The organism is Microbacterium sp. USTB-Y (assembly GCF_023703415.1).
Classification (GTDB): Bacteria; Actinomycetota; Actinomycetes; order Actinomycetales; family Microbacteriaceae; genus Microbacterium.
The window spans coordinates 1-56,070 of sequence record NZ_JAGMTU010000002.1; the positions used below are offsets into that span (position 1 = coordinate 1).

Consider the following 56,070-nt stretch of genomic DNA (forward strand, 5'->3'; position numbering starts at 1 on the left):
CCCCGAAGGACCCAGCATCGAGAAGAACTCCCCCTCCGCGATCTCCAGATCCACACCATCCACAGCAGTCACAGACCCGAACGCACGCGTGAGTCCGGTCAATCTGATCGCGACGGGCTTGTCGGCCATCACATCTCCTTCGATGCGAGGACTAATCCTCTGTTAGTAGATGTTTGGAATCATATGGGAACAGAGGATTTTGTCAACCGGCGTGTTACCGTCGTCTCACAGCCCCGAGAGGAGAGCGGCGTGGCACAGGTGTCGGCAGGCGTGGATCCCGCGCGATCGGCCGTCTTCGCGCCCCTGTCCGACGTCGGCCGCGCGGAGATCGTGGAGCGCCGGCTGCAGGACGCGATCACCTCGGGCGTCCTGCACGACGGCGAGAGACTGCCCAGCGAATCGCAGCTGGGACGCCGGCTCGGTGTCGCCGTCGTCACCGCCCGGGAGGCGCTCGAAGCCCTGCGCGACGCCGGCCTCATCGAGACGCGGCGCGGCCGCGACGGCGGCAGCTTCGTCACCTTCGATCCCGACACCGCCCGCCGGTTCACCGACGAGCGCATCAGGGCGGTCAGCCGGGTCGAGCTGCGGGACGCGTCCACGCACTACGCGGCGATCGCCGGCATGGCCGCCGAACTCGCGGCCGATCGTGCCGGGGAGGACGACGTCCTGGGCCTGCGCGAGCTCGAGGAGCAGGAGGACCTCTCCACGGCGGGCGGGGCACGACGCGCCGTTGCGCGGTTCCAGCTCGAGATCGCGGCTCTCAGCCAGTCGCCGCGTCTCGTGCGCGAAGAGCTGCGCCTGCAGGCGGAGATCGGATCGCTGATCTGGCTGGGGCTGCGCGAGGACGACAACCGCAGGCGCAGCCGTGCCGCACGGCAGGCGCAGGTCGATGCGATCGGCGCCGCCGACACCGCGGGCGCGCGAGCGATCGCCGTCCGCCGCATCACGGGCGGTGTCGAGTGGCTGCTGGATGAGAAGTCCCGGCTGGAGACGGCCGCGGAGGCCGTCGCCTCCGCCCGGGCGTGAGATCGAACACACAGAAGGAGCGCGAGATGACCGGCACTGTCGCCGAGCATGACGCACGCATCGCCGAGCGCATCGAGGGCACGTTCGCGCCCCTCTTCGCCCTCGTCGAGGACTGGCGCACCGCGGTGCAGGACCAGTTCGGCGCCTTTTCCGCGCAGGGGGCCGCGCCGACCGCCGCCGTCCTGGACCCCGTCATGGAGGCGCTGGCGAGACCCGCCCTGGAGGCGCCGGGCGGGCTCGTCACCGGATCCGGTTTCGTCGCGACGCCGGGCGTCTTCGCCGACGCGCCCTGGCATCTGGCCTGGTGGCTGCGTGAGATCCACGGCCTGGACCGCGGCGACCGCGGCGGCGTACGCCGGCTGGAGGCCGTGAACGATCCCGAGTCGGACCAGTTCCGCGACTATCGGCAGCTCGAGTGGTGGAAGGTGCCGGAGCGCACGGGGGAGCGTCACGTCACCGGTCCCTACGTCGACTACCTGTGCACCGACGACTACACCGTGACCGTGACGACTCCGGTCGCGCACGAGGGACGGATGGTCGGTGTGGTCGGCATCGACGTGCACGTGTCGAGACTGGAACGCGTGGTCCTGCCGATCCTGCGCGAGGCGGAGGGCACCGGCACGATCGTGAACGCCGCGGGGCGCGTGGTCGCCTCGAGCGACTCGCATCGGGTGACGGGCTCGCTGCTGCGCGGGGAGGACGTGCAGGGCGCCCTAGCCGCGCTGCGCGAGGGCGCCGGGTCCGCGGCCGGCACCGAGGGCACGCGCGTCTCCCGCTGCGGCGACACCGCGCTGGTCCTCGTCCTGCAGACCTGAGGCACGCCGGGCGGGGGAGCGACAGCCCGCTGGCTAGACTGTCCTGGTGTCTGAAATCACCCCCGATCTCGTACGTCATCTCGGCGTGCTCGCGCGCATCCAGCTCTCCGACGACGAGGTGACGCAGCTGACCGGTCAGCTGGACGCCATCGTCGACAACATCGCGAAGGTCTCGGAGGTGGCGACCCCTGACGTCGCCGCGACGAGCCACCCGATCGCGATGCACAACGTCTTCCGCGAGGACGTCGTGGGTCAGACCCTCACCACCGCGCAGGCGCTGCAGAACGCGCCGGACGCCGATGGCGACCGCTTCCGCGTGACCGCGATCCTGGGAGAAGAGCAGTGAGCGAGATCATCCGCTGGACCGCCGCGGAGCTCGGCGCCAAGCTCGCCGCCGGAGAGGTGTCGAGCGTCGAGGCCACCCAGGCGCACCTGGACCGCATCGCCGCCGTCGACGGCGACGTGCACGCCTTCCTGCACGTCAACGAGCACGCGCTCGACGCGGCGGCCGAGATCGACCGCCGCCGCGCCGCGGGCGAGCAGCTCGGCGAACTGGCGGGCGTGCCGCTCGCCATCAAGGACGTGCTCGTCACGACCGACCAGCCGTCCACGAGCGGCTCCCGCATCCTCGAGGGCTACCGTTCGCCGTTCGACGCCACCGTCGTCGCACGGTCGCGCGCCGCGGGTCTCGTCGGCATCGGCAAGACCAACATGGACGAGTTCGCGATGGGATCCTCCACCGAGCACTCCGCGTATGGGCCCACGCACAACCCCTGGGACCTGGACCGGATCCCCGGCGGCTCCGGCGGCGGCTCGGCTGCGGCGGTCGCGGCCTTCGAGGCGCCGCTGGCCCTCGGCTCCGACACGGGCGGATCCATCCGTCAGCCCGCGCACGTGACCGGCACGGTCGGGATCAAGCCGACCTACGGCGGCGTCAGTCGCTACGGCGCCATCGCGCTCGCGTCGAGCCTCGACCAGGTCGGCCCCGTGAGCCGCACCGTCCTCGATGCCGGGCTCCTGCACGACGTCATCGGCGGTCACGACCCGAAGGACTCGACGTCCCTTCCGGAGGCCTGGCCGTCGTTCGCCGCGGCGGCGCGCGAGGGCGCGACCGGGCAGGTCCTCCAGGGGCTCAAGGTCGGCGTCATCAAGGAGCTGCCCGACTCCGGCTTCCAGTCGGGAGTCGCGAGCTCGTTCCACGCCGCTCTGAAGCTGATGGAGGCGCAGGGCGCGGAGATCGTCGAGATCTCGGCACCGCATTTCGAGTACGGCGTCGCCGCCTACTACCTCATCCTGCCCGCCGAGGCGTCGAGCAACCTCGCGAAGTTCGACTCGGTGCGCTTCGGCCTGCGCGTCACGCCCGACGGCGGCGGCACGGTCGAGGACGTCATGTCGCTCACCCGTGAGGTCGGCTTCGGTCCCGAGGTGAAGCGCCGCATCATCCTCGGCACCTACGCGCTGTCCGCCGGCTACTACGACGCCTACTACGGCAGCGCGCAGAAGGTCCGCACGCTCATCCAGCAGGACTTCGACGCCGCGTTCGCGCAGGTGGACGTCATCGCCACGCCGTCCGCGCCGACCACGGCGTTCAAGCTCGGCGAGAAGATCGGCGACCCGCTGCAGATGTACCTGAACGACCTCACGACGATCCCGGCGAACCTCGCCGGCGTGCCCGGGATCTCGATCCCGTCGGGCCTGGCCGAGGAGGACGGACTGCCCGTGGGCATCCAGTTCCTCGCCCCCGCCCGGGAGGACGCCCGCCTGTACCGGGTCGGAGCCGCACTCGAGACGCTGCTCGTCGACGCGTGGGGCGGGCCGCTGCTCGACCGCGCTCCGATCCTGGGAGGAAACCGCTGATGGCCGCCGTGAAGCTCATCGACTTCGACAAGGCGCTCGAGCTGTTCGAGCCCGTGCTCGGCTTCGAGGTCCACGTCGAGCTCAACACCGAGACCAAGATGTTCTCCGACGCCCCGAACCCGGCGAACGAGCGCAATCACGACGCGGAGCCCAACACCCTCATCGCGCCCGTGGACCTGGGGCTTCCCGGATCCCTCCCGGTCGTCAACGAGAAGGCCGTGCGCTCGTCGATCAGCCTGGGCCTCGCGCTCGGCTGCTCGATCGCGGAGTCCTGCCGGTTCGCGCGGAAGAACTACTTCTACCCCGACCTCGGCAAGAACTACCAGATCTCGCAGTACGACGAGCCGATCGCCTTCGAGGGGTCCGTCGAGGTCCAGCTCGAGGACGGCACACTCGTGACGATCCCGATCGAGCGCGCGCACATGGAGGAGGACGCCGGCAAGCTGACCCATATGGGCGGCGCGACCGGTCGCATCCAGGGCGCGGAGTACTCGCTCGTCGACTACAACCGCGCCGGCGTGCCGCTCGTCGAGATCGTCACCAAGCCGATCTTCGGCGCCGAGCACCGCGCCCCCGAGATCGCGAAGGCGTACGTCGCCGCGATCCGCGACATCGTGCGGGGGCTCGGGATCTCCGAGGCGCGCCTGGAGCGCGGCAACCTGCGCTGCGACGCGAACGTCTCGCTGCGCCCCCGCGGCCAGGAGAAGCTCGGCACCCGCACCGAGACGAAGAACGTGAACTCGATGCGCTCCGTCGAGCGCGCGGTGCGGTACGAGATCCAGCGGCAGGCGGCGATCCTCGCCGACGGCGGCTCGATCACGCAGGAGACCCGGCACTGGCACGAGGACACCGGCACCACGTCGCCGGGCCGGCCCAAGTCGGACGCCGACGACTACCGCTACTTCCCGGAGCCGGATCTGCTCCCGGTGCAGCCCCCGCGCGAGCTGGTCGAGGAGCTGCGGGCCGCGCTGCCCGAGCAGCCGGTCGCCCGCCGCCGTCGGCTGAAGGCGGACTGGGGCTTCGGCGACATCGAGTTCCAGGGCGTCGTGAACGCCGGGCTGCTCGACGAGGTCGAGGCGACCATCGCCGCCGGCACGACGGCGGACGCCGCGCGGAAGTGGTGGACGGGGGAGATCAGCCGCATCGCGAACGAGCGCGAGGTCGACGCCGCGTCTCTCATCGCCCCGGCATCGGTCGCCGCGCTGCAGCAGCTCGTCGACGCCGGCACCCTCACGGACAAGCTCGCCCGTCAGGTGCTCGAGGGCGTCATCGCCGGAGAAGGCACCCCGCAGCAGGTCGTCGACGCCCGAGGGCTCGCGGTCGTCTCCGACGACGGCGCGCTCATCGCCGCGATCGACGAGGCACTGGCCGCCCAGCCCGACGTCCTGGCCAAGATCAAGGACGGCAAGGTGCAGGCGGCCGGCGCCGTGATCGGCGCCGTGATGAAGGCGATGAAGGGGCAGGCGGACGCCGCGCGCGTCCGCGAGCTCATCCTGGAGCGCGCCGCGCAGTGAGTCAGAGGCCGCCGGCGCGATGTCGGCGGCCTCGGCCAGAATGGTGTCATGGGCAGAGGAGATGGATCCGGACGGACCGTCTCGGCTCCCGGCGCGGACGATACCGGCACGGGCATCCTGCACGTCGACATGGACGCGTTCTATGCGGCGGTCGAGGTCCTGCATGATCCGAGCCTGCGCGGGCTTCCGCTGATCATCGGGTCGCCGGACGGGCGTTCCGTGGTGTCCAGCGCCTCGTACGAGGCACGGCGATACGGCGTCCGCTCGGCGATGCCGGTGTCGCAGGCGATCCGGCTGTGCCCTGCTGCGCGGATCGTGCCGCCCGACTTCACGAAGTACCGCGACGTCTCGCAGCAGGTCATGGCGATCTTCGAGCAGGTCACGCCGCTGGTCGAACCGCTCTCCATCGACGAGGCGTTCCTCGATGTCCGCGGCGTGCGGCGGCTCTGGGGCAGCCCGGGAGTCATCGGTGCGATGATCCGGAATCGGGTGCAGGCCGAGGTCGGGATCACCTGCAGCGTCGGAGTCGCGGCCACCAAGCACGTCGCCAAGATGGCCTCGACCCTGGCGAAGCCGGACGGCCTGCTCGTCGTCGCGGAGGCCGAGACGCTCGAGTTCCTCGCCGCCAAGCCCGTGCGGGCCATGTGGGGAGTGGGGCCGAAGACGGCCGAGACGCTGGAGTCGCGGGGCATCCGCTTCATCCGCGACATCGTCGCGACGCCGATGCCCGCGCTCGAGCGCGCGGTCGGCCCCGCGTTGGCGCAGCGCCTGCACGACCTCGCCCGCGGGCAGGATCCGCGGGGGATCGAGACCAGCCGAGTGGAGAAGAGCGTCGGTCACGAGGAGACGTTCGACATCGACGTCACCGATCGGGAGGCGCTGCGCTCGGAACTGCTGCGGCTCGCCGACCGCGTCGCGGCCCGTCTGCGCCGGGCCGGCTGGGAGGCGGGCACCGTCGCCGTCAAGATCCGCTTCTCCGACTTCACCACGGTCAACCGCTCGCAGACGCTGCCCGAGGCGACGTCGGTGGGGCAGCGCATCGGCGAGGTCGCGCGCACCCTGTTCGACGCGATCGAGCGCCGCGATCCGGTGCGGCTGGTCGGGGTGCGGGCCGAGCGGCTCTCCGGAGCCGGCGGGGCGCTCGGCCTCTGGGACGACGACGCCGAGTGGCGACGCGTCGAGGATGCGCTGGACAGCGCGCAGGCGCGCTTCGGATCCGGCTCGGTCACGCGCGCCCGGCATCTGGGCGCCCGGCCCGGCCGCGGCTCTGCGCCGCATCCCCGCGCGCACGGTCTCGACTGACCCGGGGGAGATCCACCGGGCACGGTGGTCGGGGCCGCCGAGGTGGGCTAGCGTGGATGCATGCCGCACATCGCACTCGAGCTGGGAAAGAATTCCGCCTCCTTCGGCGTCAAGAGCGCCTACGGCGAGCCGCAGGAGGTCGACGGTGCGCAGTTCACGCCGGTGGCGCTGACGTTCTCCGGCTTCGGTGGCGCCTCGGGCGGCGCGCAGGGCGCCGGCGAGGGAGAGGGCGGCGGCGGAGGCGGGATCGCGATCCCGCTCGGGGTGTACGTGCGCCGCGAGGAGGGGCTGCGGTTCGAGCCGAACATCGTCTCCCTGCTGGCCGTGGCGGTGCCCTTCGTCTGGGTCGCCGGTCGCGCGATCTCCCGCATCATCCGTGCCGTCAAGAAGCGATGACCCGGTCGCCCGCGCGCTCGGGCATGCGGTCGCCCGCGTAGCCGACGCGGTGCGCGCCGTGCAGGCGTCGAACCCCGTCGTCCTGATCGACGGTCGCAGCGGCGCCGGGAAGTCCACCCTGGCCCGCCTGGTTTCCGAGCAGTGGCCGCTGCAGACGGCACCGCAGCTGGTCGCGCTGGATTCGATCTACCCCGGCTGGGACGGGATGGATGCCGGCGTGGAACGCGCCTACGAGCAGATCCTCCGGCCGCACGGGCGCGGCCTCGTCGGCACCTGGCAGCGCTACGACTGGGAGGCCGGCGAATACGCGGAGAGCCATGCCGTCGATCCGTCGCGCGGAGTGATCCTGGAGGGCTGCGGCGCGCTCGCACCCCGCACGGCGCGCGTCGCCGACGTGCGGGTGTGGGTCGAATCGCCCGAGTCCAGCCGAAAGCGCCGGGCGCTGGATCGGGACGGGGACACGTTCCGTCCGCACTGGGACCGGTGGGCGCTGCAGGAGGTCGTCCATCTGCGGCGGGACGATCCGATCGGTCACGCGACGCTGGTGGTCTCGATCCCGTAGCCGGCGCTCAGCCCGCGGACGGTGCGGCGTCGTCCTCCGCGTCCGCCGCCTCCACGAGCAGCTCCAGGCGATAGCCCAGCCACTCGTAGACGCCGAGCCGGGGATCGTCGGGGTCCGGCGTGGGCTCGTCCTCGATGCCGAGCCTCGTGGCGATCACGAGCCGCAGGGCGGCGAGAGTGCGCAGCCAGGAATCGACGTGGGCCGCGGGGATGGTCAGCTGCCCGGAGACCGCGACATCGCCGTCGAGGACCGATTCGAGGTCGTCGCGCACGATCCGCGCCTCCGCCGCCCGTCGGTCCAGCAGATCGTCGCGGGTCGCCGCGGCGAACTCCGCGGAAGCCTCCGGGTCCTGAGGGTAGACGGCCGGGGTCAATCGGGCCAGCAGGTGCCCGTCCTGGCCCGCCTGGACGACGGACTCGGAGTCGCGCAGCAGGGAGACGAACTGGCCCACGAGGTCGGCGAGCTGGTGCACTTCGATCGCCTGCATCGGGACGCCGATGCCGGATCCGGGCACGGCGGTCACTCTCCGGCCCGACGCACGGTCGCCCAGAGCCCGTAGTCGTGCATCGCCTGCGCGTGCACCTCCATGGTCTCCCGCGGACCGGTGGCGACGATCGCATGCCCGTCGTTGTGCACGGCGAGCATGAGGCGGGTGGCGCGGTCCTTCGGATATCCGAAGTAGCTGCGGAACACCCGCACCACATAGCTCATCAGGTTGACCGGGTCATCCCACACGACGAGCTCCCAGGGCACGGCGGGAGCGGCCTGCAGATCGACCTGCTCCTCGACGTCCGGTGCGACCAGCGGCGCGCTCATGCCCAGCCCAGTTCGTGCAGCTGCTGGTCGTCGATGCCGTAATAGTGCGCGATCTCGTGCACCAGCGTGGTGTGCACCTCGTCGCGGAGCTCCCGTTCGTCGGCGCTCTGGGCGAGGTGCGGCTCCCGGTAGACGATGATCCGATCGGGCAGCTCGCCCATGCCGTAGTTGCCCCGTTCGGTGACGGCGAGTCCGTCGTACAGCCCGAGCAGATCGAGGGAGCCGTCCTCGGGACGGTCCTCCACGACGAAGACGAGGTTCTCGAGGCCGTCCACCATCTCGTCCGGGAGGCGGTCGAGCTCGTCTGCGACGAGGTTCTCGAAGGCCTCCGCGTCCATCGTCATACCCCCGCGGACATCGATCGTCATGTGGACGCGGCGCCCCAGCTCGTCGAGGCCGAGACGGTGCTCCGCCGCTGCCAGCGCGCGGTAGAAGGGATCGTCGGGCGGGTCCGTCTCGACGAAGCCGGCCGATGCGTAGAACGGTGCGTTCCAGGGCACCTCGGCGAACGTGCGCAGGGTGACGCTCGTGTGCCCGCGTTCCGCGGCCTCGTCGAGGGCGGCCTCCAGGAGCTCGCGTCCGTGCCCGCGTCGGGCGTGCGCGGGCAGGACGGAGAGCTGCTCCAGATGCGCGATGCCGTCCTCCTCGAGCACGTGCACGAACCCCACGGCGGGGCCGTGCTCCGCCTCGGAGACGACGAGGACGTAGCCGCGCTCGGCGGCACGGGCGGCGCCCGGCGGAGCCCCGTGGCCGAGTGCGGACCCGAAGCGCTCCGTGAAGAGCGCATCGGCCTTGTCCTCGATCCGCGCGAGCTCCGCGAGGTCGGCGTCGGTCGCGGTGCGCACGAAGGAGGCCATATCCCGATGCTATCCGGGTCGGCGGGTCCGTTCGCCGAGCTCCGTCAGATCGTCCGGGTGTCCCGCGGGGCTCCCGCCGCGACGAGGATCTCCTCCTGCAGCCTCGCGAGCGCGAGGCGGCGGGCGCCGTCGAGCACGGGGCTCTCATCGAGGCGGGTGAGGAGCACGGCGGGCCGTGCGATCACGCTGTCGTGCAGGTGCCGTTCGACGAGGGCGCGGAGACGTTCGCCGCCGGCGACGGCCATGTCGCCGGCCAGCACCACCAGCTCGGGCGCGATGATGGCCACCACGGCGGACAGGCCGAGGGCGAGGCGCCGCGCGATCTCGTCGAGCACTGCCGTCGCTTCCGGCGCGTCGGAGGCGACGGCGGCTTCCAAGGCCGCGGCGGGGGAGGCCCCCTCGAAACCGTGGCGGGCCAGGAGCCGTCCGAGTGCCGGCGCGGCGGCCAGGGCCTGCATCCCGCTTGCGCCGTACTCGTTGACCTGCGGGGGGATCGGCGCCCCGGGGAGGGGGAGGTCCGCGATCTCGCCGGCGCCGCCCGCGAGTCCGCGATGAACGCGTCCGGCGAGCATGACGCCCATGCCGATGCCGTCGGAGACCCAGAGAACTGCGAACACGTCATGGCCCATCGCCGCGCCGTGCGCGTGCTCGGCGACCACGACGAGGTTCACATCGTTCTCGATGTCGACCGGGGCGCCGAGGCGCTCCTCGAGCGAGGCGATCAGGCCTTCGCGCTGCCAACCCGGCAGATGCGCCGCGAAGCGGACCCGGTCCGCACGCGGGTCGGTCGCGCCCTGGATGCCGATGACGACCCTGCGCAGACCCGAGGAGGGGATCCCCGCCGACGCGCACGCCCCCTCGAGGAGCTCCTGCACCCGTTCGACCGGGTCGGGGGCGGTCGCAGCCGTGCTCTGCTCGCCTTCGGGGGTCGACAGCGTGAAGGAGCCGACGACGGTCCCGGTGAGGTCCACGACGACGGCCGAGATGCGCTCCGGTGTGACGTCGACGGCGGCGGCGTGGCCGGCCCGGCCGTCGATGCGGAAGACCTCGGCGGCTCGCCCGATCGCTCCGTCGCGGCTTCCGTCGCTGCGGACGAGGCCGTCGTCGAGCAGCTGAGCGAGCAGGTGCGACGAGGTGGGCTTGGAGACGGCGAGCAGACGCGCGATCTCGGGCCGGGTGAGCGGACCCTGATCCAGCAGGAGCCGCAGTGCCGCGCGCGCGTTGATCGAGCGGACGACGCTGGTTCCGGTCGGGCGTTCTGGCACGGGATCCTCTGGTTCGGTCGGGGGTCTTCCGAATGCTATCGAGCGAAAGGCGTTGCGCCGACCAGGAGGCTCCGGTATAACTCTTCGTAAACAAGGTTTCCTAAAAGGGAAACCGCTTTCACCGGAGGAATCATGCGTCAACGTCGACCGATGATCGCGCTCGTGGCAGCGGCGATCATCATCCCGCTCAGCGGTGTCATGTCTGCGACGGCTCAGGCCGCCACCCCCACCAGCCTTCGCGACCCGGTCAAACGCGAGATCGCGCAGGAGATCGTGACCAGCGCCGAGAACTCGGCTCTGGACTGGTACAACCGCTACTCGTACATCGAGGACATCAAGGACGACCGCGGCTACACCGGCGGGATCATCGGCTTCACCTCGGGGACGCACGACATGCTCGTGCTGGTGCAGCAGTACACGGACAAGTACCCCGGCAATCCCCTGGCCAAGTGGATCCCGAAGCTGAAGCAGGTCGACGGGACCAAGAACACCGGCCCGCTGGGGTCGGCGTATGTGAAGGACTGGGAGGCCGAGGGCAAGAAGCCGGAGTTCCAGCGCGCGCAGCGGGACCTGACGCGCTCGATGTACTTCGACCCGTCCATGGATCTGGCGACCTCGGACAAGCTCGGCGCCCTGGGACAGTTCGCGTACTACGACGCGGCGGTCGTGCACGGCTTCGACGGCATGGAGGACATCCGCAAGGCCGCGCTCAAGAAGGCGAAGACCCCGGCCCAGGGCGGCAACGAGACGACCTATCTCAACGCCTTCCTGGACGAGCGCGTGAAGGAGATGAAGAAGGAGGCGGCGCACGAGGACGTCAGCAGGATCGAGAAGGCGCAGCGCGTCTGGCTGAAGGCGGGGAACCTGAACCTCGACACTCCCTTGAAGTGGTCCGTATACGGCGATCCCTACTCCATCGCGAGCGACCCGACTCCGCACTGGCCGTCGAGCGAGCTGGGCGGGACGGACTCCACCCCGAGCCCTTCGCCCACGCCTACTCCGTCTCCCACGACGACTCCGAACCCGGGTGCGGTTCTCATCTCCCAGGGGCGGCCCGTCACGGCATCGTCGGTCGAGAGCACGACCTATGCGGCGAAGCTGGCCGTCGACGGCGACGCGAAGAGCCGCTGGGCGAGCAAAGAAGGGTCCGATCCGCAGTGGATCCAGGTGGATCTCGGCACCGGCGCGACCGTCTCGGCGGTGACCCTGAGCTGGGAGGCCGCGTATGCGAAGAAGTACCGGGTGGAGATCTCCGCCGACGGCAGCAACTGGAGCACCCTCGCGACCGAGAACGCCGGTGACGGAGGCAGCGACCAGATCGCGGGGCTGAACGGCGCCGGCCGGTACCTGCGCGTCTACGGCACCGCCCGCGGCACGGCCTACGGCTACTCGCTCTACGAGCTTCAGGTGTATGGCACCGCAGGTACCCCCGGCGGAGGCAACCCCGATCCGGGATCCGGCGCCTTCACCGTGGTCGCCGCCGGCGATATCGCCGGTCAGTGCGCCAAGGCCGCGTCAGACTGCAACCATTTCGCGACGGCGGCCCTGGCGCAGTCCATCGATCCGGCCTTCTACATCACGCTCGGAGACAACCAGTACGACGACGCGCACGCGTCCGATTTCGCGAGCTACTACGACAAGTCCTGGGGTCGCTTCAAGGACAAGACGTATCCCATCCCGGGCAACCACGAGAAGTACGACCGGGACTACGACGAGCACACCGATCGCGGCGATGAGAAGGCCTACCGCGACTACTTCGGATCCCGGGCGACGCCCCAGGGCAAGACCTGGTACAGCTTCGACCGTGGGAACTGGCACTTCATCGCGCTGAACTCGAACCGGTGGTTCGACGCCGAGCAGATGTCGTGGCTCGACGCCGATCTGGCGGCGAACACCAAGCCGTGCACCGTCGCGTATTACCACGAGCCGCTGTTCACCACGGGAGAGCACGGAAACACGCTCTCGAGCAAGCCGGCGTGGAGCAAGCTCGAGGCGGCCGGCGCCGAACTGATCCTCAACGGCCACGACCACGACTACGAGCGGTTCGCTCCGCAGACGGCAACGGGTGCGGCATCGGCGACGGGGCCGGTGGAGATCATCGCCGGACTCGGCGGGGTGAACCAGCGCGACCTCAACGACACGCCGCAGAAGAACAGCGTGAAGCGCATCAACGACACCTACGGCGTGCTCCGGCTCGATCTCACCGACACCACGTTCACCACGAAGTTCGTCTCGATCGACGGCACCGTGCGCGACACGAGCCCGACGTACACCTGCCACTGACATGTACCTCGCCGGCAGCAAAGCGCGGCAGGACGCCGGCGACCAGGCGGCTCCCACCTCGGTGGGCCGTCGGGTCGCCGGTGCCGGAACCACCGCGATCGCTCTCGGATCGGTGAGCCTGCTCACCGATCTGTCCTCGGAGATGGTGACCGCGGTCCTGCCGCTGTACCTCGTCGTCGGGCTCGGGATGAGCCCGCTCCAGTTCGGGCTCCTCGACGGGCTCTACAACGGCGTGACCGCCTTCGTGCGTCTGCTCGGCGGGCATGTCGCGGACCGCTGGTCCCGGCACAAGCTCGTGGCGGGGATCGGCTACGCGCTGTCCGCCGTCTGCAAACCGCTCCTGCTCCTCGCGGGCGCGAACACCACGGCGCTGTCGGCGACGCTGGCCGTGGACCGGATCGGGAAGGGGATCCGGACCGCACCCCGCGATGCGCTGATCTCCCTGTCGGTCGACGATGCGCACCAGGGGCGGGCGTTCGGGGTGCACCGCGCGATGGACACCGCGGGGGCTCTGGCCGGCCCGCTGGTCGCGTTCCTGCTGCTCTGGCTCGTCGCCGACGCCTTCGACGCCGTGTTCATGGTGAGCTTCTGCGTCGCGTCGCTCGGGGTGCTCGTGCTGATCGCGTTCGTGCCCGGACGCACGGCGCCGGCGACGACGGAACCCCGACCGACTCTGCGCCAGACGGTGGGCATCGTCCGCGGTCCGCGATTCCGGCGGCTGCTGATCGCCGCGACCCTGCTCGGACTCGTCACGATCGGCGACGGCTTCCTGTACCTCGGCGTGCAGGACCGGGTGCACATCGACACCGCGTTCTTCCCGCTGCTTCCGCTCGGCAGCGCTGCGGTCTACCTGCTCCTCGCTGTGCCGTTCGGGCGCTGGGCGGATCGGATCGGGCGCCGCGTGCCGTTCCTGCTGGGCAATGTCGCGCTGCTCGGCGCCTATCTGGTTCCGCTGCTGCCGCTCGCGCCCGTCGTGCTGATCCCGGCCGTGCTGGGTCTTCTGGGCGTCTTCTACGCCGCGACGGACGGTGTGCTGATGGCCCTCGCCGGTCCGTTGATCCCGCGGTCGAACCGGGCGGGCGGGATGGCACTGCTGCAGACGGGGCAGGCGGCGGGGCGGCTGCTCGCCGCGGTGCTGTTCGGGGCGGCGTGGACGCTCTGGGGCGCGGCGCCGGCGTTCGGCGGCGCCGCGTGCGCGCTCCTGGCCGCGGTCGTCGTTGCGGTGGTGCTGATCCGTCCCGAAAGCCGCGGATCTTCGGCATCCGACGCGCTCGAGGACGCGTCGTGACGCGACCGTCGGGACTGTCCCGCTCTGCACGGATCCTCGTCGGGGTGACGGCGGTGGCGCTCGTCGCGCTCGGCATCGGCTACACCGCCTCGGCAGTGGGACGATCTCCGGCCGGAGCGCACGCGCAAGGGCATGCGACGCCGGCGACGCATCCCGGCCTGTACATCCGAGACGGGGACGGCGCGATCGTCGTGCAGGACCGGGGTTCCTCGGGCGGGACCAGAACCGGCACGGGGCTCGCCTGTCAGCGGTTCTACGCGGCGGGCGGGACCGCCGTGTGCCTGAAACCGCGCACGGCGGTCACGCCGATGAGCACGGCGCTCATCCTGGACGATCGCCTGCGCGTGCAGAAGGAGTTCGACTTCGGGGGCGTCCCCAATCGGGCGAGGGTCTCCGCGTCCGGCCGGATGGTCTCCTGGACCGTGTTCGTGACCGGGGACGACTACGCGACGACGGACTTCTCCACCCGGACGGGCTTCTACGACCGCGAGGACGACTTCCTCGTCAAGTCGATGGAAGATGTGGGACTCTACATCGACGGTCAATTGCGCGATCCGGCGGATGTGAACTACTGGGGCCTGTCCTTCGCCGAGGACGACAACACGTTCTACGTGACGGTGTCGACCGGTGGCACGACGTATCTCGGCAAGGGGGATCTGGCGACCTGGACCGTCCGCACGCTGCGCACCAACGCGGAGTGTCCATCGCTGTCGCCGGATGAGACGCGCATCGTCTTCAAGAAACGGGTGCGTCCTGGCGCGGATGCCCCCTGGCGGCTCTCTGTGCTCGACCTGTCGACGATGAAGGAGACGCCCCTGGCGGAGACGCGGAGCGTCGACGACCAGGCGGCATGGGTCGACGATCAGACGGTGTCCTATGCGGTCGACGGCGGTGTCTGGGAGGTCCCCGCAAGCGGAGCCGGCGCGCCCCGCTCAGTCGCGCCGGGGGCGTCGTCGCCCAGCCTCGTCCGCTGAGGGCCGGGCTCCCGGCGTCTTGGATCGGTGAGAATCGCACGTCTTGGATCTTCTCGATGAGCCAAGCGGCATCCATGCTGAGCGGATGGACGCGAGCTTCCTCGTCACATCGATCGTGATCACGGCGACCCCCGGCACCGGTGCCCTCTTCACCATCTCCGCGGGGCTGTCCCGGGGCGCACGGGCGGGGATCGTCGCGGCTCTGGGCTGCACCCTGGGCATCGTTCCCCACCTGCTGCTGGCGCTGACCGGCGCGGCGGCGGTCGTCGCAGCGAATCCGCCGCTGTTCGAGGCGCTGCGCTGGGTGGGCGTCGCCTATCTGCTCTACCTGGCCTGGGGGATGTGGCGGGATGAGCGGGGCTTCGCCGAGGACGATGCGGACACGCGGAGTCGTGCAGCGGGCACGACCGCGCGCGTGATCCGCGACGCCGTGCTCGTCAACCTGCTGAACCCGAAACTCACGATGTTCTTCTTCCTGTTCCTGCCGATGTTCGTGGACGCCGCGGCGCCCGGGGCGGTGGCACGGATGGCCGGCCTCGGCGCGGTGTTCATGATCGTCACGTTCGTGATCTTCGCCGGCTACGGTGCCGGTGCCGCGGGACTCCGGGGTGTCGTCCTCGCCAGGCCGGGAGTCGACCGTCTGCTCGGCCGCGGCTTCGCCCTGACGTTCGCGGTGCTCGCCCTGATCCTCGCGTTCACTCCGCACCAGGGCTGAGCCGGCCGCGGAGGACGGCTCAGATCAGCCGGCCGAGGGCGGCGATGGCCGCCTCGAGTCGTGCGGGGGAATGCGGGCCGTAGCCGATCACCACGCCGGGATCGCCGGGTGAGAACCGGTAGGCGGAGAGCGGTGCGACGCGGATGCCCGCGGCCGCGGCGCGCTCGGCGAGGGCGGTGTCGTCGACGTGTCGGGGCAGGAGCACCAGCAGATGCAGACCCGCGGCGATGCCTTCGATCCGCGCATCGGGAAGATGCGCGCGGACGGCGGCGACGGCGGCGTTGCGGCGCTCCCTGTGCCGCAGGCGCAGCCGGCGCACCTGCCGCTCCAGCGCGCCGGTGCGGATGAGTTCGGCGAGGGCGAGCTGAGGCAGAGCGGGGGAGCCGAGGTCCGTCGCCCAGCGCTTGCGCACGAGGTCGTCGTGCCAGTGCTCCGGCGCGACCATCCAGCCGATCCGCAGGGCCGGGGCGAGCACCTTGGAGAGGCTGGAGACGTGCAGGATCCTGTCCGGGGCGCTGGCATGGAGGGCACGGACGGGAGCACGGTCGTAGCGGTACTCGGAGTCGTAGTCGTCCTCGATGATGAGTCCGTCGGACTGTTCGGCCCAGGCGACGAGCTCTCGACGTCGTGCGGGCGAGAGCAGGGCTCCCGTGGGGAACTGATGCGCCGGCGTCGTGAGCACGGCGCGCGCGCCGGTCGCGGTGAGCGCCTCGACGTCGATTCCGTCGGCGTCCACGGGCACGGGCAGGAGCGAGTCCAGCCAGTAGTCGAGGATCCGCCGGTTGCCGTCCGCGCTCGGATCCTCGATCGCGCACGCGGTGAGGCCGCGATCACGCATGACCTGGGCGGTCAGGCTGAGCGCGCCGGTGACCCCGGCCGTCACGATGATCCGCTCGGGAGGGACCACCACTCCGCGGCTGCGCGCGAGCCATCCGGAAAGCGCGATCCGCAGTGCGCCCACCCCCTGCGGATCCGCATACCCGAGCTCGCGAGAGGTCGCCGCCGAGAGCACGCGCCGCTCCGCGCGCAGCCAGGCGGCGCGCGGGAAGGCGCTCAGATCGGGTGCGCCCACCGAGAGATGCAGCGTCTCGGGGCGGGCAACGGCGGCGTCGGTGGCCGGGCCGGGAAGCGTCGCGGGCGGCACCGTCTCGGCGACCCTCGTTCCCGCGGCTCCCTCGGCGAGGAGGAGACCCTCCTCGGCGAGGCGTCGGTATGCCTCGACCACGACGCCGCGCGAGAAGGCGAGCTCGGCGGCGAGCTCGCGGCTCGGCGGCACGCGCGCACCCGCGCCGAGGGCGCCGTCGGCGATCGCCGTGCGCAGCTGGGCGGCGAGCCAGGTCGTCCGCTCTCGCGGGGGCGCCGCAGCGGGGTCGAGGTGGAGGAAATCGGATCCGGTCATCTGCCACGGATCCTAGCCGGAGAAGGAGAGGAGGCCCGGATCCGATCGGATCCGGGCCTCCTCCTGAGGGTGGCTAACGGGGCTTGAACCCGCGACCCCCGCGACCACAACGCGGTGCTCTACCAACTGAGCTATAGCCACCATGTGCCTGCCGGAGCGGGCAACCTCACCAGTGTATTACAGGTTCGAGGCGAACTTTGACACGACGGCGTCCGAGGTGCTCTGAGCCTCGTCGCTGGAGGGTCCGGGCTGCTCCACGAACACCGCGCGGCGGTAGTACTCGAGCTCACGGATCGACTCCAGGATGTCGGCGAGGGCGCGGTGCCCGCCGTCCTTCGAGGGAGCGTGGAAGAAGACTCGGGGGAACCAGCGGCGCGACAGCTCCTTGATGCTGGAGACGTCGACGTTGCGGTAGTGCAGGTACTGATCGACGTCGGGCATGTACTTGGCCAGGAACATGCGGTCGGTGCCGATCGTGTTCCCGGCCAGGGGAGCCTTGCGCTCCTGCGGCACGAAGCGCCGGATGTATTCGAGGGTCTGCGCCTGCGCCTCGGCGAGGGTCAGGCCCTGGGGGATCTCCTCGAAGAGGCCGGAAGTCCGATGCATGTTCGTGACGAAGTCGTTCATCTGGCCGAGCGCGGCGTCGCTGGCGCGGATGACCACGTGGAACCCCGGATCCAGCAGGCGCAGTTCGAAGTCGGTGATCACGACGGCGATCTCGACGAGTTCGTCGATCTCGAGATCGAGCCCCGTCATCTCGCAGTCGATCCAGACGAGTCGATCGTTCTCGGACGAAGAAACCATGCCGCCATCCTACTGAGCGCCGCCGACGCGCTAGCCTGGAGGGGCGCCTCCGTAGCTCAGCGGAAGAGCAGCGGCCTTCTAATCCGCTGGTCGCAGGTTCGAATCCTGCCGGGGGCACTCCTTCGGACTCGGGCCGGTCAGGCCGCTGAGCGGCGGCCGATCCGTGCCGCGATCACGTCGACGATGAGCCAGCGCACGGCTGCGGCGGTGCTGAGCGACCAGATCACGGAGGCGAGAACGTCGGTCGGGAAATGCAGCCCGTCGCTCACGACCGCGAGACCGATGACGACGGTGGCGACGACCCCCAGGATCACCGGCAGCCAGGCGAAGCGGGTGCCGCGCAGCAGGAACCAGAAGGCGACCGCGAGCGCGACGACGTACGCGGTGTGGCCGCTGGGGAAGGACCCGTCGGTCTGCAGCGGGGAGAACGGGTGGGCGAGCAGCGCCGCGTCGGGGCGGGGGCGGTCGACGAGGATCTTGATCGCGGCGACGGGCAGCCAGGTGAATGCGACGATGAGGCCGAAGAGGATCGCGGTGCGCAGCGAGCGGGATCCCGCCCAGACCGCGGCGGCGATGACGAGGGTGATCGCGACGGCAGGAACCGGTTCGATGCCGCGATAGACCGCGCTGCCGAGCGCACCCCACCATCCGGTGTGCGTCTGATTGAGGGCGACCACCAGCGCTTGATCCGCCTGGGTCGTCTTCATCGCGAACCCGAGGGCCACGACCACGAGGGCGCCGACCACGGCCGTCGCGACGGCGATGAGGGGCCGGGTGGTCGCGCGCTCGATTCCGGTGAGCGGGCGGGGTCGTGCATTGCGCACCTCGGCCATGTCGTGTCCTCTTCCTGACGGCAGGTTCCTTGCGGCGACGCGGGCGCCGCGGACGGCGCATGCGGATCGACGCGCCGAGGATCCATGCTCGCCGAGCCAGGCTAAGGATTGGCCAAGAAATGCGCGGCGGGGCAGCGGTGCGCTCCGCGCGGGGGCCGCAGCGCGGGCGCACCAGACGGATGCGAAGCGCGCCCCGAGGGTCAGAACCGCAGGGCGGCGACCGCGTCGTCGGCGCTCCAGAAGTCTCCGACGATGCGGAACAGGCCCGAGGGGAGATGAAGGCGCTCAGCCCGATAGCGGAGCCCGAGGTCGTGCGGAACGATGCGCAGGTGGCCCCGGATGGCTCCTCGGGCGTCGAGCACGCGCCACAGTCGCTCGCCCGCGGGCTGAAGCGTCTCGACGGCTCGGCTGAGGACCGGGGTCGCCCAGCGGATGGTGGGGGCGGGCGTGATGTCGATGGTCATGGTTCCTCCTTCACCTTCGAACATAAGGACGGCCACCGACATTCAGCCCGCCTCTCCGGGACGCCCTGCGCGCGCGGCTTCCCGGAGTCCCTACACTGTGCTGGTGACCGTGACCGTCTGGCTCTCCCTGGTGGTGGCGTGCGTGGTGATCAGCCTCACGCCGGGCGCCGGTGCGATCAACACCATGACCAACTCGCTGAACGAGGGGTGGCGTCGCTCGATCTGGGGGATCGTCGGGCAGCAGCTCGCACTCGTGGTGCACGTCGCGATCGTCGCTGCGGGGGTCGGCCTCCTCGTCGCCCGCGTGCCCTGGCTGTTCGAGACCGTGCGGTACCTCGGGGCCGCCTATCTCGTCTATCTCGGGATCCGGCTCATCGTCGCGCGCGTCCCCGACTCCGCGGAGGAGCAGTCCGTCGAGCGGTCGCCCGAGGGGCGCTGGCCGATGCTGCGCCGTGGCTTCTGGGTCAACCTGCTCAATCCGAAGGCCATCGTGTTCTTCCTCGCCTTCGTCCCCCAGTTCATCCGGCTCGACCGTGATCCGTGGCCGCAGTATCTGATCCTCATCGGGACGACCGTGGTCATCGACGTCGTGGTGATGTGGTTCGTCTTCGCCGCGACGGCGCAGAGCTTCCGCCGGCTCACCTCCAGCCGGCGCGGTCAGCGCACGCTCAACACCGTCTTCGGCGCCCTGTTCATCGCCGTGGCCGCCTTGCTGCTGTTCGTGCACTGACCCCACCGGACGGAGGGCGTCCGGGCCTTCCCTGCACAGCCGGGGTCCGCGACCGGTTCTGCACCGATCCGGACGACGGCGCGTCGAGCGCACCCCCGTCGCGGCACCATCTCTCCAGGAGCGGAGCCGAGGGCGGCTCCGTGCGAACAGCGAGGAGAGCAGACATGGCCGACAGCATCACCGTCCTGGGCAACATCGCCACGGTGCCGGAGCCGGGCCGCACGACGTCAGGATTGCCGACCCTCGGGTTCCGCATGGCGACGAACCACCGGCGCCAGGACGGCACAGGCGCCTGGGTCGACGTGACCACGAACTGGTTCGAGGTCAGGGCATACCGGGCTCTCGCGGAGAACGCGGCCGCGTCGCTGTCGAAGGGGGACGCCGTCATCGTCACCGGGCGGCTGCGGCTGCGCGAATGGGAGGGCAAGGAGGGCCGGCGGGGGATGAGCGTCGAGATCGACGCCGACAGCATCGGCCCCGACCTGCGCCGCGGGCGCAGCGTGTTCCACAGGATCGCGCACACCGCGGCGACGGCGCCGGCGGACACCGCGGCAGCCGAACCTCCGACGGGCGAGACCGGAGAAGCGACGGACGACGGCTGGGCGGCACCGGGTGCGGACCGGACCCCCTTCTGAGCGCGTGCGCTCGCGAGAATCGGGCCCCGGCGACGCCGGGACCCGATTCCACCGGGGGATGGTCAGCTGAACTGATTCATCGTGTTGTCCTTGCCGCCGGCCTTCAGCGCCGCGGCTCCGGCGAAGTACTCCTTGTGGTTGTCGCCGAGGTCGCTGCCGGCCATGTTCTGGTGCTTGACCGTCGCGATGCCCTCGCGGATCTCGCGGCGCTGCACATCGCGGACGTAGGTCAGCATGCCCTCGTCGCCGAAGTACCCCTTGGCCAGGCTGTCCGTCGACAGCGCGGCCGTGTGGTACGTCGGCAGGGTGATGAGGTGGTGGAAGATCCCGGCGCGCGCCGAGCCGTCGCGCTGGAACGTGCGGATCCGCTCGTCGGCGAGACGGGCCAGCTGGGTGTCGTCGTAGTCGACGCTCATGAGGTTCCCGCGATCGTAGGCCGAGACGTCCTCGCCCTGTGCGGCGAGCTGGTCGAAGGCCTGCTGGCGGAAGTTGAGGGTCCAGTTGAACGACGGGCTGTTGTTGTAGACGAGCTTGGCGTTCGGGATCACCTCGCGGATCCGGTCGACCATGCCGGCGATCTGCTCCACGTGCGGCTTCTCGGTCTCGATCCAGAGCAGGTCGGCGCCGTTCTGCAGCGAGGTGATGCAGTCGAGCACGCAACGGTCCTCACCGGTGCCGGGGCGGAACTGGTACAGATTGCTCGCCAGCCGCTTCGGGCGGAGCAGCCGGCCCTCGCGGCGGATCACGACGTCCCCGTCGCTCAGGTCGGCCTCGCCGATCTCCTCGACGTCGAGGAAGGCGTTGTACTGGTCGCCCAGGTCGCCGGGGGAGGAGGACACCGCGAGCTTCTGCGTGAGCCCTGCACCGAGGGAATCCGTCCGGGCGACGATCACGCCGTTGTCGATGCCGAGCTCGAGGAAGGCATAGCGGACCGCGTTGATCTTGGCGAGGAAGTCCTCGTGCGGAACGGTGACCTTGCCGTCCTGGTGACCGCACTGCTTCTCGTCCGACACCTGGTTCTCGATCTGGATCGCGCAGGCGCCCGCCTCGATCATCTTCTTCGCGAGCAGGTAGGTCGCCTCCGGGTTGCCGAAGCCGGCGTCGATGTCGGCGATGATCGGGACGACGTGCGTCTCGTAGTTGTCGATCTGCGACTGGATGAACTCGACGGCGGTCTCGTCGCCGGCGGCCCGTGCGTTGTCCAGTTTCGTGAACAGCAGGTCGAGCTCGCGGGCGTCCGCCTGGCGGAGGAACGTGTAGAGCTCCTCGATGAGCGCGGGGACCGAGGTCTTCTCGTGCATCGACTGGTCGGGGAGCGGGCCGAACTCGGATCGGAGTGCGGCGACCATCCACCCGGAGAGGTAGAGGTAGCGCTTGTTGGTGCTCTTGAGGTGCTTCTTGATCGAGATGAGCTTCTGCTGGCCGATGAAGCCGTGCCACACGCCGAGCGACTGGGTGTAGACCGAGGAGTCCTCGTCGTACTCGCTCATGTCGCGGCGCATGATGTCCGCCGTGTACTGCGCGATCTCCAGGCCCGTCTTGAAGCGGTTCTGCGCCCGCATCCGTGCGACGTACTCCGGGTTGATCGCATCCCAGCTGGATCCGTGCTGCTTCTTGAGCGCCTCGATGGCGGTCTCGTCGTTCTGGAACGCGGTCATGATGTTTCCTCCGTGTGCTGGCGGGCCGCCGGGAGCGGGTGCCCTGCGGTTTGGTTCCACCATGCCCAACATCGATCGGTCCTTCCGGCCAATAGACGGGAGAAGATTCTGCAAAATTCTGCAATCAGGAACAGATTCCCGTCCCCGTAGACTCGATGCGTGTTCAGAGGCCGATCGACCGCCGCCGCGCAGGCACCCCTCGTGACGGCGGGCGCACTGCTTCTGGCGCTCACCCTCGCCGCATGCACCCCGGCGGGGTCGGCGCGCCCCTCCGCGTCGAGCGGGCCGTCCGGCACGGGCCGGGCTTCGGCGCCGACGACCGCTGCACCGGCTCCCCAGCTCGTGCCCGGAGGTACGGCGGACGAGAACCTCCCGCTGTTCCGCGCCGTGACCGAACGCGTCTGGGCCTCGGAGCAGCGCGAGTCGGGCCGGGCGTACATCGACGCGCTCGCGGCAGCCGGCTTCGACCGCGGTGCGATGCAGGTGACCGAGGATCGCTCGACCGTGGACAACCCCGCCGAGAGCATCCAGTTCTCGGTGCGCTGGGGTGATGCCTCGTGCCTGGTGGGTCAGGTCGGGCCGTCCACCGGGGATCCGGTCACGGCGGTGCTGCCGCAACTCGACGGCGGCGCCTGCCTCGTCGGCAAGACCGCGCCCGTCGGGCCGTAGCCGCCCCGGTAGGCTGGAGTGTCGATCCCGAGGTCCTGAGCCTCCAGGCCCGCCGCCGTCCGCCCGGTCCCCACGATCGTCATCACGACAGAAGGAGTGCCCTCGTGGCCGAATACATCTACTCCATGGTCCGCGCCCGCAAGGCGGTCGGCGACAAGCTCATCCTCGACGACGTCACGATGGCGTTCCTGCCCGGAGCGAAGATCGGCATGGTCGGTCCGAACGGTGCCGGAAAGTCCACCATCCTCAAGATCATGGCGGGGCTCGACACCCCGTCCAACGGCGAGGCCAAGCTCAGCCCCGGCTTCAGCGTGGGCATCCTGATGCAGGAGCCCGAGCTCGACGAGACCAAGACCGTCCTGGAGAACATCCAGGAGGGTGTGGCGATCAAGGCCAAGGTCGACCGGTTCAACGAGATCTCGGCGCAGATGGCCGACCCGGATGCGGACTTCGACACCCTGCTCGCCGAGATGGGCGTGCTGCAGGAGGAGATCGACGCGGCCGACGGCTGGGATCTCGACTCCCAGCTCGAGCAGGCCATGGACGCGCTGCGCACCCCGCCGGGGGACGAGCCGGTCACCAAGCTCTCCGGGGGCGAGAAGCGTCGCGTGGCCCTGGCGAAGCTTCTGCTGCAGAAGCCGGATCTGCTGCTGCTCGACGAGCCCACCAACCACCTCGACGCCGAGAGCGTGCTGTGGCTCGAGAAGCACCTGCAGGCGTACAAGGGCGCGGTGATCGCGATCACCCACGACCGGTACTTCCTCGACAACATGGCGGAGTGGATCGCCGAGGTCGACCGCGGCCGCCTGATCGGCTACGAGGGCAACTACTCCACCTATCTGGAGAAGAAGGCCGAGCGCCTCGACATCCAGGGCAAGAAGGACGCGAAGCTCGCCAAGCGCCTCAAGGACGAGCTGGAGTGGGTGCGTTCGAGCGCGAAGGGGCGTCAGACCAAGTCGAAGGCGCGTCTGGCCCGGTACGAGGAGATGGCGGCGGAGGCCGAGCGCACCAGGAAGCTCGACTTCGAGGAGATCCAGATCCCCGCGGGTCCGCGTCTCGGCAACGTCGTGATCGAGGCGAAGAAGCTGAAGAAGGGCTTCGGCGATCGCTCGCTCATCGACGGCCTGAGCTTCAGCCTGCCGCCCAACGGCATCGTCGGCGTGATCGGCCCGAACGGCGTCGGAAAGACCACGCTCTTCAAGACGATCGTGGGCCTGGAGCCGCTGGACGGCGGCGACCTCAAGGTCGGCGAGACCGTCAAGATCAGCTACGTCGACCAGTCGCGCGCGAACATCGACCCCGACAAGACCCTGTGGGAGGTCGTCTCGGACGGCCTCGACATCATGATGGTCGGCAAGACCGAGATCCCGTCGCGGGCCTACGTCTCGAAGTTCGGCTTCAAGGGCCCGGACCAGCAGAAGAAGGCCGGCGTCCTGTCCGGAGGCGAGCGCAACCGTCTCAACCTGGCCCTCACGCTCAAGGAGGGCGGCAACCTGCTGCTCCTCGATGAGCCCACCAACGACCTCGACGTCGAGACCCTGGGCTCCCTGGAGAACGCACTGCTGGAGTTCCCCGGCTGCGCCGTGGTGATCACGCACGACCGGTGGTTCCTCGACCGCATCGCCACGCACATCCTGGCGTACGAGGGCACGGACGAGAACCCCGACCAGTGGTACTGGTTCGAGGGCAACTTCGAGTCCTACGAGGCGAACAAGATCGAGCGCCTCGGTGCCGACGCGGCCAACCCCCACCGCTCCACGCACCGCAGGCTGACGCGTGACTGAGACCGGCGACGCCGGTGCGCCCGCGGCGGCGGCCCCCCTCGGGGTCGCTGCCGGGCAGCGCCTGCACATCCCGATCCAGCTGCGCTGGGGCGACCTGGACGCGTTCAACCACGTCAACAACACCTCGATGCTGAAGCTGCTCGAGGAGGCGCGGGTGCGCGCGTTCTGGCGCCCGGGCGAGGGGGAGCACGGCCCCAGCACCGCCGTGCTCGACTCCGGACTCGATGCCGGCGCGCTGACGCTCGTGGCACGGCAGGAGATCGAGTACTTCGCTCCGGTGCCGTATCAGCGGCACCCGCTCGAGGTGCAGATGTGGTTCGGCAAGATCGGCGGCTCCAGCGTCGAGGTCTGCTACGAGGTGTTCAACGACGCCTCGTTCGACGAGCGCGTGCTCTACGCGCGCTCGACGGCGGTCATCGTGCTCGTGAGCGCGGAGACCGGGCGGCCCGTCAGGATCAGCCAGGAGATGCGCGGCGCCTGGGCGCCGTACGTCGGTGCTCCGATCGTCTACGCGCACCGCTGAGCGGATCGGGGCGTCTCAGGACGCGGGCACCCGGATCGTGATCTCCTGCGCGACGCTCGCCACCAGGTCGCCGTCTCGGGTGTAGATGCGGCCGCGGGCGAGACCTCGTCCGCCGCGCGCGTTGGGCGAATCCTGCACGTAGAGGAGCCAGTCGTCGACCCGTCCGGGACGGTGCCACCACATCGCATGGTCGAGGCTCGCGACCTTGAGCCCCGGAGTCGCCCAGCTGAGCCCGTGGGCGCGCAGGACCGACTCCTGGATCGACATGTCGCTCAGGTACGCCAGGGCGGCGCGGTGCAGCGCGGGATCGTCGGGGAACGGGGCGCGCAGCCGCATCCACACCGCCTGCCGGGCGATGTGCTCCGCGCCGGCGTCGCGGAACAGCGGCCCCTCGACGTGCCGCATGTCGACCGGACGCTCCGCCAGCATGCGCTGCGAGAGCGGGTGGATCCCGTCGGAGAGCTCCTCGTCGGGGCGCAGGTCCTCCGGGGCGGGGATGCCGTCGGGCATCGGCTCTGCGTGCTCGATCCCTGGGTTCTCGTCCTGGAAAGAGGCGATCATCGAGAAGATCGGCACGCCGTTCTGGTAGGCCTGCGATCGTCTGGTCGAGAAGGAGCGGCCGTCGTGGATCCGGTCGACGGCGTAGGTGAGCCCCTGCGAGGCGTCGCCGGCGCGCAGGAAATAGCCGTGCATCGAGTGCGGGATGCGCCCGTCCGGCATGGTCCGCTCGGCGGCGATGATCGACTGTCCGAGCACCTGGCCGCCGTAGATGCGACCGGTCGGCATCGGGTGCGAGGCGCCGGTGAAGATGTCCTCCGTGGTGCGGGCGTCCGTGGCGCCGAGATCCAGGATCCCGAGCAGCATGTCGACCGATCGCCGGGCGTCCTCATCCGAAGCCATGGGATCCTCTCCGCCGGGAAGGCGGGCGGGGAGCCGCACGCCGATTGATAGTTTAGAGGGCGTGCCCACGCCCCTGATCCTCGCCGACGCCGACACCGCGCGCGACGCGCTCACCTTCGTCTCCCGTGCCGCGCGGGCCGGCGACGAGGGCGTGCGGCTGCAAGCCGACGGCGGCGTCCTAGCGATGACCGCGGCCGCGCTCGCGCCGCAGACGCTGTTCGACGCCACCCCGACGATCCTCGCGATGCGCATCGTGCACGCCGACCCGGAGCTGCGCTGCGACATCGTGATCGATGAGCTCACCGCCACGGACGATCCGCGCTCGCTCGCCCTGCCCGACACCGGGCTCAGCCCCGCCTGGGCCGGCATCGCGCCGCCGCGCGGCGGATGGGCGTCCGCAGGGGCGCTCGGCGCCGACGTCATCGCGCAGCGCGCGCAGTGGGGGATCTCGGCGGTCGCGCACGGATCTCCGGCCGGCGCGGGGGAGGACGCCGTCCGTTCGCTGCGGGCCGCGATCTGGGGCGAGCCCGACGAGGATCTCCTCGGCCTGCCCCGGGGGGTCGCGTTCGCCGCGCACGCGTTCGGCTTCATCTCGGGCGCCGAACAGGTGCCGGTCATGACTTCCGGCCGGTGGACGCGGCTCGCATTCTCCCGCGGGCATGTGCTCAGCCGGGGTCCCGCCGCGGTGGGGCTGACGGCCGTGCGGGCGACGGGCTCCGCAGGCTGAGTCCGCCCGAGGCGAATCCGACTCAGCCGCGTGCGCGCCGGGCGGGGTCCGCGGGCGCCGATCCGTGGGATCTCTCGCGCTCCCACACGACGGCCACGAGGTCATCGAGCGGCATCCCGAACGCCGCGGCGAGCTTGAGCCACGTCTTGAGGTCGCCGTAGTGCCGTCCCTGCGAGAGGTTGATCAGCGTCTGCCTGCTGACGCCCGAGCGCTCTGCGAGCTGATCGAAGGTGAGGCTCGACGCGTGACGGGCCTTGTTGAACGCCACGCGGAGCTGATCCAGATCGGGCTCGGGCGGCGTGAAGGGCACATCTCAAGTCGATCGGTGCGGGCGCATCGAGTCAGCACAGAGAACTGTACTTTCAGTACAACTCTCTGTATCGGGATGGTGACCGCCCGTCCGCACGGCGGCGGTTCTCGGGACGGCTCCCGGTGCGGTCAGACGGCCTGTGCCGCCGCGCGTCCCGCGGCGCGGCCGGAGAACAGGCAGCCGCCGAGGAACGTCCCCTCCAGCGCGCGATACCCGTGCACTCCGCCTCCTCCGAAGCCGCTCGCCTCGCCTGCGGCGAACAGCCCGGGGATCACGGTGCCCTCGGCATCCAGCGCACGCGCCTCCAGGTCCGTCTCGATGCCGCCGAGGGACTTGCGGGTGATCACGCGGAGCCGGACCGCGATGAGAGGTCCGGCAGACGGATCCTGCAGCCGGTGCGGACTCGCGGTGCGGATCAAGCGGTCGCCCCGATAGGCCCGGGCGGAACGCAGCATCGCGATCTGCGCGTCCTTCGTGAAGTCGTTGCCGATCTCGCGATCGCGCGCCACGACCTCCTCCCGCACGCGCTCCGGATCCAGGGCCTCGCCGCCGGGGAGCTCCTGCATGCGTGCGACGAGGCGGTCGAGATCCGTCTCGACGACGAAGTCGTCGCCTCGGTCGAGGAACGCCTGCACCGGGTCGGTCGGTCCTTTCGCGAGCCGCGAGCGCACGAGCAGCGGCACGTCCTTGCCGGTGAGGTCCGGGTTCTGCTCGCTGCCGGACAGCGCGAACTCCTTCTCGACGATCTGCCGGGTCGTGACGAACCAGGAGTGGTCGTGACCGGTGCCGCGCAGGTGGGCGAGCGTGCCGAGGGTGTCGAAGCCGGGATAGAGCGGGACGGGCAGGCGACGTCCGGTCGCATCGAGCCACAGCGACGAGGGGCCGGGCAGGATGCGGATGCCGTGGCCGGGCCACACCGGATCCCAGTTGCGGATCCCCTCCACGTAGTGCCACATCCGGTCGCCGTTGATGAGACGAGCGCCCGCCGCCGCGGACACCGTCTGCATGGAGCCGTCGACATAGGCGGGCACCCCGGTCAGCATGTCGGCCGGCGGTGTGCCGAGGCGGGCCGGCCATGCGGCGCGTACCAGGTCGTGGTTGCCGCCGATGCCGCCCGACGTCACGATCGTGGCCGCCGCGGTGATCTCGAACATGCCGACCGCGTCGCGCGCGCTCGGCTCGCCACGCCCCGCGGCGGAGGAACCGAGGATCTCGCCCTGCGCTCCGGTCACCGCGCCGTCCTGCATGGTGAGCGCGGTCACGCGGTGCCGGGGGAGCACCGTCAGATGCCCGGTCCGCTCCGCCTGCTCCAGGGCCGCCTGGAAGGGGGCCACGATGCCCGGTCCGGTGCCCCAGGTGATGTGGAAGCGGGGCACCGAGTTGCCGGGTCCCAGAGCTCCGTACCCGCCGCGCTCGGCCCAGCCGACGACCGGGAAGAAGCCCACCCCGCGCTCGCGGAGCCAGGCGCGCTTCTCGCCGCTCGCGAACTGCAGGTACGCCTCCGCCCAGCGCCGCGGCCAGGCATCCTCCGGCCGGTCGAAGCCGGCATTGCCGAACCAGTCCTGCCGCGCCAGCTCGTAGGAGTCCGTGATCCCCATGCGGCGCTGCTCGGGGGAGTCCACGAGGAACAGCCCGCCGAAGGACCACCAGGCCTGCCCGCCGAGGTTCGTGCGCGGCTCCTGATCCACGACGATCACGCGTCGGCCCGTCGCGGTGGCCTCGGCCGCCGCGACGAGCCCGGACAGTCCCCAGCCGATGATCAGGACGTCGGTGGAGTGGATGCTGGTCTTCGCCGTCATGAGGTCTCCGTCGATCTCTCAGGTGAGGCGGACGGCGCTAGAGCGTCGGCCGGCCTCCGGCGTCCGGGCCGATCCCGGACGGTTCGAACGTGTTCACCATGGCATGCGCGGCGCGTTCGAGGTAGTCCCACAGCGTCGCCTCCTGGATCGGCGGGAGCCGGGCGTCGTCCACCGCCGCGCGCATGCATCGCAGCCAGCGGTCGCGGGCGTCGGGATCGACGTGGAACGGCATGTGCCGCATCCGCAGCCTAGGGTGACCGCGCTGCTCGCCGTAGGTCGTGGGGCCGCCCCAGTACTGCTCCAGGAACATCCGGAGACGGTCTGCGGCAGGACCGAGATCCTCCTCCGGGTACATCGGCTTCAGTACCGGATCGAGCGCCACCTCGCGATAGAACACCTCGACGAGGCGCTGGAACGTCGCGTGGCCGCCGATCTCGTCGTAGAAGGACACCGGCTCGGTCATCGTTCGTCTCCCGGGTTCTGGGGATCCTGCGGGCTCTGCGGATCGGGAAGCGGTGGCAGGGGAAGGCTCTGCGGCGCGGAGGGTGGAGTCTTCGGCTTCTCCGTCTTCTTCGGCGCAGAGGAGCCCGTGGGTGCCGGCTTGGTGCGCGGCGGCGGGGTGACCGTGGCCGGTTTCTCCCCGGCGGTCTTCTTCTTGCGCCAGAATCCGCGCTCGGGCACCGACGGCGTCGCCACCGGGTTGGGGCGGGTGCGCGGCGGGTTCGCCCCGTGGACCCGCCGGGCGCCTTCGGGGCCGGCGAGCTGGACGGTCGCCATGCTCGGCACGGTCAGGTCCATTCCGAGCACGGTGTCGCGCAGGCGCATCCGCAGCTCCTGGGCGACGTCGTCCATCGCGTTCGTGCGCGTCTTCATGACCACCCTGATGACGAGCGCGTCGCCGTCGATCGACTCGAGTCCCCAGATCTCGGGCTTCTCGATGATGCGGGTGCGCCACTTCGGGTCCTTCGCGAGTCCCTGCGCGGTGGTGAGCAGCGCCTCCTCGACGGCGGGGACGTCCGCATCGGCCGGCACCCCGAGGTCGATGATCGCGCGCGCCCAGCCCTGGGACATGTTGCCGATCCGGGTGATCTCGCCGTTGCGCACGTACCAGAGCGTGCCGTTCGCATCGCGCACCTGCGTGATGCGCACGCTCACGTACTCCACGACGCCGGAGGCGAGGCCCAGATCCACGACGTCGCCGATGCCGACCTGGTCCTCGGCGACGAGGAACATGCCGTTCAGCACGTCCTTGACGATGTTCTGGGCCCCGAAGCCGAGACCCGCGCCGACCGCGGCGGTGAGCAGCGTGAGGGATCCCAGCAGGGTGGGTTCGATAATGTTCACGATCAGGACGACGGCGACCACCACGAGGATGACGTTGACGATGTTCTGCAGGATCGTGCCGAGCGTTCTCGTGCGCTGCACGAGCCGCATGTCGGCGAGCGGGGATCGCTCGAGCGCCCTCGTGTCCGTCACCTCGGCCTTGGACTTGGCGCCGGCGACGATCCTCCGCACGACGCGCCGGATGACGAAGCGGAGGGCGTAGGCGATCATCGCGCATACGACGATCGTCACGACGCTCCACAGCGCCTTCATGCCGATGTCGCCGAGGACGGTGAGGACCTGGGTCCAGGTGTCGGCGGCCTTCTCTGCCTGATTCGCGAGGGGGACGATGTTCATCGCTCCCGATCCTATGACCGCGCCCTTGGCGGGTTCTGAACGGCGACGGCGCTTCCCGGTGATCCGGGCGCCGGGTGGCCCGGAGACGACGAAGGGCCGGGGGAGAGCGAACTCCCTCCGGCCCTTCGAGGCGGTGCGTCAGGCCTGTGCGTCGGCCGTCACGGCCTCGGCGGCCTCCGCATCGCGAGCCTGGGCGGCCAGGGCGCGCTCGACATCGGCGAGGTTCTCGAACACGAGGCGACGCAGCGCAGGAGCGGCGTCCTGGTGGGCGGAGAGCCAGGCGCGGGTCGCGTCGCGCAGGGCGACGTTCGCGAGCGCCTTCGGGTACAGGCCGACGATCAGGTAGTTGGCGACCTGGAACGTGCGGCCCTCCCAGATCGGGAGCAGGGCGTCGAAGTACTGCGGAACGAACGGCTCGAGCAGCGCGACCCCGGCCGGGTGCGTGAAGCCGAGCGCCGCGGAGCGGACGATCGTGTTGGACAGGTCGTCGTGGTCGACGAGGGACGCCCAGGCGGCCTGCTTGTCCTCGGGCGTGGGCAGCGCCGCGCGGGCCTGGGCGGCGAACTCCCCGCCCTTGGCGGTGTTGTCGCTCTCCAGCGCCGCGTCGATCGCGGCGCCGTCGACGGCCCCCACCGTGGCGAGGCCGACGAGCAGCTGCCAGGAGAGGTCGGTGTCGATCGTGAGCCCGTCGAGTGTCAGCGCGCCGTCGCGCAGGCGACGGACGACGTCGGCGTGCTCGGCCGTGGTGAGCGAGTTCGCGAAGGCCGTGACGAACTGCAGCTGGCTGTCCGAGCCGGCCTCGGCGCCCTGGGCGAGCGCCCACAGGCCGTCCGCGACGCGCGTGCGGGCGGCGTCGCGGTGCTCCGGCGTGACGTACAGCGCGGCGGCGGTCTGCAGCTGGCCGAGGGTGGTGCGCACCGTGGTCGACTCGGTCTCACGGCCGATGTTGCCGAGCACGAGGTCGATGTAGTCGCTCGCCGCGCTCTCGGCGTCGCGGGTCTGGTCCCAGGCCGCGCCCCACACGAGCGAGCGGGCCAGCGGGTCGCTGATGTCGGCGAGGTGCGCGACGGCAGTCGCCAGGGAGCGCTCGTCGAGGCGGATCTTCGCGTAGGCGAGGTCCTCGTCGTTGAGCAGCACCAGGTCGGGACGCTTCAGGCCCTGCAGCTCGGGGATCTCGGTGCGGTCGCCGTCGACGTCCACCTCCACGTGGTGGGTGCGCACGAGGGCTCCCGAGGCGTCGAGGTTGTAGAAGCCGATGCCCAGGCGGTGCGGGCGGATCGTCGGATAGTCGGCGGGGGCGGTCTGGGTGACGGCGAAGCGGGAGATGGACCCGTCTCCGGCCTCGGCGATGACCGGCGCGAGCGTGTTGACGCCGGCGGTCTCCAGCCACTTCTTCGACCACACCGTGAGGTCGCGGCCACTGGTCTTCTCCAGCTCGACGAGCAGGTCGCTGAGCTCGGTGTTCTGCCACGAGTGCTTCTTGAAGTACTCGGAGACACCGGCGAAGAACGCCTCGATGCCCACCCAGGCGGCGAGCTGCTTGAGGACGGATCCGCCCTTGGCGTAGGTGATGCCGTCGAAGTTCACCTGCACGTCGTCGAGGTCGTTGATCTCGGCGACGACGGGGTGCGTAGAGGGGAGCTGATCCTGGCGGTAGGCCCAGGTCTTCTCCATCGCGTTGAAGGTCGTCCAGGCCTCGGTCCACTCGGTGGCCTCGGCCGTGGCGATGGTCGACGCCCACTCGGCGAACGACTCGTTCAGCCACAGGTCGTTCCACCACTTCATGGTGACGAGGTCGCCGAACCACATGTGGGCGAGCTCGTGCAGGATCGTGACGACGCGGCGCTCCTTGACGGCGTCGGTCACCTTGCTGCGGAACACGTAGGTCTCGGTGAAGGTCACCGCGCCCGCGTTCTCCATGGCGCCGGCGTTGAACTCCGGCACGAAGAGCTGGTCGTACTTCGCGAAGGGGTACGGGACGCCGAACTTCTCCTCGTAGTAGGCGAAGCCCTCGCGGGTCTTGTCGAAGATGTAGTCGGCGTCGAGGTGCTCCCACAGGCTCTTGCGCCCGTAGACGCCGAGCGGGATCACGGCGCCGGAGGCGCTGGTCAGCTCGGAGAATGTCGCCTCGTAGGGGCCGGCGATGATCGCCGTGATGTACGAGGAGATCCGCGGCGTGGGCTCGAAGCCCCAGGTGGCGACCGCGCCGGCCTGTTCGGATCCGGTTCCGTTGGACGCGTCGTGGTGGATCGGCTCGGGGGTGGGGGAGTTCGAGACGACCTTCCACGCGGCGGGTGCGGTGATCGTGAACTGGAACGTCGCCTTGAGGTCGGGCTGCTCGAACACGGCGAAGACGCGACGGGAGTCGGGCACCTCGAACTGCGAGTACAGGTAGACCTCGCCGTCGACGGGATCCACGAAGCGGTGCAGGCCCTCACCGGTGTTCGTGTACTCGCAGTCGGCGTCGACCACGAGCACGTTCTCGGCCGCGAGGCCGTCCAGGGCGATCCGGGAATCGGCGAAGGCGCCCGTCGGATCGATCTGCTCCCCGTTCAGGGTGATCTCGCGCACTTCGCGCGCGATCAGGTCGATGAAGGTCGAGGATCCCTCGGTCGCAGTGAAGCGCACCACGCTGCGGGATCCGAACACCTCCGCACCCTTGGTCAGGTCGAGCGCGATCTCGTAGGACTCGGTGTCGACGATCGCGCGGCGCTCCTGCGCCTCGATGCGGGTGAGGTTCTCTCCAGGCACTGCTCAGACTCCCAGGGGTGAGGGTTTCGGCCGCAAGATCCGCGCTGCTGGCGCCGGCGGCAACCCTCCCAGCCTACGCCAGAGCGCGTCTCGCACGGTTTCCCGGGTAACCGCGGCGAAAGGAGTCGCGGTGAGGGCGCTCGGCGGCGGCAAAGGAACTTCAGGAGAAGATGGGAGGGTGAGTGCTCGAAACGTGACCGCAGCAACCGTCCCCTTCGCCTCCGCGCCTGCCGCGAGCGGGCCCGAGTTCGTCGAGACCCCCGTCGCCTACGACGGGATCCTGCTCGCAGGATTCGGCGGACCCGAGGGGCAGGACGACGTGATCCCGTTCCTGCGCAACGTCACCCGCGGCCGAGGGATCCCGGATGAGCGCCTGGAGGAGGTCGCGCACCACTACCGGCACTTCGGCGGGGTGAGCCCGATCAACGCGCAGAACCGCGCCCTCAAGGCCGCGCTGGAGGCGGAGCTCGCACGCCGCGGCATCGACCTGCCGGTGTACTGGGGCAACCGCAACTGGGCGCCCTACCTCTCCGACGCGGTGAGCGAGGCGTCCGGCAACGGCGACACGACGCTGCTGGCCTTCGCGACGAGCGCCTACAGCTCGTTCTCCAGCTGCCGTCAGTACCGCGAGGACTTCGCCCGGGTGCTCGAGGAGACCGGTCTCGGCGAGACCGTGACGATCGACAAGATCCGCCCGTTCTACGACCACCCCGGGTTCGTCACGTCCTTCGTGGAGGGCGTGCGGGACGCCATCGAGTCGTTCACCGCCGACGGTGCGGACCCGGCCGCGATCCAGGTCCTGTTCACCACCCACAGCGTGCCGACGGACGACGCGTTGCGCTCCGGCCCTCGCGATGTGGACTGGGGCGCGGGCGGCGCCTACGCCGCGCAGCACGAGGCCGTCGCAGCCTGGGTCATGAGCCGTGTCGCCGAACTCGTGCCGTCCGCCGCCGACGTGCCGTGGGAGCTCGTGTACCAGTCGCGTTCGGGCCCCGCCTCGCAGCCGTGGCTCGAGCCCGACATCTGCGACGTCATCGAGGAGCTGCCCGCGCGCGGGCGCACCGCGGTCGCCGTGGTGCCGCTGGGCTTCGTGAGCGACCACATGGAGGTGCTCTGGGATCTCGACACCGAGGCGAAGGACGCGGCCGCCGAGGCAGGGCTCGCTTTCGTGCGCACGCCGACGCCCGGAGTCTCGGACTCCTTCGTCGCGGGGATCGTGGACCTCGTCCTGGAGCGTCTCGAGGGCCGCCCGGTCGCGGACCGCGCGCACGTCACCGCGCTCGGTCCGGCGTTCGACGTGTGCCGCCCCGGCTGCTGCGAGAACATCCGCGCAGGGTTCAAGCCGGCCGCCGCCGGCATCGCGCCCTGAGCCGCCGGCGAGGGAGCGCCGTCACGCCGCCCCGCTGCGCAGACGGCGCTCCGTAGGATTGGGGCATGCGCATCCACATCGCCACCGATCACGCCGGCCTCGAGTTCTCCACCCAGCTGCAGCACCACCTCGCCGAGGCCGGGCACGAGGTCGTGGATCACGGCCCCGTCGAGTACGACGCCCTCGACGACTACCCGGCGTTCTGCATCCGCGCGGCTCAGGCGACCATCGCCGACCAGCGCGCCGGCGTCGATGCGCTCGGCGTCGTCTTCGGCGGATCGGGCAACGGCGAGCAGATCGCGGCCAACAAGGTCGAGGGGATCCGCGCCGCCCTGGTGTGGAGCATCGCGACCGCCGAGCTCGCCCGGGAGCACAACGACGCCAACGTCATCGCGATCGGTGCACGCCAGCACACCTTCGAGGAGGTGGCCGGATTCATCGACCGCTTCATCGCAACGCCGTTCTCGGGCGAGGAGCGCCACGTGCGCCGGATCGCGCAGATCGCCGACTTCGAGCGCGACGGCTCGCTGCTCCCGGATCCGCGCGCCTGATGCCCGAGGGCCATTCCGTCCACCGGATCGCGCGGCAGTTCGCCCGCAACTTCGTCGGCAAGGCCGTGTCCGCGTCGAGTCCGCAGGGACGATTCGCGGAGGGGGCGGCGCTGCTCGACGGTCGCGTGGTGGAGAGCGTGCAGGCGGTCGGCAAGCAGATGTTCCTCGAGACCGAGGGCGATCTCTGGCTCCGCGTGCACCTCGGACTCTACGGCGCCTGGGACTTCTCCGGAGAGATCCTCGTGGATCCGACCATCGCCTCGGCGAACGGGCGCATGGGGCAGACGAACCAGCGCGGCACCGATCTCGACGAGACGCCGATCCTGGACGACGACGGCGAGAACTCCCTGGCGTCCATCGGCGCTCCGCGGAAGACCCGGGTGCACGTGCGCATGTCCGAAGCCACGAAGGGGCTGTCGGACGAGGGCGCGGAGTGGCCGCCGCCCGTTGTCGGGCAGGTGCGGCTGCGGCTTCTGACGGATTCGACCTGCGCGGATCTGCGCGGGCCGACGGCCTGCGTCCTGCAGACCCCCGACGAGATGCTCGCGACGGTCGCGAAGCTCGGACCGGATCCGCTCGTGGGCGACGTAGACGAGGGCGAGGAGCGCTTCGTGGCCGCGGTGCGGCGCCGGGGCGTGCCGATCGCGCTCCTGCTCATGGACCAGGCCGTCGTCAGCGGGATCGGGAACGTGTACCGCGCCGAGCTGCTCTTCCGGGCGCGGCTCAACCCGCACACCCTGGGGCGGGACGTGCCGGAGGAGACCGTGCGCGCGCTCTGGCGCGACTGGGTGCGCCTGCTCACGATCGGCGTCGAGACCGGCCAGATGATGACCATGGACGACCTCACGCCCGATCAGTACCGGGCCGCGATGGCCCACCGGGACGACAGGCACTGGGTGTACCACCGCACCGGCCTGCCGTGCCGGGTGTGCGGCACGGACATCGTGCTCGAGGAGATCGGCGCCCGCAAGCTGTACTGGTGCCCCCGCTGCCAGGCGTGACGACGTCGCCGGGGCCGTCGGAGCGCGGGCGACCCTAGGCTGGTCCCATGCGTCAGAACCCGAGCTTCGCCATGACCGATGTCGCCGAGTTGCGGCGGATCATCGCGGCGAATCCCTGGGCGACGCTGGTGGGCCGGGACGAGAACGGCATGACGGCGTCGCACTACGCGGTGCTGCTGGACCCTGACCGCGACGACCTCACCGTCGTCGGGCACGTCGGACGTCCGGACGACATCGTCCTCGGGCTGGGAGCCCAGGAGCTCCTGGTCGTCTTCCAGGGCCCGCACGGCTACATCTCGCCCGGCTGGTACGGCGACGTCGCCGCGGTGCCGACGTGGAACTACGTCGCCGTGCACCTCTCGGGTACGCCGGAACTGCTGGACGCCGAGGAGAACCTGCGCGTGCTGGACCACCTCGTCGATCACTTCGAGAGCCGGCTGGCGGATCCCCGCGGCATGTGGGCCCCACCGAACGACGCGGCGTTCGTGCGCCGGCTCGAGGCCGGCACCATCGGCTTCCGGCTGACGCCGACCCGCGTCACCGCCAAGCGCAAGCTCAGCCAGAACAAGCCGGACGAGGTGATCGAGAACGTGATCCTCGAGCTCTCCGGAGACGGCGTCTACGCCGAGCCGCGCCTCGCGGCCGAGATGCGCCGGGCGCACGACGCGCGGCTCGCCGCACGCGATGCGGCGACGGCAGCACCGGCGGCGGAGCGATGAGCGGAGGCAGCATCGCCGCGATCCGCGGTGTGCGCATCACCGGCGCCGGACGGCGACTGCTGGCGGTTGACGGGCCGGTGGACGTGATCCTCGAGGATGGCAGGATCGCCGACGTGGCGCCGACCGGGGCGCTCCCGCTGCGCGGGCCGGTGCTGGAGGGCGACGGCGCCTGGCTCGCGCCGGGCCTGTGGGACCACCATGTGCACACGGTGCAGTGGGCGCTCGCGGCGCAGCGTGAAGACCTATCGGCGACGACCAGCGCCGTCGAGGCCGCCGCGGCCATGGCGCGTGCTCCGCTGCTGCCGGACGGACGCCGAGTCGGCTCGGGATTCCGGGATGTGCGCTGGACCGACCGCCCGAGCCTCGCGCTGCTCGACGAGGGAAGCGGCGACGTCCCCACCTACCTCATCAACGCCGACGTGCACAGCGTCTGGCTCAACTCCGCGGCGTTCCGGCGCGAGGGCTTCGCGGCGCCCCTCGACGGCGTCCTGCGCGAGGAGGACGCCTTCGAGATCTCCCGTCGGCTGAACGCCGCGGACCCCGCCGTCGCGGACGCCGCCGTGGCCGCTGCGGCGCGGCGTGCCGCCGCGCGCGGGATCGTGGGGATCGTCGATTTCGACATGGCCTGGAACGCCGAGGCGTGGGCCCGGCGCGTCGCCCGGGGCTTCGACACGCATCGCGTCGAGTTCGCGGTCTATCCGCATGACCTCGATCGTGCGATCGCCGAGGGGCTGAGCACCGGGGACGCCCTGGCCGAAGACCCGTGCGGACTGGTCCAGGTCGGCCCCCTGAAGATCATCTCGGACGGCTCCCTCGGCACCCGCACCGCGGCGTGCAGTCACGGCTACGCCGACGATCCGCACAACCACGGGGTGCTCACCGTGCCGCCCGCCGAGCTCCACGACCTGCTGATGCGCGCGACCGGATCCGGCCTCGAGATCGCGCTGCACGCGATCGGGGACGTCGCGGTCACGGCCGCGCTCGACGCCTTCGCCGCGACCGGCGCGCAGGGGACGATCGAGCACGCTCAGCTCGTCCGGCACGGCGACCTCGCGCGGTTCGCACGCCTGGGCGTCGCCGCGAGCGTGCAGCCGCAGCACGCGCTGGACGACCGGGACGCCGCCGACGTGCTGTGGTCGGCGCAGACGGCGATCCCGTATCCACTGGCATCACTGGATCGCGCGGGTGCGAGCCTGCGGTTCGGCTCCGACGCCCCGGTGGCGCCGCTGGACCCGTGGCAGGCGATCGCCGCGGCGGTGTTCCGCACCGACGACGAGCGGGCCGCGTGGCACCCCGAGGAGCGCATCGACGTCGAGACCGCCCTCGCCGCGAGCGCGCATCGCGGGACCGGAACGGGGGCGGCGGTGCAGCCCGGTGCCGACGCCGATCTCGTGCTGCTCGGCGCCGATCCCTCCACGGCGGACGCGCGGACGCTGCGCTCGATGCCCGTGTCGGCGACCGTCGTCGGCGGATGGGTGACGCACGGGGGATAGCCCCCGGACAGATCCGGCGGTGCGCACCCTGGCCGGCGGGATCGGAGAACGGCATCGTTGAGGTGGGCCCGATCGGCGCCCTTCCCTCACGGACTCAGGAGAACACGATGACCACCGTCACCCGACGGCTCGACGCCCACCCGACCGCACCACCGGCCGCGCCCCGCCGAGGCTACGGACGGGCGTGGGCCGCTGCACCGGGCAATGCGCTGTACCTCGCGGTGCTCTCGCTGCCCCTCGCGATCGTGGCGATGGGGGTGACCTGGTCCGTGTTCGGGCTCGGCATCGGCTCCCTCGTGCTCGTCATCGGCGTGCCGATCCTGGTCGGCTCGCTCTACGTCGCCAGAGGCTTCGCCGAAGCGGAGCGGGCGCTCCTGCGGATGACCGACCACCCGCCGATCGCCGCCCCCGACTGGCGACGCGGGACCCGCGCCGGCGGGCGATGGGCGCGGCTGACGCAGCCGCTGCGCAACGCGCACTACTGGATGGCGCTGCTGTCGGCGCTGCTCGTGCGTCCGATCGTCGCGATCGTCGGATTCGCGTTCGCGATGATCTGGATCGTGCTCGCCCTCGGCGGGCCGACGTACTGGTTCTGGTCGCCGTTCACGGAGAACGGCAGCGCGGAGAAGGTCTGGGTGCCGTGGGCCGTGCAGCACGTCTTCGGCGGCATCGATCCGAACCCGGATCCGCACCGGTGGGCGTCGATGCTCTACCTCGTCGTCGGGCTGGTGTTCCTCGCGACCCTGCCCCTCGTGCTGCGCGGGCTGGTCCGCCTGCACGGCTCCGTGGCCGCTGCGCTGGTGGGTCGCTGGGAGTCGGACGACCTCGCGGCCCAGGTCGTGGGCCTCGACGCCTCGCTCGGCGCGGCGGCGCGCGCCGAGGATGAGGGTCTGCGCCGGCTGGAGCGCGATCTGCACGACGGTCCGCAGCAGCGCCTGGTGCGCCTGCAGATGGATCTCGCGGCCCTCGAGCGCCGCGCGGCCGACGGGGACGCCGAGGCGGTCGCCGCGCTCGCCCAGGAGTCACGCGGACACGCGCAGGCCGCACTCGACGAGTTGAGGGCTCTGGCCGGCGGGGTCGCCCCGCCGCTGCTCCAGGATCGCGGGCTCGCCGAGGCGATCGCGGCCCTGGCGGCGGCGAGCCCGCTCCCGGTGCACGCGTCCGTCGGCCCGGACGTCGCCCCGGCCCTGAGTCCGGAGGCGGCGCGGAACCTGTACTTCGTGGTCGCGGAGCTGCTCACGAACGTGGCGAAGCACGCCGGCGCCCGGAGCGCGGCGGTCGCCGCGATGCGGGACGGGGACGAGGTGCGCCTGACGGTGCAGGACGACGGGCACGGCGGCGCCGAGCCGCGCAGCGGGGGAGGCCTGGAAGGGCTCGCGCGCCGGGTGCAGGGCATGCGGGGGACGCTGCACCTCGACAGCCCCGTCGGAGGGCCCACGATCGTGACGGTCGAGGTTCCGGTCTCGGCGTAGCGGGATCGCGCGGCGGAGCCGTCCCGGACGCCCCCTAGTCTGAAGGGCGTGACCGATCAGGAGACTCCGCTGCGCGTGATCCTCTTCGAGGACTCGATCCTCCTGCGCGAGGGCCTGGTGCGGCTGTTCGCCGAGGCCGGGTTCGAAACGGCGGGCGCGTTCGACGACGCCGAGGACGTGGTCGCCCGCACACGCGACGCCGGCGCGCAGGTGGCCGTCCTCGACGTGCGGATGCCGCCGACCTTCCGCGACGAGGGCATCCGTGCGGCGCTCGCGGTGCGGGCGGCGCTGCCCGAGGTAGGCGTCCTGGTGCTGAGCCAGTACGTCGAGGGCGTCTACGCCCGTGAGCTGCTCGGCGCGGGGGAGGGCGGTGTGGGATACCTGTTGAAGGACCGGGTGACGTCGCTGGAGGAGCTCTCCGCGGCGGTGCGCCAGGTCGGCCGCGGGGGCACGGTGCTCGATCCGCGCGTGGTGCAGCAGCTGATGCGGACGGGGCCGGATCCGCTCGGTGCGCTCACCCCGCGCGAACGCGAGGTCCTCGAGTCGATGGCGGAGGGGCGCAGCAACGTGGCGATCGCCGGGCAGATGGGCATCGGCGTGGGCGCCGTCGAGAAGAACATCTCGGCGATCTTCGCGAAGCTCGGACTGGAGGACTCCGGCACAGCCCACCGGCGCGTGCTGGCGGTGCTCGCCTATGTGCAGAACGACCCCCGTCCCTGAGCGGGGCGGGGGTCGTCCGCGAGGTGCGGTGGTGCGTCAGGCCGCGACGTGCGAGACCAGGAACCAGCGGTCCTTCTCGAGACCGCGCTGGATCTCGATCGCGACGTCCTGGCTGGTGAGGTCGATCTCGTCGAGGCCCTCGACCGCGGCCTTCACGTTCACGAGGATCGCGTCGATGTCGGCGATCACGGCGCGGACGAGGTCGTCCGAGCGTGTGAAGCCGGCGGGGACCTGAGTGGCCCCGGCCTTCTCGGCGACGACCGCGGCGCGGGCGTCGATCGGCAGCCCCAGGGCGACGATGCGCTCCGCGGCGGTGTCGGCGAAGTCACCGGCGTGGTCGACGATCACGTCGAGCAGCTCGTGCACGCCGACGAAGTTCGCGCCGCGCACGTGCCAGTGCGCCTGCTTGCCGTTCAGGGTGAGCGCCTGCAGGCCGAGCACGACCGGGGTGAGGAACTGCGCGGCGCCGGCGGCGACGGTCGGGTCGACGGACGTTGCGGTGATGGTCTCGGCGTTGCTCATGATGTCTCCTCGGTGATCGTTCGGATCCGTGCCTGCTGATGTCTTGACCCCAACGCTACTCAGCTCAGAATGTTCCGCAAGCAAGCTGAGGCAACGCTAACTCGCAGATCACATGGCAATTCGGCAAGGCTAGCCTTTCCTGTGGATCCCGGTGCGCACCGCGTGGAGGACGGGAGTGCGGACAGATCCGGGATACCTTCGTCAGGTGGCATCAGCTGGTACCTCCTCTCGTGCGGCCCTGCGTCGTACCCGAACGTCCGCCGCGCAGAAGGTCGGATCGAACTTCATCCCCCATGTGCAGGGGCTGCGCGCGATCGCGGTGCTGGCCGTCGTTCTGTATCACTTCTGGCCGGGACGGCTGAGCGGCGGGTACGTCGGCGTCGACATCTTCTTCGTGATCTCCGGCTTCCTCATCACGGCGCACCTGGCACGCGAGCTGAACGCCACAGGCCGGGTGAACCTCGGCCAGTTCTGGGCGCGGCGCGCACGGCGTCTGCTGCCCGCGTCGCTGCTCGTGCTGCTGTTCTGCGCGATCGTGGCGGCGATCCCCGTGCTCTCGCCGCTGTCCCAGCTCCCCGCCGAGCTGCAGGAGATCGTCGCCTCGACGTTCTACGTGGAGAACTGGTTCCTGGCGCTGAATTCCGCCGACTATCTCGCGCACTCGGGCGACCCGACCATGGTGCAGCACTACTGGTCGCTCTCGCTGGAGGAGCAGTTCTACGTGCTCTGGCCGCTGATCATGCTCCTCGCGGCATGGATCGCGGTGAAGTACTTCCGCGGCTCGCGGCTGCGTGCGGCCGCGATCGCGATCGGCGTCGTCTCGGTGGCGTCGTTCGCGTTCTGCGTGTGGTTCACGGCCACGAATCCCGCACCGGCGTACTTCGTGACCTTCGGGCGCATGTGGCAGTTCGGCGTGGGCGCGGTGATCGCGCTCGTGCCGCGTCTGCGCGTGAGCAACCCGATCGGCAGCTTCATCCTGGGCTGGGGCGGCATCATCGTATTGCTCGTCGTCATCTACCGCTTCGACGGTCAGACCCCGTTCCCGGGCTACATGGCCGCGATCCCGACCCTCGCGGCGGCGGCGATCATCGCCGCCTCGAACACGGAGCGCTGGTGGTATCCGACCCGCATCCTGGCGATCCGCCCGATGCGCTTCACCGGCGACATCTCCTACAGCCTGTATCTGTGGCACTGGCCGCTCATCATCATCGCGCCGTCGGTGCCGTTCTGGGGCCTCTCGATCTACCACCGCGTGGCGCTCGTCGGCATCTGCTTCCTGCTCGCCTGGCTCACGAAGAAGTTCGTGGAGGATCCGACGCGGATGTGGAAGCCCCTGACCTCCCGCAAGCCCCGGCTCTCGCTGTGGGCATCGCTGGCTGCCATGGTGATCGTCGCGGGCACGGCCGGCGCCGGGTGGGCTGCGAACGCGGGCACCTACCAGCAGGGGGTGCAGGCGATCGCCGAGCTCCGGGCCAACCCGCCGGCCTGCTTCGGCGCCGCGGTGATCCTCGACGAGTCCTGCGCAGGGAAGAAGACCGACCAGATCCTGCCCGCGCCCGGATTCGCCGGCGTGGATCGCCCCGAGCAGTCGCAGTGCTTCGTGCAGCTCAACGATGCCCGCCCGGTCTCGTGCGAGTTCGGATCCAAGGATCCGAAGGCCAAGCAGATCGCACTCATCGGCGACAGCCACGCCTACCAACTGCTGACGACGTTCCAGGGCATCGCCGAGAAGGAGGGGTGGCATCTCACCACCTACTTCAAGGGCGCGTGCCCGTGGAACACCACGCCGCTGTCCACCGGAGGCGCCTTCGGCGATGCCTGCACGCAGTACCGGGCCGCCGTGGCCAAGCAGCTCGAGGGCAAGCACTTCGACGCGATCTTCACCGCGGCGCTCTCCACCACGCCCTATGCGGCGGGGGAGCACGCCTCGTCCTACGACGCCGCGGTGGCCGGCTATCGGGAGGCGTGGGCGACGCAGACGTCCCAGGGCACGCCGGTGATCACCGTGGTCGACAACCCGGTGTGGGAGACCGACCCGAACAAGTGCCTGCGCACGCGGGCGCAGAGCGCCTGCGACGGAGCGCGATCCGACCTGCTGACCGAGAAGGATCCGCTGCGCGAGGCTGCGGCGGGGCAGAGGGACGTCACCCTCCTCGACTTCACGAAGGTGTTCTGCGGCGACGAGACCTGCCGGGCGGTCGTGGGCGGGGCGAACATCTACCGCGATCAGGACCACATCACGGTGACGTTCGCCAACTCGCTCGCCCCGCAGTACACGGCGGCGTTGAAGGCGGCGATGGGGATCGGCTGACGGCCGGCCCCCGGCGGGACGGATAGGGTCGCGGTATGAGCGACGCCACGATCCTGTCCCTGCCCGATCGCACCCCCGTCATCGCCCCGTCGGCGTTCCTCGCCTCCGGGGCGAAGATCATCGGCGCGGTGACCCTCGGCGAGGGCTCGAGCGTCTGGTACAACGCGGTGCTGCGCGCGGACTCCGCGGAGATCAGGATCGGAGCGGGCAGCAACGCGCAGGACAACGTCTCGGTGCACGTCGACGCAGGGCACGGCGTCCTGATCGGCGACGACGTCTCGATCGGGCACAACGCGGTGGTGCACGGCTGCACGATCGGGGACGGATCGCTGATCGGCATGGGGGCCGTGGTGCTGAGCGGTGCGATCATCGGATCCGAGTGTCTCATCGCGGGCGGCGCGCTCGTGCTGGGCGGCACAGAGGTGCCGGACGGGTCGATGGTGGCGGGCGTTCCCGCCAAGGTGCGCCGCGCGCTCACTGCCGAGGAGCGGGAAGGTCTGCGCCGGAACGCGCGGATCTACCGCGAGCACTCGACCCAGCACCGCGAGGCGCGTCCGCTCTAGCGCCGCGCGCACGACGTCGCCGTCGCCGGGTAGTCTCGACTGTGCGGGGCGGTGGCCAAGCTGGTGAAGGCAGTGGGCTCATAACCCAACGATCGCGGGTTCAAGTCCCGCCCGCCCCACGCCGACATGCTGACGGGAGTCTTCGACTCCGAGCCGGGTTGCCCCGCCGTATTCCCTCCGGATCGAGGCGGGGCAGCCCGGCTCTTCGCGTCAGTGCTCCGTCGCGTCCCTCAGGTGGTCGCCGGCCCTCTTCGCGTCGTCCTTGAGGTTCTCGCCGGCCTCCTTGAGGTCGGCCTTGGCCTGGTCCAGCTTGCCCTCGTTCTCGAGCTTCTCGTTGTCGGTGACCTTGCCGGCCGCCTCCTTGGCCTTTCCCGTCAGCTTCTCGGCGGTGTTCTTCACGTGGTCTGCAGCGCTCATGGGCCTGCTCCTCTCCTGTGGGTCGATGAGCACAGAATCGCAGGCGGCCACCGGCAGGTCGACGGGGTTGACGAGGCGTCGGCCGGTCGCTACAAGGGGCGGTACTGCTTAACCTTGTTGTTACGTAACTGATCAGGTACATTATCGGTCATGGATGCCGTGCTGCAGGCCCTCGCCGACCCGAGTCGACGGGTGGTGCTCGGGATCCTGCGTGATCATGAGGCCACGGCGGGCGAGCTCGCCGATGCTCTGCCCATCGCGCGGCCCGGCGTCTCCCGGCACCTGCGCGTGCTGCGTGAGGCGGGTCTGGTCGACGTGCGGCAGGACGCGCAGCGGCGGATCTACCGCCTGCGCCCGGAGGCGCTCTCCGGTATCGACGAGTGGCTCGCCGACTATCGCGACCTGTGGGTCCAGCGTCTCGACGCGCTGCACACCGAGATCGCACGAGGGAAGAGGGACGACGCATGATGGACACCGGGATGATGTGGGACATCGACGACGCTCACGGCGGTATCCGCGTCGAGGAGGTGTACGACACCGATCTCGAGGACCTGTGGCGGGCCTGCACCGATCCGGCGCGACTCGCGCGCTGGATCGTTCAGGTGACGGGGGACCTGAGACCCGGAGGCATGCTGGAGGCCACCTTCACCAGCACCTGGACCGGCCGCATGCGGATCGAGGTATGCGATGCCCCTCGGCATCTCCTGCTCACGCAGCAGCCGGGCACTGAGGAGGAGACCGTGATCGAGGCCTGGTTGCAGGAGGAGGGCACGCAGTCGCGACTGATCGTGGAGGAGCGCGGATTGGGGTCCGGCGTGCTGCATTTCCACGCGGCCGGCTGGCAGGTGCACCTCGAGGATCTCGCCCGTTCGCTGCGCGACCCCGCAGGCGCCCATCCGGACGGCTGGTCGGCGGAGGCGCCCGCCGCGGCCTGGCAGGCCCGCTGGCGGGACCTCCTCCCCGTCTACGCATCGTCCCGGGGCGTCTGAGGGTGCGGCGGGTCAGCGTGTGCGGCGGTCCTGCGCGAGTCCGATGAGGTGCTCGAGTACGGGGCCGGAGCGCAGCCCGTTGTGCTCGTGCTCGCTCGTCACCCACAGGCGCACTCCGGGCAGCAGTCCGGCCGTCTCCAGCGAGTACTCCAGGGGCACGTACGGGTCGTTGACGTACACCGCCGCAGCGCCCTTGGCCTCCGACGCGACGAGGGCTTCGGGCGCGTAGATCTCCGGCCATTCATGCTGGGCCAGGGCCAGGGACACGTCGCGCCACGGACGGAACGCGGGGACCGTCTCGGTCCACTCCCGGCGGATGTGCTCGCCGGTGAACAGCGTGACGTCCTCGAGGAAGTCGGCGGGCTCCACCCGCTCCGCGGACCATCCGGTCACGTGGCCGTTCGCGTAGCTGGACTCGTGGAAGACGAAGTAGAGCGGGTTGCGCCCGTCGAACGGCATGGCTGCGGCGAGGTCGTACCGGAACGCATTGGTGTCGGGGGCGAGCTCGAGCAGCTGCCAGAGCGTCTGCCAGCCGTCGTTGGTGCCCAGCGCCGAGCCCACCGAGCGCAGGCGCGAGGGCGAGACGACCTCGCCGTCGGGCAGCACGATCCCGCCCGCTGCCGCGAGGTCGACGAGGCGACGCATGCGATCCCGATGCTCGGGGAAGCGCCGGTAGTAGCGCTCGGACGCGTCGCGCATCTTGTCGTAGCAGAGCGCGTAGACCTCGTCCGGGGTGCGGGTGACCGTGCTGAGCCCGCCGGTGAGATAAGCGGCGTCGATCGAAGAGGCGGCGGCCGAGAGGTAGGCCAGTGTCGTGAACCCGCCGAAGGACTGTCCGAGCACGTTCCAGCGGTCGGCGCCCAGGTGCGCGCGCAGGGCCTCGCAGTCGCGCACGATGGCATCGGCGCGCAGGTGGGTGAGGTGCTCGGCGACGGCCTCGGCACCGCGGTCGAGGATGCCGTCGGATACCGGGGTCGATCGTCCGGTGCCGCGCTGGTCGATCAGGACGACGCGGTAGTGCTCCAGCGCCTGGTCGAGCCAGGCGGGGCCGGCCGGCGCGTGCAAGGCGCGGGGCGCCTCGTGGCCGGGGCCGCCCTGCAGGAACACGAGGTACGGCAGCGACTCCCCGCCCGTTCGGGTCACCACGGAGGCGAACACGTCGATCGTGCGGGTGTCCGCGGGATCGGACCACACCAGCGGCACGGTGAGCGTGTGCTCTTCGATGGACAGGTCCATCATGCGGCGGCGAAGGACAGGGGCGGCAGAGATCGTCATCACATCACATTCCCGATGTAGGAGTACTTCACGAACACTTCGGCGGCGAGACCCGACTCCTCCAAGAGGCCCTGCACCGCACTCATCATGTATTTCGAGTCCCACCCCATGTAGAGGAAATGGCCCTCGTCGAGCTGATCCCAGGCGCCGTTCCAGGCCTTCTCGGCGTAGATCGGGCCGCCGTTGCGGGCGTTGAAGGCCTCGAGGGCTTCGCGGGTGTCCGTCCATCCGCGGCGGAAGACGCGGTTGAACAGGTACTTCACATCGGGCACGTCCCAGCGCTCTCCGCGATACTCGACGTACTCGAACTCGCGCTCCCAGCCGGCCGGCCAGCCGCGACGGCGCACCGCGTCGAGGATCGGCGTGAGGCCGTCGTCGTCGATCTCGGTGACGGCCGGGCGCCGCCAGATGCTCAGGAACGCATCCGTCAGCGCCGCGGTGCGCTGCGAGATCGCGGCGGTGCCCCACGCGTCGAGCTCGGCGAGTGCGGACGTGCCGGGGATCCGACTTCGGCGGTACGCCTCGCGCTTGCTGGGGAAGGAGTCGCCGAAGACGCGCTCGGCCAGCGACTCCTCGATCAGCGTGAGGTTGCCGAGCGTCGACGCGAGCGCGCGATGGCTGTTCTGCTCGTCCTCGGTGTACTCGCTCCAGAGGCGAACGCCGTCGCCGGACCAGTTGTTGTGCGGGGCCGGGGGCACCACGTACTCGACGTCGTATCCCTCCGGGTCCGCGAGCCCCTCGAGACGGCCCAGCACATAGAGCGCATGCGGGAGATCCGCGAACTTCAGGGCGACCCTGATGCGCTCGTCCGAGGGGGTGATCCGCGCGAACGCCTTCAGCAGTTCGTCCGGGCCCTCGGCTCTGGCGCGGCAGAGGCGGGCGATCAGCCGGTCGGTGGGAACGCCGACCACGGCGCGGCGCAGCAGCAGGGACTGGATGCGCTCCAGGGTGCGGATGAGCTCGTACTTCGTGATGAGACTGTGCCGGTGGTCCCGATAGGCGCTCATGACGAGCGGATAGGTCGCGCGGCCGAAGGTGTTCACGTACGCGAGCTGCCGGCGGATCTCCGGATCCGGCTCCGTCGCCGGATCCAGCAGCACGCCGTAGATCTCCGCGTACTCGCGCCACACGCTCGCCTGTGCCCGGAGCGTCTCGAGATCGGGCCGCGGGAACTCGTGGCGGAACGCGCTGTAGACGCCGTGCTCGCCGGCGACGGCGACCTCGCGTCCCGTCGTCATGATCAGGTAGTGCCGCCAGAAGGCTCCGATGGCCTGGCCGGTGCGGCGCTCGATCGGCAGCCAGAACTCGTCCTCGACCTGCTGCTGCTCGGAGTGCGACAGGCCCATGAGCACGTAGTTGTGGATCAGCTCGTGGTCGCGCAGCGGTTCGCCGGTGGAGTTCAGGCTCTCGAAGATCTGCTGAGCGCTGGCCGCCGCGCCGAGGGTGATCGCGACGTGCTCGAGCTTCTGCAGGCCCCGCCAGATCCGGGGAGCCTCGTCGGCGTGCACCTGGGAGCGGAAGAAGGCGTAGTTGTCGTCGAAGCGGGACTCCTGCTGTCCCGGAGCGCGCCGATCGAGCACGACCGACTCGAAGAGACCCGCCCAGGCCTCATGCGGTCGCAGCTTGGTGCGTCCGGAGTCGCCGGGACGCACCAGGACGCGCTCGAGTTCGGCCGCGAGGGCCGGTTCGGTCTCCCGCACCGTGTGGTGCAGGGCGGCGATGAGCAGCATCAGCGTGGTGATGCGCTGCTGCCCGTCGATGAGGATGAGGTCGGCCTCCGCGTGAGCGTCGTCCTCGGCGGAGAGGATGGATCCGATGAAGTGGCGGTGGGCGTCGTCCTCGTCCGCGACGGAGCGGATGTCGGTCAGGAGCTTCTCGCAGCCGCCGATGTCCCAGCGGTACTGCCGCTGATAGACGGGGACGACGATCGTGGTCGCGGGGGAGGAGAGCCACTCGATCGTAGAGACTGCGGTTGCTTCGACGTTCGTGGCCGTGCTCATGCTGCTGTGCTTCTCCTCGGATCCGGGCTGCGTACCCAGTCTATTCAGCGGCCGGAGGGCGCCGGATATTCACGGCTCGGTCCCCGGGGGCGTCTGAGGGCCGCTGTTAGGCTGTCCTAAGAAGGGCCTGTTAAAACGTGCTGGCCCCTTATGAAAGGACATGACTCGCTCATGGCATACATCAAGTCCGCCGCCCTCGAGGACAAGGGCTTCGTCGTCCTCGACAGCTACAACCAGGAGCTCGACCCCAAGGAGTGGCTCGACATCGAGTACAACGACTGGAAGTCGTCGGGCGACACCCGTTTCGCGCCGCTCGCATCCGCCAAGGGCGAGATCGAGTGCAACGGCTTCTGGAATCACGTGCCCCCGCGCACGGACAAGGACGGCGTCTGGATCGACGAGCAGACGTCCAAGGCGCCGAACCTCACGCGCCGCGCGCAGGAGCCGGGCGCGAACGTCGGCCGCTGCCGCGTCATCGAGCTGCAGCCCACGCCCTACGGCGAGTGCCTCTACAACCTGCACCAGGACGACAACAACCGTCTGAACCCCGACGGCACCGGCTGGGTCGTGCGCGGCTTCTTCAACCTCACCGACGACAAGGACAGCTACTTCGTCCTGCGTGAGAACCGCACCGACCCGAGCGTCGAGTACCGCATCGCGCTCCCGGCCGGCGCGCAGCTGATCGTGGACACGCAGCGCCTCTGGCACGCGGCCACCCACAACGGCACCGAGCCGCGCTACTGCCTCATCACCTCGTGGACCTCCGGCCCCGAGCTCGATGCCTACATCGAGAAGTACCACGGTACCCAGGACGTGGAGAACTACGAGGTCGCACAGGAGATCCTCGACGCCGGCTACGAGGAGCAGGCCCGTCGCGACGCCGCCCGCGCCGCCTACTACGCAGCCAAGGGCCAGCAGGAGAAGATCGCGATGAGCGAGGCCTGAGCCTCCTGACTCGCCGGAGCCCGTCGCAGGGCTCCTGTATCACGACCCCCGGCGTCGACGCGCCGGGGGTCGTTTCCTTTTCGCAATGAGTTACATGCTTGTGATTTCGCTGGGTATCGGTGAGAATGGGCGCATAACCGCATACCGCCATGCTTCGCGGATCAGGTCGTAGGGGAAGACGCACCTGATGAAACGGAGAAAGACCATGGCGACAGCACAAGCACGCGGAGTGGTGTACATCCACTCCGCACCGCGCGCGCTCTGCCCGCACCTGGAATGGGCGGTCGGACGCGCTATCGGGCGCGCCGTCAACTTCGAGTGGTCGGAGCAGCCCGTCCTCGACGGCGCCCGCAGGGCGGAATTCTACTGGGACGGACCCGTCGGCACCGGCGCCGCTCTCGCGACCGCGATCCGCGGCTGGGAGCACCTGCGCTTCGAAGTGACCGAGGATCCGACGCCGCGCAGCGATGGCGGCCGCTGGCTGCACACGCCGGACCTCGGCGTGCACTACGCGCAGACCGACGCGGCGGGCAACATCGTCGTGGGCGAGGACCGCATTCGCTACGCGATGGAGATCGCGGCCGGCAGCCCGATCGAGCTGCAGCGCGAGCTCGACGTCGCGCTCGGGTCGGCGTGGGACGAGGAGCTCGAGCCCTTCCGGCACGCGAGCGACGACGCCCGCGTCGTGTGGCTCCACAAAGTGGGCTGAGCCGCTTCGCCGGCGGGACGGCTGAGACAGAAGGACTCGTGTCGCGCTCCTCCCCACGGAGGAAGCGCGACACGAAGGGACGAGGATCGGAGGAGGCGCGACTATCGGGAGTCGGAGAGAGAGGACCCGGAGACCGAGAAAGCGAATCCCCGATCCGCAACCGGAGAGATAACAGAACAGCACAACCGAACAGAACGAGAATCGCCCCGACCACTTCGATGAGGAAGCGACCGGGGCGATTCTCGTGGGAGCCGGCGTCAGCCGTCGTAGGAGCGGATCGCGACGACGGCGTTGTGACCGCCGAACCCGAAGGAGTTGCTGATCGCGAGCTGCGGGCCGTCGCCGAGCGGCTGAGGCTCGCCGGACAGCTTGAACGGGACGGCCGGATCCGGCTCGGTCATGTTGATCGTCGGCGGGGCGACGCGGTCGCGCAGGGCGAGGATCGTGAACACGGCCTCGAGCGCACCGGTGCCGCCGAGCAGGTGCCCGGTGGACGCCTTGGTCGCCGAGACCGGGATCTCGGTGATCCGGTCGCCGAAGACGTTCTTCAGCGCCTCGTACTCGTTCGGGTCGCCGACCGGAGTGGAGGTGGCGTGCGCGTTGATGTGGGTGACCTCGTCCGGCGTGGCGCCCGCCTGGGCGAGCGCCTGCTCGACCGCACGGGTGGCGCCGGCGCCGGTCGGGTCGTTCGCGGTGATGTGGTGCGCGTCGGCGGACACTCCGCCGCCCACGATCTCGGCGTAGATCTTGGCGCCGCGGGCCAGCGCGTGCTCGAGCGTCTCGAGCACGAGGGCGGCGCCGCCCTCGCCCATGACGAATCCGTCACGGTCGATCGCGCCGGGGCGCGAGGCGTGCTCGGGGTCGTCGTTGCGGCGGGAGAGCGCCTGGGCGGAGGCGAAGGACGCCATCGTGATCGGGTGGATCGCGGACTCCGCACCACCGGCGATCACGACATCGGCCAGGCCCTCCTGCAGGTGGTCGAAGGCGTTCGCGATCGACTCCGTGCTGGAGGCGCAGGCACTGACCACGGAGCGGGCGTAGGCCTTCGCGCCGAACTGGAGCGAGAGGTTGCCGGCGCCGGCGTTGGGCATGAGCATCGGGACCGTGAGGGGCATGACCCGGCGCGGTCCCTTCTCGCGCAGCGTGTCCCAGGCGTCCAGCAGCGTCCACAGGCCGCCGATGCCGGTGGCCCAGTCGACACCGAGGCGCTCCGGGGCGACTTCGGGCGCACCCGCGTCCTCCCAGGCCTCGCGGGCCGCGATCAGGGCGAACTGCACGGACGGGTCGAGACGCTTGGCCTCGTGCCGCGGCAGGACCTCCTCGGGCCGGACGGACGCCTCGGCGGCGAAGGTGACCGGGATCTGGTAGGTCTCGATCCAGTCGTGCGTCAGGGTGTGCGTACCGGACACGCCCGCGAGCAGGTTCGCCCAGTTCTCCGGGGCGGTGCCGCCCAGGGCGGACGTGGCGCCGATGCCGGTGACGACGATGCGCTTGGTCATGCGTGGTTCCTTCTGGGAATCGGGTGGGGGAGAGGAGGATGCCACGCCCCGCGGAGAGCGGGGGTGGCATCCGCGGGTGTCACTCCTGGCCGGCGACGATGAAGCTCACGGCGTCACCGACGGTCTTGAGGTTCTTGACCTCGTCGTCGGGGATGGTGACGCCGAACTTCTCCTCGGCGTTGACGACGATCGTCATCATCGAGATGGAGTCGATGTCCAGGTCGTCGGTGAAGGACTTCTCCAGAGCGACCTCCGAGGCGTCGATGCCGGTCTCGTCGGTGATGAGCTCTGCCAGGCCGGCGAGGACCTCGTCGTTGCTGAAAGCCATGATTTCCTCTTTCTATGGGGTGGTATCGGAACCGGTGAACAGTCTAGGAGTCGGCGGCGCCCGCTCAGGGGAGCACGACCACCTGCGCGCCGAACACGAGGCCGGCGCCGAAGCCGATCTGCAGCGCGAGACCGCCGCTGAGCTCGGGGTGCTCCTCGAGCAGACGGTGGGTCGCGAGTGGGATGGACGCGGCAGAGGTGTTGCCGGTGGTCTCGATGTCGCGGGCGATGACGGTGGTCTCCGGCAGCTTCAGCTGCTTGGCGAACTCGTCGACGATGCGCATGTTGGCCTGGTGCGGGATGAACGCGGCCAGGTCGGCCGCCTCGACCCCGGCCTGCTCGAGCGCCTGCTTGGCGACCTTCGCCATCTCCCAGACAGCCCAGCGGAACACCGTCGGGCCCTCCTGGCGCAGCGTCGGCCACGGCGCCTGGCCGTCGCGGAACTCGGTGAGGGTGTGGTTCATGCCCACGGCGTCGGACTTGGATCCGTCGGATCCCCAGACGGTCGCCGAGATGCCGGGGGTGTCGCTCGGACCGATCACGACGGCGCCCGCACCGTCGCCGAGCAGGAACGAGATGCTGCGGTCGGCCGGGTCGACGATGTCGGAAAGCTTCTCGGCGCCGATGACGAGAGCGTTCTTCGCGGCCCCCGCACGGATCAGGGCGTCGGCCTGTGCGACCGCGTAGGCGTACCCGGCGCACGCGGCGTTGATGTCATAGGCGGCCGCGGGGTTCGCGCCCACCCGGTCGGCGACGATCGCGGAGACCGACGGGGTCTGCTTCGGATTGCTGATCGTCGCCACGATGACGACGTCGATGTCGGAGGGTGCGAGGCCGGACTTCTCGATCGCCTCGGCCGCCGCGGCGGTCGACAGATCGATCGCATCGGTCTCCGGCACCGCGCGGGTGCGGGTGATGATGCCGGTGCGCTGGCGGATCCACTCGTCGCTCGAGTCGATCGGCCCGATCAGGTCGTCGTTGGGCACGGCGTTCTCGCCGCGCGCCGCACCGACGGAGTAGATGCGGGTGTACGCGGGGCCGGTGGCCTGCTTGAGCGTGGTCATGCTGCTTCTCCGTTGTCGTCGGTGCCGTTCAGCAGCGCGACCGCCGCGTCGAGGTCGTCGGGGGTCTTGACCGCGACGGCGGGCACGCCGCGCAGGCCGCGCTTGGCGAGGCCGGTGAGGGCGCCCGCGGGGGTGAGCTCGACGAGGCCGGTGATGCCCTTGTCGGCGAAGGAGGCCATGCACAGATCCCAGCGCACGGGCGAGGAGACCTGCGTGACGAGGTTCTCCAGCACGGTGGCGCCGTCGGCGAGCACCGAGCCGTCCTTGTTGGTCCACAGGGGCAGGGCGGGGTCGCTCGGGACCACATCCGCGATGGCCCGGCGGAGGGTCTCGACGGCGGAGGACATGTAGTCGGTGTGGAAGGCGCCGGCGACCTGCAGCGGGATCACGCGCGATCCGCGCACCGGGGCCTCTGCCAGTGCGGCGAGGGCGGGCAGCGCCCCCGCCGCCACGATCTGGCCGCCGCCGTTGTAGTTCGCCGGGGTGAGGTCCAGATCCGAGAGCAGGGCGAGCACCGCCTCCTCGTCACCGCCCAGGACCGCACTCATGCCGGTCGGAGTATGCGCGGCGGCGTCGGCCATCGCACGGCCGCGGATGCCCACGAGGCGCATGGCGGTCGCGGCGGGGATGACCCCGGCGCCCACGACGGCCGCGAACTCGCCGACGGAGTGGCCGGCGATGCCGTCGGCCGTGCGGCCCGCGCGTTCACGGAGGGCCTTCTCCGCGATGAGCGAGGCCGCGACGATCAGCGGCTGCGCGATGCGGGTGTCGCGGATCGTGTCCGCGTCGGAGACGGTGCCGTGCTCGATCAGATCGACCTCCGCGGCCTCGGAGTAGGCGGCCAGGTCTTCGGCGACGCCGTCGAGCTCGAGCCAAGGGGAGAGGAAGCCGGGGGTCTGGGAGCCCTGTCCCGGGCATGCGAAGACGATCACGTTCCCAGTCTGCCAACGATCTGTCGGTTTCGGTGGCACAACCCTCACAAGAATCCGCGAATCGGTTGTATCCGAGCCACAGAGCCCTCGGTCCTCGCGCGGTCGCGGAGCACCGGTGTCAGCGCAGACGCCGGGGGCGCAGCCCTCGACGCGCCGGGTCTGCGGTGCCGATCGTTCCGAGCACGAGCGCGGTCTGCAGGATGAAGGCCTCGCGCGGGCCGGTCGCATCCCAGCCGATGACCTCGCTGATGCGCTTCAGCCGGTACCGCACCGTGTTCGGATGCACGAACAGCTCGCGGGCGGTCGCCTCGAGAGACCGGCCGTTGTCGAGATAGCTCCACAGAGTGGTGACCAGATCGCTGGAATGGTCGTTCAGTGGGCGGAACACGCGCTCGATGAGGGTCTGCTTCGCCAGCGGGTCGCCGGCGATCGCCCGTTCGGGCAGCAGCTCGTCGGCGTCGACGGGACGCGGCGCACCGCGCCATGCGCGTGCGACGGCGAACCCGGCGAGGGCCGCCCGGGCGCTCTGCCCGGCGTCGACGAGTGCGGCGACCGCCGGGCCGACCACCACGTGCCCCGGGCCGAAGGACGGCTCGAACGTGCCGGCGATCTCGGCGAAGGAGAACTCGTCGGCGTCGAGGTCGTCGTCCGCCGCCGCCGGCTTCGCCCGGCCCACCACGAGCACCAGCCGGGAACCCTGCACGCCGATGAGCACGTCGACGGCCAGCTTGCGCGCGGTGCGGCGCACCTGGTCGACGTCGAACTGCGGCGGCGTGGTCCCGACGATCACGCAGACCTCGCCGTGACCGTGCCAGCCGAGCGCCGCGATGCGGCTGGGGAGCTCCTCGTCGGCCTCGCCCGTGAGGATCGAGTCGACGACCAGCGCCTCCAGGCGCGCGTCCCAGAGGCCCCTCGCCTCCGCCGCTCGGGCGTAGACGTCCGCGGCAGCGAAGGCCACGTCCCGCGAGTACAGCAGGATCGCGTCGCGCAGATGCCCGCCCTTGCCGGCCACGCGCTCCTCGGTCACTTCGACGGTGACCCGGATGAGCTGCAGCGTCTGCTGCAGGCTCACGCTGCGCAGCAGCTCGCGAGGGGCGGCCGCGAAGATGTCTGCGGCGATCCAGGGCGTCGACGTCGGATCGTCGTACCACTGGATGAACGAGGTGATGCCCGCCTGCGCCACCAGCCCGACGGCGGAGCGTCGGGCCGGCGGCATCTCGGCGTACCACGGCAGCGAGTCTTCGAGACGCTGCAGGGTCGCCGTGGCGAGATCACCGGAGATGCGGCGCAACCACGCCAGCGTCTCCTCCTTGGTCATCTCAGGGGATCGGCTCATCGTGCTGCGCGGGTCAGCTCTCGCCGCCGGCGTTGCCGCTGGTTCCCGCGTTCACGTTGTACAGGTCGTACTTCGAGATCGCCTGGCCCACGACCGAGCGGTCGATGCGGCTCTGGTCGGCCAGTGCCTGCAGCGCGCGGACCACCATCGACGGTCCGTCGATCTTGAAGAACCGGCGGGCCGCGGCGCGCGTGTCGGCGAAGCCGAAGCCGTCGGCGCCGAGCGTGTAGTACGCGCCGGGGACCCATTGGCGGATCTGGTCCTGCACCGCGTGCATGTAGTCGCTCGTCGCGATGAACGGGCCCTGGGCGTCCTTCAGCTTCTCGGTCAGGTACGCCGTGCGCGGCTCCTGCTCCGGGTGCAGGAAGTTGTGCTCGTCGGCGGCGAGGCCGTCGCGGCGCAGCTCGGTCCACGAGGTGACCGACCAGACGTCGGCGGAGACGCCCCAGTCGGCGAGGAGGAGCTCCTGCGCCTCGATCGCCCACGGCACGCCGACGCCGGACGCGAGCAGCTGCACGCG

Annotated in this window: 56 protein-coding genes, 3 tRNA genes and 1 pseudogene (1 of these 60 only partly in view); 33 read left to right on the plus strand and 27 right to left on the minus strand. The window is 70.5% G+C overall.

The genetic code is table 11. The features are described from left to right. Positions 1-249: 249 nt before the first annotated feature. The 8 genes from J8G10_RS03615 to J8G10_RS03650 are packed head-to-tail and all read left to right on the plus strand — an operon-like array spanning position 250 to position 7,472. Complete coding sequence (locus tag J8G10_RS03615; RefSeq protein WP_251439402.1) at positions 250-1,026, plus strand: FadR/GntR family transcriptional regulator; 777 nt, start codon at positions 250-252, stop codon at positions 1,024-1,026. A gap of 26 nt (positions 1,027-1,052) precedes the next feature. Beyond that, entirely contained in the window at positions 1,053-1,841 is a 789-nt protein-coding gene (locus tag J8G10_RS03620; RefSeq protein WP_251439403.1) for a hypothetical protein, read from the plus strand. 46 nt (positions 1,842-1,887) lie between these two features. After that, positions 1,888-2,187 (plus strand): Asp-tRNA(Asn)/Glu-tRNA(Gln) amidotransferase subunit GatC, encoded by a 300-nt coding sequence (gatC, locus tag J8G10_RS03625; protein WP_251439404.1) that lies wholly within the window; start codon positions 1,888-1,890, stop codon positions 2,185-2,187. Further along, positions 2,184-3,698, plus strand: coding sequence for an Asp-tRNA(Asn)/Glu-tRNA(Gln) amidotransferase subunit GatA (gene gatA, locus J8G10_RS03630; protein WP_251439405.1), 1,515 nt, complete (start codon positions 2,184-2,186; stop codon positions 3,696-3,698). Before gatC ends, gatA begins: the two co-directional genes overlap by 4 nt. Then, complete coding sequence (gatB, locus tag J8G10_RS03635; protein ID WP_251439406.1) at positions 3,698-5,212, plus strand: Asp-tRNA(Asn)/Glu-tRNA(Gln) amidotransferase subunit GatB; 1,515 nt, start codon at positions 3,698-3,700, stop codon at positions 5,210-5,212. Before gatA ends, gatB begins: the two co-directional genes overlap by 1 nt. A 48-nt stretch (positions 5,213-5,260) precedes the next feature. Beyond that, complete coding sequence (dinB, locus tag J8G10_RS03640) at positions 5,261-6,514, plus strand: DNA polymerase IV (RefSeq protein ID WP_251439414.1); 1,254 nt, start codon at positions 5,261-5,263, stop codon at positions 6,512-6,514. A 60-nt stretch (positions 6,515-6,574) separates the two neighbouring features. Further along, a complete protein-coding gene (locus J8G10_RS03645; RefSeq protein WP_251439416.1) occupies positions 6,575-6,910 on the plus strand; it encodes a hypothetical protein in 336 nt (111 codons plus the stop codon). Beyond that, positions 6,891-7,472 carry a hypothetical protein gene (locus J8G10_RS03650; RefSeq protein ID WP_251439417.1) on the plus strand — a complete coding sequence of 194 codons (582 nt, stop codon included), beginning with the start codon at positions 6,891-6,893 and terminating at the stop codon, positions 7,470-7,472. Before J8G10_RS03645 ends, J8G10_RS03650 begins: the two co-directional genes overlap by 20 nt. A 7-nt stretch (positions 7,473-7,479) precedes the next feature. Here the strand turns inward: J8G10_RS03650 and J8G10_RS03655 are convergent, their stop codons facing one another. The 5 genes and pseudogenes from J8G10_RS03655 to J8G10_RS03675 all read right to left on the minus strand — a co-directional run bounded on the left by J8G10_RS03655 (position 7,480) and on the right by J8G10_RS03675 (position 10,410). Further along, on the minus strand, positions 7,480-7,986 hold the full coding sequence (locus J8G10_RS03655; protein ID WP_251439419.1) for a DUF2017 family protein: 507 nt from the start codon (positions 7,984-7,986) through the stop codon (positions 7,480-7,482). Between the two features lie 5 nt (positions 7,987-7,991). Continuing rightward, positions 7,992-8,288 (minus strand): ATP-dependent Clp protease adapter ClpS, encoded by a 297-nt coding sequence (clpS, locus tag J8G10_RS03660; protein WP_251439421.1) that lies wholly within the window; start codon positions 8,286-8,288, stop codon positions 7,992-7,994. Continuing rightward, positions 8,285-8,632 (minus strand): metallopeptidase family protein, encoded by a 348-nt coding sequence (locus J8G10_RS03665; RefSeq protein ID WP_251442298.1) that lies wholly within the window; start codon positions 8,630-8,632, stop codon positions 8,285-8,287. Before J8G10_RS03665 ends, clpS begins: the two co-directional genes overlap by 4 nt. Before the next feature lie 111 nt (positions 8,633-8,743). Next, positions 8,744-9,145: pseudogene (locus J8G10_RS03670) on the minus strand (GNAT family N-acetyltransferase); the annotation flags it as partial. Between the two features lie 44 nt (positions 9,146-9,189). Continuing rightward, positions 9,190-10,410: an ROK family transcriptional regulator gene (locus J8G10_RS03675; protein ID WP_251439423.1), complete on the minus strand. Its 1,221-nt coding sequence runs from the start codon at positions 10,408-10,410 to the stop codon at positions 9,190-9,192. 150 nt (positions 10,411-10,560) lie between these two features. On the opposite strand from J8G10_RS03675, the gene J8G10_RS03680 reads away from it, so the two are divergent. From J8G10_RS03680 to J8G10_RS03695, 4 genes are all read left to right on the plus strand, one after another. Beyond that, positions 10,561-12,693, plus strand: a complete 2,133-nt coding sequence (locus tag J8G10_RS03680; RefSeq protein ID WP_251439425.1) for a chitosanase — start codon at positions 10,561-10,563, stop codon at positions 12,691-12,693. Position 12,694: 1 nt separating this feature from the next. After that, positions 12,695-13,981 carry an MFS transporter gene (locus tag J8G10_RS03685; protein ID WP_251439427.1) on the plus strand — a complete coding sequence of 429 codons (1,287 nt, stop codon included), beginning with the start codon at positions 12,695-12,697 and terminating at the stop codon, positions 13,979-13,981. Then, positions 13,978-14,955 (plus strand): hypothetical protein, encoded by a 978-nt coding sequence (locus J8G10_RS03690; RefSeq protein ID WP_251439428.1) that lies wholly within the window; start codon positions 13,978-13,980, stop codon positions 14,953-14,955. Before J8G10_RS03685 ends, J8G10_RS03690 begins: the two co-directional genes overlap by 4 nt. An 85-nt stretch (positions 14,956-15,040) precedes the next feature. Further along, on the plus strand, positions 15,041-15,670 hold the full coding sequence (locus J8G10_RS03695) for a LysE family translocator (protein ID WP_251439430.1): 630 nt from the start codon (positions 15,041-15,043) through the stop codon (positions 15,668-15,670). 19 nt (positions 15,671-15,689) lie between these two features. Here J8G10_RS03695 and J8G10_RS03700 read toward each other — a convergent pair whose 3' ends face one another. The 3 genes from J8G10_RS03700 to orn form a co-directional block, all read right to left on the minus strand. After that, entirely contained in the window at positions 15,690-17,069 is a 1,380-nt protein-coding gene (locus J8G10_RS03700) for a PLP-dependent aminotransferase family protein (protein WP_251439432.1), read from the minus strand. A gap of 68 nt (positions 17,070-17,137) precedes the next feature. Further along, positions 17,138-17,210: transfer RNA gene (locus J8G10_RS03705), tRNA-His, on the minus strand. Between the two features lie 36 nt (positions 17,211-17,246). Then, positions 17,247-17,873 (minus strand): oligoribonuclease, encoded by a 627-nt coding sequence (gene orn / locus J8G10_RS03710; RefSeq protein ID WP_251439434.1) that lies wholly within the window; start codon positions 17,871-17,873, stop codon positions 17,247-17,249. 45 nt (positions 17,874-17,918) lie between these two features. On the opposite strand from orn, the gene J8G10_RS03715 reads away from it, so the two are divergent. Beyond that, positions 17,919-17,990 (plus strand) — tRNA-Arg (locus J8G10_RS03715). A gap of 20 nt (positions 17,991-18,010) precedes the next feature. Here J8G10_RS03715 and J8G10_RS03720 read toward each other — a convergent pair. Further along, positions 18,011-18,706 carry a phosphatase PAP2 family protein gene (locus tag J8G10_RS03720; RefSeq protein WP_251439436.1) on the minus strand — a complete coding sequence of 232 codons (696 nt, stop codon included), beginning with the start codon at positions 18,704-18,706 and terminating at the stop codon, positions 18,011-18,013. Positions 18,707-18,906: 200 nt separating this feature from the next. Next, a complete protein-coding gene (locus tag J8G10_RS03725; protein ID WP_251439437.1) occupies positions 18,907-19,170 on the minus strand; it encodes a hypothetical protein in 264 nt (87 codons plus the stop codon). A 103-nt stretch (positions 19,171-19,273) separates the two neighbouring features. Here J8G10_RS03725 and J8G10_RS03730 point away from each other — a divergent pair, with 103 nt between their 5' ends. Both J8G10_RS03730 and J8G10_RS03735 read left to right on the plus strand, forming a co-directional pair. Further along, positions 19,274-19,900 (plus strand): LysE family transporter, encoded by a 627-nt coding sequence (locus J8G10_RS03730; protein ID WP_251439438.1) that lies wholly within the window; start codon positions 19,274-19,276, stop codon positions 19,898-19,900. Positions 19,901-20,064: 164 nt separating this feature from the next. Then, on the plus strand, positions 20,065-20,535 hold the full coding sequence (locus J8G10_RS03735; RefSeq protein WP_251439439.1) for a single-stranded DNA-binding protein: 471 nt from the start codon (positions 20,065-20,067) through the stop codon (positions 20,533-20,535). Between the two features lie 62 nt (positions 20,536-20,597). Here J8G10_RS03735 and J8G10_RS03740 read toward each other — a convergent pair whose 3' ends face one another. Continuing rightward, positions 20,598-22,193 carry an isocitrate lyase gene (locus tag J8G10_RS03740; protein ID WP_251439440.1) on the minus strand — a complete coding sequence of 532 codons (1,596 nt, stop codon included), beginning with the start codon at positions 22,191-22,193 and terminating at the stop codon, positions 20,598-20,600. Between the two features lie 159 nt (positions 22,194-22,352). Here J8G10_RS03740 and J8G10_RS03745 point away from each other — a divergent pair, with 159 nt between their 5' ends. From J8G10_RS03745 to J8G10_RS03755, 3 genes are all read left to right on the plus strand, one after another. Continuing rightward, positions 22,353-22,862: a hypothetical protein gene (locus J8G10_RS03745; protein WP_251439441.1), complete on the plus strand. Its 510-nt coding sequence runs from the start codon at positions 22,353-22,355 to the stop codon at positions 22,860-22,862. A 104-nt stretch (positions 22,863-22,966) separates the two neighbouring features. Beyond that, entirely contained in the window at positions 22,967-24,646 is a 1,680-nt protein-coding gene (gene ettA / locus J8G10_RS03750) for an energy-dependent translational throttle protein EttA (protein ID WP_251439442.1), read from the plus strand. Beyond that, complete coding sequence (locus tag J8G10_RS03755; protein WP_374208754.1) at positions 24,639-25,169, plus strand: acyl-CoA thioesterase; 531 nt, start codon at positions 24,639-24,641, stop codon at positions 25,167-25,169. The genes ettA and J8G10_RS03755 overlap by 8 nt, the downstream gene beginning before the upstream one ends. 15 nt (positions 25,170-25,184) lie before the next feature. Here the strand turns inward: J8G10_RS03755 and J8G10_RS03760 are convergent, their stop codons facing one another. Beyond that, positions 25,185-26,069 carry an acyl-CoA thioesterase II gene (locus tag J8G10_RS03760; protein ID WP_251439444.1) on the minus strand — a complete coding sequence of 295 codons (885 nt, stop codon included), beginning with the start codon at positions 26,067-26,069 and terminating at the stop codon, positions 25,185-25,187. A gap of 61 nt (positions 26,070-26,130) precedes the next feature. On the opposite strand from J8G10_RS03760, the gene J8G10_RS03765 reads away from it, so the two are divergent. Next, the gene (locus tag J8G10_RS03765; protein ID WP_251439446.1) at positions 26,131-26,796 is read left to right on the plus strand and encodes a hypothetical protein; all 666 of its coding nucleotides are present in this window, start codon (positions 26,131-26,133) and stop codon (positions 26,794-26,796) included. 22 nt (positions 26,797-26,818) lie between these two features. Here the strand turns inward: J8G10_RS03765 and J8G10_RS03770 are convergent, their stop codons facing one another. The 5 genes from J8G10_RS03770 to pepN form a co-directional block, all read right to left on the minus strand. Beyond that, the gene (locus tag J8G10_RS03770; RefSeq protein WP_251439448.1) at positions 26,819-27,106 is read right to left on the minus strand and encodes a helix-turn-helix transcriptional regulator; all 288 of its coding nucleotides are present in this window, start codon (positions 27,104-27,106) and stop codon (positions 26,819-26,821) included. Between the two features lie 128 nt (positions 27,107-27,234). Beyond that, positions 27,235-28,905, minus strand: coding sequence for an FAD-binding dehydrogenase (locus tag J8G10_RS03775; RefSeq protein ID WP_251439451.1), 1,671 nt, complete (start codon positions 28,903-28,905; stop codon positions 27,235-27,237). 37 nt (positions 28,906-28,942) lie between these two features. Further along, complete coding sequence (locus J8G10_RS03780) at positions 28,943-29,368, minus strand: globin (protein ID WP_251439453.1); 426 nt, start codon at positions 29,366-29,368, stop codon at positions 28,943-28,945. Beyond that, positions 29,365-30,585, minus strand: a complete 1,221-nt coding sequence (locus J8G10_RS03785) for a mechanosensitive ion channel domain-containing protein (protein ID WP_374208755.1) — start codon at positions 30,583-30,585, stop codon at positions 29,365-29,367. Before J8G10_RS03785 ends, J8G10_RS03780 begins: the two co-directional genes overlap by 4 nt. A gap of 138 nt (positions 30,586-30,723) precedes the next feature. Then, positions 30,724-33,336 carry an aminopeptidase N gene (gene pepN / locus J8G10_RS03790; RefSeq protein WP_251439455.1) on the minus strand — a complete coding sequence of 871 codons (2,613 nt, stop codon included), beginning with the start codon at positions 33,334-33,336 and terminating at the stop codon, positions 30,724-30,726. 193 nt (positions 33,337-33,529) lie between these two features. Between pepN and J8G10_RS03795 the strand changes: the two genes are divergently transcribed. The 7 genes from J8G10_RS03795 (at position 33,530) to J8G10_RS03825 (ending at position 40,661) form a co-directional block, all read left to right on the plus strand. Then, complete coding sequence (locus tag J8G10_RS03795; protein WP_251439456.1) at positions 33,530-34,705, plus strand: ferrochelatase; 1,176 nt, start codon at positions 33,530-33,532, stop codon at positions 34,703-34,705. A 65-nt stretch (positions 34,706-34,770) separates the two neighbouring features. Continuing rightward, complete coding sequence (locus tag J8G10_RS03800; RefSeq protein ID WP_251439459.1) at positions 34,771-35,256, plus strand: ribose-5-phosphate isomerase; 486 nt, start codon at positions 34,771-34,773, stop codon at positions 35,254-35,256. After that, entirely contained in the window at positions 35,256-36,257 is a 1,002-nt protein-coding gene (locus J8G10_RS03805; RefSeq protein WP_251439461.1) for an Fpg/Nei family DNA glycosylase, read from the plus strand. Before J8G10_RS03800 ends, J8G10_RS03805 begins: the two co-directional genes overlap by 1 nt. A 47-nt stretch (positions 36,258-36,304) precedes the next feature. Further along, complete coding sequence (locus tag J8G10_RS03810) at positions 36,305-36,976, plus strand: FMN-binding negative transcriptional regulator (RefSeq protein ID WP_251439463.1); 672 nt, start codon at positions 36,305-36,307, stop codon at positions 36,974-36,976. After that, positions 36,973-38,469 (plus strand): amidohydrolase, encoded by a 1,497-nt coding sequence (locus tag J8G10_RS03815; RefSeq protein ID WP_251439465.1) that lies wholly within the window; start codon positions 36,973-36,975, stop codon positions 38,467-38,469. Before J8G10_RS03810 ends, J8G10_RS03815 begins: the two co-directional genes overlap by 4 nt. Positions 38,470-38,576: 107 nt before the next feature. Continuing rightward, positions 38,577-39,941 carry a sensor domain-containing protein gene (locus J8G10_RS03820; protein ID WP_251439467.1) on the plus strand — a complete coding sequence of 455 codons (1,365 nt, stop codon included), beginning with the start codon at positions 38,577-38,579 and terminating at the stop codon, positions 39,939-39,941. A 48-nt stretch (positions 39,942-39,989) separates the two neighbouring features. Next, on the plus strand, positions 39,990-40,661 hold the full coding sequence (locus J8G10_RS03825; RefSeq protein ID WP_251439469.1) for a response regulator transcription factor: 672 nt from the start codon (positions 39,990-39,992) through the stop codon (positions 40,659-40,661). 36 nt (positions 40,662-40,697) lie between these two features. Here the strand turns inward: J8G10_RS03825 and J8G10_RS03830 are convergent, their stop codons facing one another. Next, a complete protein-coding gene (locus J8G10_RS03830; RefSeq protein ID WP_251439471.1) occupies positions 40,698-41,183 on the minus strand; it encodes a Dps family protein in 486 nt (161 codons plus the stop codon). A 205-nt stretch (positions 41,184-41,388) separates the two neighbouring features. Between J8G10_RS03830 and J8G10_RS03835 the strand changes: the two genes are divergently transcribed. From J8G10_RS03835 to J8G10_RS03845, 3 genes are all read left to right on the plus strand, one after another. Continuing rightward, entirely contained in the window at positions 41,389-43,494 is a 2,106-nt protein-coding gene (locus J8G10_RS03835) for an acyltransferase family protein (RefSeq protein WP_251439473.1), read from the plus strand. Positions 43,495-43,529: 35 nt separating this feature from the next. Then, positions 43,530-44,057, plus strand: coding sequence for a gamma carbonic anhydrase family protein (locus J8G10_RS03840; RefSeq protein ID WP_251439474.1), 528 nt, complete (start codon positions 43,530-43,532; stop codon positions 44,055-44,057). Between the two features lie 45 nt (positions 44,058-44,102). Then, positions 44,103-44,176 (plus strand) — tRNA-Ile (locus tag J8G10_RS03845). A gap of 91 nt (positions 44,177-44,267) precedes the next feature. Here the strand turns inward: J8G10_RS03845 and J8G10_RS03850 are convergent. After that, positions 44,268-44,474, minus strand: a complete 207-nt coding sequence (locus J8G10_RS03850; RefSeq protein ID WP_251439477.1) for a CsbD family protein — start codon at positions 44,472-44,474, stop codon at positions 44,268-44,270. 150 nt (positions 44,475-44,624) lie between these two features. Between J8G10_RS03850 and J8G10_RS03855 the strand changes: the two genes are divergently transcribed. Continuing rightward, entirely contained in the window at positions 44,625-44,942 is a 318-nt protein-coding gene (locus J8G10_RS03855; RefSeq protein WP_251439479.1) for a helix-turn-helix transcriptional regulator, read from the plus strand. Then, positions 44,939-45,463: an SRPBCC domain-containing protein gene (locus J8G10_RS03860; RefSeq protein ID WP_251439481.1), complete on the plus strand. Its 525-nt coding sequence runs from the start codon at positions 44,939-44,941 to the stop codon at positions 45,461-45,463. The genes J8G10_RS03855 and J8G10_RS03860 overlap by 4 nt, the downstream gene beginning before the upstream one ends. Positions 45,464-45,475: 12 nt before the next feature. Here the strand turns inward: J8G10_RS03860 and J8G10_RS03865 are convergent, their stop codons facing one another. Then, positions 45,476-46,702 carry an alpha/beta fold hydrolase gene (locus J8G10_RS03865; RefSeq protein ID WP_251439483.1) on the minus strand — a complete coding sequence of 409 codons (1,227 nt, stop codon included), beginning with the start codon at positions 46,700-46,702 and terminating at the stop codon, positions 45,476-45,478. A gap of 35 nt (positions 46,703-46,737) precedes the next feature. Further along, positions 46,738-48,738 (minus strand): DUF262 domain-containing protein, encoded by a 2,001-nt coding sequence (locus J8G10_RS03870; protein ID WP_251439485.1) that lies wholly within the window; start codon positions 48,736-48,738, stop codon positions 46,738-46,740. A 171-nt stretch (positions 48,739-48,909) separates the two neighbouring features. Between J8G10_RS03870 and J8G10_RS03875 the strand changes: the two genes are divergently transcribed. Both J8G10_RS03875 and J8G10_RS03880 read left to right on the plus strand, forming a co-directional pair. Next, complete coding sequence (locus J8G10_RS03875; RefSeq protein WP_251439486.1) at positions 48,910-49,683, plus strand: hypothetical protein; 774 nt, start codon at positions 48,910-48,912, stop codon at positions 49,681-49,683. A 205-nt stretch (positions 49,684-49,888) separates the two neighbouring features. After that, complete coding sequence (locus tag J8G10_RS03880; RefSeq protein WP_233309964.1) at positions 49,889-50,392, plus strand: DUF3145 domain-containing protein; 504 nt, start codon at positions 49,889-49,891, stop codon at positions 50,390-50,392. Between the two features lie 257 nt (positions 50,393-50,649). Here J8G10_RS03880 and J8G10_RS03885 read toward each other — a convergent pair whose 3' ends face one another. The 6 genes from J8G10_RS03885 to aceE all read right to left on the minus strand — a co-directional run. Next, on the minus strand, positions 50,650-51,891 hold the full coding sequence (locus tag J8G10_RS03885; protein ID WP_251439487.1) for a beta-ketoacyl synthase: 1,242 nt from the start codon (positions 51,889-51,891) through the stop codon (positions 50,650-50,652). Positions 51,892-51,970: 79 nt separating this feature from the next. Then, on the minus strand, positions 51,971-52,219 hold the full coding sequence (locus tag J8G10_RS03890; protein WP_045270633.1) for an acyl carrier protein: 249 nt from the start codon (positions 52,217-52,219) through the stop codon (positions 51,971-51,973). A gap of 64 nt (positions 52,220-52,283) precedes the next feature. After that, positions 52,284-53,282, minus strand: a complete 999-nt coding sequence (locus J8G10_RS03895; RefSeq protein WP_251439488.1) for a beta-ketoacyl-ACP synthase III — start codon at positions 53,280-53,282, stop codon at positions 52,284-52,286. Then, positions 53,279-54,214, minus strand: a complete 936-nt coding sequence (locus J8G10_RS03900) for an ACP S-malonyltransferase (protein WP_251439489.1) — start codon at positions 54,212-54,214, stop codon at positions 53,279-53,281. Before J8G10_RS03900 ends, J8G10_RS03895 begins: the two co-directional genes overlap by 4 nt. A 118-nt stretch (positions 54,215-54,332) precedes the next feature. Continuing rightward, positions 54,333-55,550 (minus strand): CdaR family transcriptional regulator, encoded by a 1,218-nt coding sequence (locus J8G10_RS03905; protein WP_251439490.1) that lies wholly within the window; start codon positions 55,548-55,550, stop codon positions 54,333-54,335. A 13-nt stretch (positions 55,551-55,563) separates the two neighbouring features. Further along, positions 55,564-56,070, minus strand: partial view of a pyruvate dehydrogenase (acetyl-transferring), homodimeric type gene (aceE, locus tag J8G10_RS03910; protein WP_251439491.1) — the 3' portion only. 2,217 nt of this gene lie beyond the right edge of the window; only the last 507 of its 2,724 coding nucleotides appear in the window; its start codon lies off the right edge, out of view; it ends in the stop codon at positions 55,564-55,566.

Bases quoted from the DNA above. Each gene is read 5' to 3' on its own strand.
- J8G10_RS03680 (WP_251439425.1), top strand. From the start codon at position 10,561: ATGATCGCGCTCGTGGCAGCGGCGATCATCATCCCGCTCAGCGGTGTC.
- J8G10_RS03865 (WP_251439483.1), bottom strand. From the start codon at position 46,702: ATGATGGACCTGTCCATCGAAGAGCACACGCTCACCGTGCCGCTGGTG.
- J8G10_RS03815 (WP_251439465.1), top strand. From the start codon at position 36,973: ATGAGCGGAGGCAGCATCGCCGCGATCCGCGGTGTGCGCATCACCGGC.
- J8G10_RS03830 (WP_251439471.1), bottom strand. From the start codon at position 41,183: ATGAGCAACGCCGAGACCATCACCGCAACGTCCGTCGACCCGACCGTC.
- J8G10_RS03695 (WP_251439430.1), top strand. From the start codon at position 15,041: ATGGACGCGAGCTTCCTCGTCACATCGATCGTGATCACGGCGACCCCC.
- J8G10_RS03725 (WP_251439437.1), bottom strand. From the start codon at position 19,170: ATGACCATCGACATCACGCCCGCCCCCACCATCCGCTGGGCGACCCCG.
- J8G10_RS03905 (WP_251439490.1), bottom strand. From the start codon at position 55,550: ATGAGCCGATCCCCTGAGATGACCAAGGAGGAGACGCTGGCGTGGTTG.
- J8G10_RS03890 (WP_045270633.1), bottom strand. From the start codon at position 52,219: ATGGCTTTCAGCAACGACGAGGTCCTCGCCGGCCTGGCAGAGCTCATC.
- J8G10_RS03810 (WP_251439463.1), top strand. From the start codon at position 36,305: ATGCGTCAGAACCCGAGCTTCGCCATGACCGATGTCGCCGAGTTGCGG.
- J8G10_RS03840 (WP_251439474.1), top strand. From the start codon at position 43,530: ATGAGCGACGCCACGATCCTGTCCCTGCCCGATCGCACCCCCGTCATC.
- J8G10_RS03820 (WP_251439467.1), top strand. From the start codon at position 38,577: ATGACCACCGTCACCCGACGGCTCGACGCCCACCCGACCGCACCACCG.
- J8G10_RS03870 (WP_251439485.1), bottom strand. From the start codon at position 48,738: ATGAGCACGGCCACGAACGTCGAAGCAACCGCAGTCTCTACGATCGAG.
- J8G10_RS03850 (WP_251439477.1), bottom strand. From the start codon at position 44,474: ATGAGCGCTGCAGACCACGTGAAGAACACCGCCGAGAAGCTGACGGGA.
- J8G10_RS03700 (WP_251439432.1), bottom strand. From the start codon at position 17,069: ATGACCGGATCCGATTTCCTCCACCTCGACCCCGCTGCGGCGCCCCCG.
- J8G10_RS03740 (WP_251439440.1), bottom strand. From the start codon at position 22,193: ATGACCGCGTTCCAGAACGACGAGACCGCCATCGAGGCGCTCAAGAAG.
- J8G10_RS03785 (WP_374208755.1), bottom strand. From the start codon at position 30,585: ATGAACATCGTCCCCCTCGCGAATCAGGCAGAGAAGGCCGCCGACACC.
- J8G10_RS03780 (WP_251439453.1), bottom strand. From the start codon at position 29,368: ATGACCGAGCCGGTGTCCTTCTACGACGAGATCGGCGGCCACGCGACG.
- J8G10_RS03880 (WP_233309964.1), top strand. From the start codon at position 49,889: ATGGCGACAGCACAAGCACGCGGAGTGGTGTACATCCACTCCGCACCG.
- orn (WP_251439434.1), bottom strand. From the start codon at position 17,873: ATGGTTTCTTCGTCCGAGAACGATCGACTCGTCTGGATCGACTGCGAG.
- dinB (WP_251439414.1), top strand. From the start codon at position 5,261: ATGGGCAGAGGAGATGGATCCGGACGGACCGTCTCGGCTCCCGGCGCG.
- J8G10_RS03735 (WP_251439439.1), top strand. From the start codon at position 20,065: ATGGCCGACAGCATCACCGTCCTGGGCAACATCGCCACGGTGCCGGAG.
- J8G10_RS03620 (WP_251439403.1), top strand. From the start codon at position 1,053: ATGACCGGCACTGTCGCCGAGCATGACGCACGCATCGCCGAGCGCATC.
- J8G10_RS03860 (WP_251439481.1), top strand. From the start codon at position 44,939: ATGATGGACACCGGGATGATGTGGGACATCGACGACGCTCACGGCGGT.
- gatB (WP_251439406.1), top strand. From the start codon at position 3,698: ATGGCCGCCGTGAAGCTCATCGACTTCGACAAGGCGCTCGAGCTGTTC.
- J8G10_RS03775 (WP_251439451.1), bottom strand. From the start codon at position 28,905: ATGACGGCGAAGACCAGCATCCACTCCACCGACGTCCTGATCATCGGC.
- J8G10_RS03800 (WP_251439459.1), top strand. From the start codon at position 34,771: ATGCGCATCCACATCGCCACCGATCACGCCGGCCTCGAGTTCTCCACC.
- J8G10_RS03720 (WP_251439436.1), bottom strand. From the start codon at position 18,706: ATGGCCGAGGTGCGCAATGCACGACCCCGCCCGCTCACCGGAATCGAG.
- J8G10_RS03855 (WP_251439479.1), top strand. From the start codon at position 44,625: ATGGATGCCGTGCTGCAGGCCCTCGCCGACCCGAGTCGACGGGTGGTG.
- J8G10_RS03685 (WP_251439427.1), top strand. From the start codon at position 12,695: ATGTACCTCGCCGGCAGCAAAGCGCGGCAGGACGCCGGCGACCAGGCG.
- J8G10_RS03805 (WP_251439461.1), top strand. From the start codon at position 35,256: ATGCCCGAGGGCCATTCCGTCCACCGGATCGCGCGGCAGTTCGCCCGC.
- J8G10_RS03665 (WP_251442298.1), bottom strand. From the start codon at position 8,632: ATGACGATGGACGCGGAGGCCTTCGAGAACCTCGTCGCAGACGAGCTC.
- J8G10_RS03760 (WP_251439444.1), bottom strand. From the start codon at position 26,069: ATGGCTTCGGATGAGGACGCCCGGCGATCGGTCGACATGCTGCTCGGG.
- clpS (WP_251439421.1), bottom strand. From the start codon at position 8,288: ATGAGCGCGCCGCTGGTCGCACCGGACGTCGAGGAGCAGGTCGATCTG.
- J8G10_RS03895 (WP_251439488.1), bottom strand. From the start codon at position 53,282: ATGACCACGCTCAAGCAGGCCACCGGCCCCGCGTACACCCGCATCTAC.
- J8G10_RS03885 (WP_251439487.1), bottom strand. From the start codon at position 51,891: ATGACCAAGCGCATCGTCGTCACCGGCATCGGCGCCACGTCCGCCCTG.
- J8G10_RS03645 (WP_251439416.1), top strand. From the start codon at position 6,575: ATGCCGCACATCGCACTCGAGCTGGGAAAGAATTCCGCCTCCTTCGGC.
- J8G10_RS03875 (WP_251439486.1), top strand. From the start codon at position 48,910: ATGGCATACATCAAGTCCGCCGCCCTCGAGGACAAGGGCTTCGTCGTC.